The organism is Streptomyces sp. UF-297, assembly GCF_058245575.1.
The window spans coordinates 1-56,379 of the sequence record NZ_JBSIBZ010000034.1 but is presented as its reverse complement, the minus strand read 5'-3'; the positions used below and the strand labels follow the sequence as shown (position 1 = coordinate 56,379).

General features: G+C 70.5%; 51 protein-coding genes and 1 pseudogene (1 of these 52 only partly in view). 17 read left to right on the top strand and 35 right to left on the bottom strand.

What is annotated here, in order from left to right; all coding sequences use genetic code 11:
* From AC4IJH_RS20665 to AC4IJH_RS20655, 3 genes are all read left to right on the top strand, one after another.
* Window positions 1–456: the 3' portion of a magnesium transporter MgtE N-terminal domain-containing protein gene (locus AC4IJH_RS20665; protein WP_490853267.1), read on the top strand. Its footprint begins 873 nt before the window's first position; 456 of the gene's 1,329 nt are visible here — the last part of the coding sequence; its start codon lies off the left edge, out of view; its stop codon occupies window positions 454–456.
* Entirely contained in the window at window positions 446–1,024 is a 579-nt protein-coding gene (locus AC4IJH_RS20660) for a DUF1003 domain-containing protein (RefSeq protein ID WP_490853266.1), read from the top strand. The genes AC4IJH_RS20665 and AC4IJH_RS20660 overlap by 11 nt, the downstream gene beginning before the upstream one ends.
* Window positions 1,025–1,111: 87 nt before the next feature.
* Window positions 1,112–2,245, top strand: a complete 1,134-nt coding sequence (locus AC4IJH_RS20655) for an Mrp/NBP35 family ATP-binding protein (RefSeq protein WP_490853265.1) — start codon at window positions 1,112–1,114, stop codon at window positions 2,243–2,245.
* Between the two features lie 83 nt (window positions 2,246–2,328).
* Here AC4IJH_RS20655 and AC4IJH_RS20650 read toward each other — a convergent pair whose 3' ends face one another.
* The 5 genes from AC4IJH_RS20650 to sigE all read right to left on the bottom strand — a co-directional run bounded on the left by AC4IJH_RS20650 (window position 2,329) and on the right by sigE (window position 7,723).
* The gene (locus AC4IJH_RS20650; protein ID WP_490853264.1) at window positions 2,329–2,976 is read right to left on the bottom strand and encodes a hypothetical protein; all 648 of its coding nucleotides are present in this window, start codon (window positions 2,974–2,976) and stop codon (window positions 2,329–2,331) included.
* Window positions 2,977–3,092: 116 nt separating this feature from the next.
* Window positions 3,093–3,554: a sec-independent translocase gene (locus tag AC4IJH_RS20645; RefSeq protein WP_490853263.1), complete on the bottom strand. Its 462-nt coding sequence runs from the start codon at window positions 3,552–3,554 to the stop codon at window positions 3,093–3,095.
* A gap of 106 nt (window positions 3,555–3,660) precedes the next feature.
* Window positions 3,661–5,682 carry a S1C family serine protease gene (locus AC4IJH_RS20640; protein ID WP_490853262.1) on the bottom strand — a complete coding sequence of 674 codons (2,022 nt, stop codon included), beginning with the start codon at window positions 5,680–5,682 and terminating at the stop codon, window positions 3,661–3,663.
* Window positions 5,683–6,050: 368 nt separating this feature from the next.
* Window positions 6,051–6,947, bottom strand: coding sequence for a zf-HC2 domain-containing protein (locus AC4IJH_RS20635; RefSeq protein ID WP_490853261.1), 897 nt, complete (start codon window positions 6,945–6,947; stop codon window positions 6,051–6,053).
* Window positions 6,944–7,723, bottom strand: coding sequence for an RNA polymerase sigma factor SigE (gene sigE / locus AC4IJH_RS20630; RefSeq protein WP_490853260.1), 780 nt, complete (start codon window positions 7,721–7,723; stop codon window positions 6,944–6,946). The genes AC4IJH_RS20635 and sigE overlap by 4 nt, the downstream gene beginning before the upstream one ends.
* A 166-nt stretch (window positions 7,724–7,889) precedes the next feature.
* Between sigE and AC4IJH_RS20625 the strand changes: the two genes are divergently transcribed.
* Window positions 7,890–8,573 carry an O-methyltransferase gene (locus AC4IJH_RS20625; RefSeq protein WP_490853259.1) on the top strand — a complete coding sequence of 228 codons (684 nt, stop codon included), beginning with the start codon at window positions 7,890–7,892 and terminating at the stop codon, window positions 8,571–8,573.
* Window positions 8,574–8,714: 141 nt separating this feature from the next.
* Here AC4IJH_RS20625 and AC4IJH_RS20620 read toward each other — a convergent pair whose 3' ends face one another.
* Window positions 8,715–8,882: a DUF3117 domain-containing protein gene (locus AC4IJH_RS20620; RefSeq protein WP_086831452.1), complete on the bottom strand. Its 168-nt coding sequence runs from the start codon at window positions 8,880–8,882 to the stop codon at window positions 8,715–8,717.
* A 326-nt stretch (window positions 8,883–9,208) separates the two neighbouring features.
* Between AC4IJH_RS20620 and chcB the strand changes: the two genes are divergently transcribed.
* The gene (gene chcB, locus AC4IJH_RS20615) at window positions 9,209–10,009 is read left to right on the top strand and encodes a 2-cyclohexenylcarbonyl CoA isomerase (RefSeq protein ID WP_490853258.1); all 801 of its coding nucleotides are present in this window, start codon (window positions 9,209–9,211) and stop codon (window positions 10,007–10,009) included.
* Between the two features lie 23 nt (window positions 10,010–10,032).
* Here the strand turns inward: chcB and AC4IJH_RS20610 are convergent, their stop codons facing one another.
* Together AC4IJH_RS20610 and AC4IJH_RS20605 are read right to left on the bottom strand one after the other, a co-directional pair.
* Window positions 10,033–10,632, bottom strand: coding sequence for a DNA-3-methyladenine glycosylase I (locus AC4IJH_RS20610; protein ID WP_490853257.1), 600 nt, complete (start codon window positions 10,630–10,632; stop codon window positions 10,033–10,035).
* Window positions 10,629–11,006, bottom strand: a complete 378-nt coding sequence (locus AC4IJH_RS20605; protein ID WP_490853256.1) for a DivIVA domain-containing protein — start codon at window positions 11,004–11,006, stop codon at window positions 10,629–10,631. Before AC4IJH_RS20605 ends, AC4IJH_RS20610 begins: the two co-directional genes overlap by 4 nt.
* Window positions 11,007–11,109: 103 nt before the next feature.
* Here AC4IJH_RS20605 and folP point away from each other — a divergent pair, with 103 nt between their 5' ends.
* A complete protein-coding gene (folP, locus tag AC4IJH_RS20600; RefSeq protein WP_490853255.1) occupies window positions 11,110–11,970 on the top strand; it encodes a dihydropteroate synthase in 861 nt (286 codons plus the stop codon).
* A gap of 22 nt (window positions 11,971–11,992) precedes the next feature.
* Here folP and AC4IJH_RS20595 read toward each other — a convergent pair whose 3' ends face one another.
* Entirely contained in the window at window positions 11,993–12,742 is a 750-nt protein-coding gene (locus AC4IJH_RS20595) for an LOG family protein (protein ID WP_490853254.1), read from the bottom strand.
* 155 nt (window positions 12,743–12,897) lie between these two features.
* Complete coding sequence (dapE, locus tag AC4IJH_RS20590; protein ID WP_490853253.1) at window positions 12,898–13,989, bottom strand: succinyl-diaminopimelate desuccinylase; 1,092 nt, start codon at window positions 13,987–13,989, stop codon at window positions 12,898–12,900.
* Between dapE and AC4IJH_RS20585 the strand changes: the two genes are divergently transcribed.
* Window positions 13,988–14,992, top strand: coding sequence for a VldE C-terminal domain-containing protein (locus AC4IJH_RS20585; RefSeq protein ID WP_490853252.1), 1,005 nt, complete (start codon window positions 13,988–13,990; stop codon window positions 14,990–14,992). The two genes, dapE and AC4IJH_RS20585, sit on opposite strands and share 2 nt — an antisense overlap.
* 313 nt (window positions 14,993–15,305) lie before the next feature.
* Entirely contained in the window at window positions 15,306–15,812 is a 507-nt protein-coding gene (locus tag AC4IJH_RS20580; RefSeq protein WP_490853251.1) for an ATP-binding protein, read from the top strand.
* A gap of 112 nt (window positions 15,813–15,924) precedes the next feature.
* On the opposite strand, the gene dapC is transcribed toward AC4IJH_RS20580, so the two are convergent.
* Window positions 15,925–17,061 (bottom strand): succinyldiaminopimelate transaminase, encoded by a 1,137-nt coding sequence (dapC, locus tag AC4IJH_RS20575; RefSeq protein ID WP_490853250.1) that lies wholly within the window; start codon window positions 17,059–17,061, stop codon window positions 15,925–15,927.
* A gap of 89 nt (window positions 17,062–17,150) precedes the next feature.
* Window positions 17,151–17,471: a ferredoxin gene (fdxA, locus tag AC4IJH_RS20570; RefSeq protein ID WP_016642910.1), complete on the bottom strand. Its 321-nt coding sequence runs from the start codon at window positions 17,469–17,471 to the stop codon at window positions 17,151–17,153.
* Between the two features lie 139 nt (window positions 17,472–17,610).
* Here fdxA and AC4IJH_RS20565 point away from each other — a divergent pair, with 139 nt between their 5' ends.
* Together AC4IJH_RS20565 and AC4IJH_RS20560 are read left to right on the top strand one after the other, a co-directional pair.
* Window positions 17,611–18,633, top strand: a complete 1,023-nt coding sequence (locus AC4IJH_RS20565; RefSeq protein WP_490853249.1) for a GNAT family N-acetyltransferase — start codon at window positions 17,611–17,613, stop codon at window positions 18,631–18,633.
* Between the two features lie 17 nt (window positions 18,634–18,650).
* Window positions 18,651–19,511, top strand: a complete 861-nt coding sequence (locus AC4IJH_RS20560; protein ID WP_490853248.1) for a transglutaminase-like and tetratricopeptide repeat-containing protein — start codon at window positions 18,651–18,653, stop codon at window positions 19,509–19,511.
* Window positions 19,512–19,531: 20 nt separating this feature from the next.
* Here AC4IJH_RS20560 and AC4IJH_RS20555 read toward each other — a convergent pair whose 3' ends face one another.
* The 9 genes from AC4IJH_RS20555 to AC4IJH_RS20515 form a co-directional block, all read right to left on the bottom strand.
* Complete coding sequence (locus tag AC4IJH_RS20555; protein ID WP_490853247.1) at window positions 19,532–20,722, bottom strand: PP2C family protein-serine/threonine phosphatase; 1,191 nt, start codon at window positions 20,720–20,722, stop codon at window positions 19,532–19,534.
* 141 nt (window positions 20,723–20,863) lie between these two features.
* Complete coding sequence (locus tag AC4IJH_RS20550) at window positions 20,864–21,502, bottom strand: response regulator (protein WP_490853246.1); 639 nt, start codon at window positions 21,500–21,502, stop codon at window positions 20,864–20,866.
* A gap of 313 nt (window positions 21,503–21,815) precedes the next feature.
* Window positions 21,816–23,060, bottom strand: coding sequence for a sensor histidine kinase (locus AC4IJH_RS20545; protein WP_490853245.1), 1,245 nt, complete (start codon window positions 23,058–23,060; stop codon window positions 21,816–21,818).
* Window positions 23,057–23,794 carry an ABC transporter permease gene (locus AC4IJH_RS20540; RefSeq protein WP_490853244.1) on the bottom strand — a complete coding sequence of 246 codons (738 nt, stop codon included), beginning with the start codon at window positions 23,792–23,794 and terminating at the stop codon, window positions 23,057–23,059. Before AC4IJH_RS20540 ends, AC4IJH_RS20545 begins: the two co-directional genes overlap by 4 nt.
* Window positions 23,791–24,765 carry an ABC transporter ATP-binding protein gene (locus AC4IJH_RS20535; RefSeq protein WP_490853243.1) on the bottom strand — a complete coding sequence of 325 codons (975 nt, stop codon included), beginning with the start codon at window positions 24,763–24,765 and terminating at the stop codon, window positions 23,791–23,793. The genes AC4IJH_RS20540 and AC4IJH_RS20535 overlap by 4 nt, the downstream gene beginning before the upstream one ends.
* A 203-nt stretch (window positions 24,766–24,968) precedes the next feature.
* A complete protein-coding gene (locus AC4IJH_RS20530) occupies window positions 24,969–27,020 on the bottom strand; it encodes a hypothetical protein (RefSeq protein WP_490853242.1) in 2,052 nt (683 codons plus the stop codon).
* Between the two features lie 191 nt (window positions 27,021–27,211).
* Entirely contained in the window at window positions 27,212–27,736 is a 525-nt protein-coding gene (locus AC4IJH_RS20525) for a DUF6113 family protein (RefSeq protein WP_490853241.1), read from the bottom strand.
* The gene (mshB, locus tag AC4IJH_RS20520) at window positions 27,733–28,638 is read right to left on the bottom strand and encodes an N-acetyl-1-D-myo-inositol-2-amino-2-deoxy-alpha-D-glucopyranoside deacetylase (RefSeq protein WP_490853240.1); all 906 of its coding nucleotides are present in this window, start codon (window positions 28,636–28,638) and stop codon (window positions 27,733–27,735) included. Before mshB ends, AC4IJH_RS20525 begins: the two co-directional genes overlap by 4 nt.
* Before the next feature lie 65 nt (window positions 28,639–28,703).
* A complete protein-coding gene (locus AC4IJH_RS20515; RefSeq protein WP_490853239.1) occupies window positions 28,704–28,898 on the bottom strand; it encodes a hypothetical protein in 195 nt (64 codons plus the stop codon).
* 244 nt (window positions 28,899–29,142) lie between these two features.
* Between AC4IJH_RS20515 and AC4IJH_RS20510 the strand changes: the two genes are divergently transcribed.
* The 4 genes from AC4IJH_RS20510 to AC4IJH_RS20495 all read left to right on the top strand — a co-directional run bounded on the left by AC4IJH_RS20510 (window position 29,143) and on the right by AC4IJH_RS20495 (window position 35,852).
* A complete protein-coding gene (locus AC4IJH_RS20510) occupies window positions 29,143–31,296 on the top strand; it encodes a S9 family peptidase (protein ID WP_490853238.1) in 2,154 nt (717 codons plus the stop codon).
* 523 nt (window positions 31,297–31,819) lie between these two features.
* Window positions 31,820–32,845: an ABC transporter permease gene (locus AC4IJH_RS20505; RefSeq protein WP_490853237.1), complete on the top strand. Its 1,026-nt coding sequence runs from the start codon at window positions 31,820–31,822 to the stop codon at window positions 32,843–32,845.
* A gap of 109 nt (window positions 32,846–32,954) precedes the next feature.
* The gene (locus AC4IJH_RS20500; protein WP_490853236.1) at window positions 32,955–34,769 is read left to right on the top strand and encodes an ABC transporter substrate-binding protein; all 1,815 of its coding nucleotides are present in this window, start codon (window positions 32,955–32,957) and stop codon (window positions 34,767–34,769) included.
* A gap of 105 nt (window positions 34,770–34,874) precedes the next feature.
* Window positions 34,875–35,852 carry an ABC transporter permease gene (locus AC4IJH_RS20495; RefSeq protein ID WP_490853235.1) on the top strand — a complete coding sequence of 326 codons (978 nt, stop codon included), beginning with the start codon at window positions 34,875–34,877 and terminating at the stop codon, window positions 35,850–35,852.
* A 65-nt stretch (window positions 35,853–35,917) separates the two neighbouring features.
* Here the strand turns inward: AC4IJH_RS20495 and AC4IJH_RS20490 are convergent, their stop codons facing one another.
* Window positions 35,918–37,123: an RNA-guided endonuclease InsQ/TnpB family protein gene (locus tag AC4IJH_RS20490; RefSeq protein WP_490853234.1), complete on the bottom strand. Its 1,206-nt coding sequence runs from the start codon at window positions 37,121–37,123 to the stop codon at window positions 35,918–35,920.
* A gap of 144 nt (window positions 37,124–37,267) precedes the next feature.
* Here AC4IJH_RS20490 and AC4IJH_RS20485 point away from each other — a divergent pair, with 144 nt between their 5' ends.
* On the top strand, window positions 37,268–38,329 hold the full coding sequence (locus AC4IJH_RS20485; RefSeq protein ID WP_490853233.1) for an ABC transporter ATP-binding protein: 1,062 nt from the start codon (window positions 37,268–37,270) through the stop codon (window positions 38,327–38,329).
* 13 nt (window positions 38,330–38,342) lie between these two features.
* On the top strand, window positions 38,343–39,458 hold the full coding sequence (locus AC4IJH_RS20480) for an ABC transporter ATP-binding protein (protein ID WP_490853232.1): 1,116 nt from the start codon (window positions 38,343–38,345) through the stop codon (window positions 39,456–39,458).
* Window positions 39,459–39,568: 110 nt separating this feature from the next.
* Here the strand turns inward: AC4IJH_RS20480 and AC4IJH_RS20475 are convergent, their stop codons facing one another.
* Genes AC4IJH_RS20475 through AC4IJH_RS20455 form a run of 5 tightly spaced genes read right to left on the bottom strand, consistent with a single transcriptional unit; the run spans window position 39,569 to window position 45,115 of the window.
* A complete protein-coding gene (locus AC4IJH_RS20475; RefSeq protein WP_490853231.1) occupies window positions 39,569–40,597 on the bottom strand; it encodes an ABC transporter ATP-binding protein in 1,029 nt (342 codons plus the stop codon).
* Window positions 40,587–41,564, bottom strand: a complete 978-nt coding sequence (locus tag AC4IJH_RS20470) for an ABC transporter ATP-binding protein (protein WP_490853230.1) — start codon at window positions 41,562–41,564, stop codon at window positions 40,587–40,589. Before AC4IJH_RS20470 ends, AC4IJH_RS20475 begins: the two co-directional genes overlap by 11 nt.
* 13 nt (window positions 41,565–41,577) lie before the next feature.
* Window positions 41,578–42,558: an ABC transporter permease gene (locus AC4IJH_RS20465; RefSeq protein WP_490853229.1), complete on the bottom strand. Its 981-nt coding sequence runs from the start codon at window positions 42,556–42,558 to the stop codon at window positions 41,578–41,580.
* The gene (locus AC4IJH_RS20460) at window positions 42,551–43,474 is read right to left on the bottom strand and encodes an ABC transporter permease (protein WP_490853228.1); all 924 of its coding nucleotides are present in this window, start codon (window positions 43,472–43,474) and stop codon (window positions 42,551–42,553) included. Before AC4IJH_RS20460 ends, AC4IJH_RS20465 begins: the two co-directional genes overlap by 8 nt.
* Before the next feature lie 24 nt (window positions 43,475–43,498).
* Window positions 43,499–45,115: a peptide ABC transporter substrate-binding protein gene (locus tag AC4IJH_RS20455; protein WP_490853227.1), complete on the bottom strand. Its 1,617-nt coding sequence runs from the start codon at window positions 45,113–45,115 to the stop codon at window positions 43,499–43,501.
* A gap of 447 nt (window positions 45,116–45,562) precedes the next feature.
* Here AC4IJH_RS20455 and AC4IJH_RS20450 point away from each other — a divergent pair, with 447 nt between their 5' ends.
* A complete protein-coding gene (locus tag AC4IJH_RS20450) occupies window positions 45,563–46,213 on the top strand; it encodes a DUF4360 domain-containing protein (protein WP_490853226.1) in 651 nt (216 codons plus the stop codon).
* A gap of 81 nt (window positions 46,214–46,294) precedes the next feature.
* Here the strand turns inward: AC4IJH_RS20450 and AC4IJH_RS20445 are convergent, their stop codons facing one another.
* The 8 genes and pseudogenes from AC4IJH_RS20445 to AC4IJH_RS20410 form a co-directional block, all read right to left on the bottom strand.
* Window positions 46,295–46,933 carry an isochorismatase family protein gene (locus tag AC4IJH_RS20445; protein WP_490853225.1) on the bottom strand — a complete coding sequence of 213 codons (639 nt, stop codon included), beginning with the start codon at window positions 46,931–46,933 and terminating at the stop codon, window positions 46,295–46,297.
* Between the two features lie 223 nt (window positions 46,934–47,156).
* Window positions 47,157–48,209, bottom strand: a complete 1,053-nt coding sequence (locus tag AC4IJH_RS20440) for an ABC transporter ATP-binding protein (protein ID WP_490853224.1) — start codon at window positions 48,207–48,209, stop codon at window positions 47,157–47,159.
* Window positions 48,202–49,239: an ABC transporter ATP-binding protein gene (locus tag AC4IJH_RS20435; protein ID WP_490853223.1), complete on the bottom strand. Its 1,038-nt coding sequence runs from the start codon at window positions 49,237–49,239 to the stop codon at window positions 48,202–48,204. The genes AC4IJH_RS20440 and AC4IJH_RS20435 overlap by 8 nt, the downstream gene beginning before the upstream one ends.
* Before the next feature lie 11 nt (window positions 49,240–49,250).
* On the bottom strand, window positions 49,251–50,180 hold the full coding sequence (locus AC4IJH_RS20430) for an ABC transporter permease (RefSeq protein ID WP_490853222.1): 930 nt from the start codon (window positions 50,178–50,180) through the stop codon (window positions 49,251–49,253).
* Complete coding sequence (locus AC4IJH_RS20425; RefSeq protein ID WP_490853221.1) at window positions 50,173–51,096, bottom strand: ABC transporter permease; 924 nt, start codon at window positions 51,094–51,096, stop codon at window positions 50,173–50,175. The genes AC4IJH_RS20430 and AC4IJH_RS20425 overlap by 8 nt, the downstream gene beginning before the upstream one ends.
* Window positions 51,097–51,218: 122 nt before the next feature.
* Window positions 51,219–52,847, bottom strand: a complete 1,629-nt coding sequence (locus tag AC4IJH_RS20420) for a peptide ABC transporter substrate-binding protein (protein ID WP_490853220.1) — start codon at window positions 52,845–52,847, stop codon at window positions 51,219–51,221.
* 421 nt (window positions 52,848–53,268) lie between these two features.
* The gene (gene typA, locus AC4IJH_RS20415) at window positions 53,269–55,173 is read right to left on the bottom strand and encodes a translational GTPase TypA (protein ID WP_490853219.1); all 1,905 of its coding nucleotides are present in this window, start codon (window positions 55,171–55,173) and stop codon (window positions 53,269–53,271) included.
* A 206-nt stretch (window positions 55,174–55,379) separates the two neighbouring features.
* Window positions 55,380–56,379 (bottom strand): annotated as a pseudogene (locus AC4IJH_RS20410) (ABC transporter family substrate-binding protein); the annotation flags it as partial.

The following is a 56,379-nucleotide window of genomic DNA, read 5'->3' as shown; positions in this document are numbered from 1 at the left end:
CCGATCGTGCTGCGCCCGGACGCGACGGTCGCGGACGCGCTGGCGCGGGTGCGCGACCCGGACCTCTCCCCCTCGCTGGCGGCCCAGGTGTACGTGTGCCGGCCGCCCGACGAGACGCCGACCGGCAAGTATCTGGGCCTGGTGCACTTCCAACGGCTGCTGCGGGACCCGCCGTTCACCCTCGTCAGCTCGATCGTGGACAGCGATCTGCCGCCGCTGCCGCCGGACACCCCGCTGCCGGAGGTGACCCGCTATCTGGCCACGTACAACATGGTCGCGGCCCCTGTCGTGGACGAGAGCGGCTCGCTGCTGGGCGCGGTGACGGTGGACGACGTACTGGACCATCTGCTGCCGGAGGACTGGCGGGAGACGGAGCTGCACGGGGCACCCGGTGCGCACCCCCGGGCGGCCGGGGCCAGGGCGGATACGAGCGGGGAGGACCGGCATGGCAACTGAGGAGCGCGACGGCGCCAAGGACCGCACGCGCGCGCAGGGCCGCCCCCGGGTGCGGCTGGACATGCCGCGCGCGCCGCGCCGCAGCCTGCTGCCGGCCTACGACCCGGAGGCCTTCGGGCGGCTGTCGGAGAAGATCGCCCGCTTTCTGGGGACGGGCCGCTTCATCGTCTGGATGACGGTCTTCATCATCCTGTGGGTGGTGTGGAACATCTCCGCGCCCGAGCACCTGCGCTTCGACCAGTACCCGTTCATCTTCCTGACGCTGATGCTCTCGCTCCAGGCCTCCTACGCGGCCCCGCTGATCCTGCTCGCGCAAAACCGCCAGGACGACCGCGACCGGGTCACCCACGAGCAGGACCGCAAGCAGAACGAGCGCTCCATCGCGGACACCGAGTACCTCACCCGGGAGATCGCGGCGCTGCGGCTGGGCCTGGGCGAGGTGGCCACCCGGGACTGGATCCGTTCGGAACTCCAGGACCTGGTCAAGGAGATGGAGGAGCGCCGGCGGCAACAGCGCGTTCTCTTCCCCGCGGAGATCCCTTCGGAGCGGGACGAAGACGACCGCTGACGGGGCTTTCCGAGGCCCGTAGTACGCGCCGTACCGCCCGACCACCGCCCCTATAGGTCGCGCTTCGTGCGGTCGTACTATGCCTGTATGGCTACCGAAGACGCGGTGCGTGAAGCACTGGCGACAGTGAACGACCCCGAGATCCACCGGCCGATCACCGAGCTGGGCATGGTCAAATCGGTGGAGATCGGTGCGGACGGGGCGGTATCTGTCGCGGTCTACCTCACGGTCGCCGGCTGCCCGATGCGCGAGACCATCACCACGAACGTCCGCGAGGCCGTCGAGCGCGTCGAGGGCGTCACCAGTGTGACCGTCGAGCTGGACGTGATGAGCGACGAGCAGCGCAAGGAGCTGGCGTCCTCGCTGCGCGGCGGCCAGACCGAGCGCGAGGTGCCCTTCGCCCAGCCCGGCTCGCTCACCCGCGTCTACGCCGTCGCCTCCGGCAAGGGCGGCGTCGGCAAGTCCTCGGTGACGGTCAACCTCGCGGCCGCGATGGCCGCCGACGGCCTGAAGGTGGGCGTCGTGGACGCCGACATCTACGGGCACAGCGTGCCGCGCATGCTGGGCGCCGAGGGCCGCCCCACCCAGGTCGAGAACATGATCATGCCGCCGTCGGCGAACGGCGTGAAGGTCATCTCCATCGGGATGTTCACCCCGGGCAACGCCCCGGTCGTCTGGCGCGGCCCGATGCTGCACCGCGCCCTCCAGCAGTTCCTGGCGGACGTGTACTGGGGCGACCTGGACGTGCTGCTGCTGGACCTGCCGCCGGGCACCGGCGACATCGCCATCTCGGTGGCCCAGCTGGTCCCCAACGCCGAGATCCTGGTGGTGACGACGCCTCAGCAGGCCGCGGCCGAGGTCGCCGAGCGGGCCGGGTCCATCGCCGTACAGACCCACCAGAAGATCGTCGGCGTGGTCGAGAACATGGCCGGGCTGCCCTGCCCGCACTGCGACGAGATGGTCGACGTCTTCGGCAGCGGCGGCGGCGAGCGGGTAGCCGAGGGCCTGACGAAGACCACCGGCACCCAGGTGCCGGTGCTCGGCTCGATCCCCATCGACGTACGGCTGCGCGAGGGCGGCGACGACGGCAGGCCGGTCGTGCTCTCCGACCCCACCTCCCCCGCCGGCTCCGCGATCCGCGCGATCGCCGGGAAGCTGGGCGGCCGCCAGCGCGGCCTGTCGGGCATGTCGCTGGGCATCACCCCGCGCAACAAGTTCTGAGCCGCCGGGTGCGGATACGGGTGGGGGCGGGCCGCTGCGGCCCGCCCCCCCCCACCCGTATCGCCTCCCGGGGCGCCGTGCGCTCAGTCCGTGTAGACGGTGATGTCCTTGACCACCGAGAAGCCCAGGCCGTACGCGCTCATGCCGCGCCCGTACGCGCCGATGTGCACCCCGTCGGGGCCCTCGCTCGCCGATCCGGCCAGCACCCAGCCGTACTCCGACTCGCGGTAGTGGAAGCGGGTGGGCACCCCGTCCACCGGCAGCGTCAGCTCGTTCCAGCCCTCGCCGTCGAGGTCGTCGGCCAGCTCCCAGGCGATCATCGTCTGCTGGTCCAGCCAGTCCTGCCGCAGCGCCCGGTCCATCTGGGAGGGCCAGGTGCGCGAGAGCAGCCCGGAACCGGCCAGCCAGGCGGCCGTGGAGACCGAGGTGGCCTCCAGGACTCCGGTGCCGTCGGCGCTGCGCCGTACGGGGCGGCTGGCGACCGTGACGACGACCGCGAAGCGCTCGGTGTCGGGCACGGTCTCCACCTTTATGGTGGGCTCCTCGCCGTGCCCCGTCGAGCCGTGCTCGACCGTGCCGTCCGCCGCCGCGCCGACCTGCATCAGCCAGCGGGGGCCCGTGAAGGCCTCGTCCAGGCCGTACCACGGGAAAGCGGCCATCAGATAGCCGTCGACCTTCCGCCCGGTGTCGGCGGGCACCACCTGCGCGCCTACCCGGCTCGTCGTCTCCATCTGCGCGGAGCCTCCTTGTTGCCCTGCGTCGTGGGCGGCCCGCCCCCCTCAGGCGACCTCACCCCGGACACGGGGAGCATAGCCATACGGGTCAACACAGTTGGGCATACGAGGGATCAGGTGGCGTCGGCATCGAAGGGCGGACGCTCGCCCGGCTGGAGCTTCTCGCGCTTGGTGAACATGTCGGGCTGCCCCGCGGAGGAGTCCTTGACCAGGCTCGGGCCGGAGCCCGGTGAACCCGGACCAGCGGCCTCGGAGCCGTTGACGGCGTCCTTGACGTCGGCCATCTCGCCCTTGAGGCTGAAGCCGTCGCGGATGTCCTGGAGGCCGTACTCCTCCTTCTCCAGGACGTGCTTGCGCACGAAGTTCTTGGGCTTGAGGTCCTCGAACTCGAAGTCCTTGAACTCCGGGCCCAGCTCCTCGCGGATGTCGTGCTTGGCGTTGTCGGAGAACTCCCGGACCTTCCGGACGAAGCCCATCACGTCCTGAATGACCTTGGGCAGCTTGTCCGGACCGAAAACGAGCACCCCAAGGATCACGAGCGCTACCAGCTCTAGGGGTCCTATGTCGAAGAACACCTTGCAGCTCCTTGGGATGTCTACGGCCTACGGGCCAGGCCGCCTATCACGGTACCTGGCCCCCTGCGTCGTACGGGAGTCACCCGTACCAACACCGTGCAAACGATCATCCGCCGGCGGACCCGAGAGTGAGCCGTACGGAGCGCTCACCGCCGTCGCGGCGGACGGTCAGCGTCAGTGCGTCACCCGGGCGGTGACTGCGGATCTTGACGATCAACTCCTCGCCGCTGTGGACCGGTTGACCATCCACCTTTGTGATGACATCACCCGGTTTGATGCCGGCCTTGGCGCCCGGTCCGCCCGGAGCGACCGACGAGGCGCCGTCCTTGCTCTTGGTGCTGACCCGCGCACCGTCGCCGTCGTACTCCATCTCCAGCGTGACGCCGATCACCGGGTGGGTGGCCCGGCCGGTGTTGATCAGCTCCTCGGCGACCCGCTTGCCCTGGTTGATCGGGATCGCGAAGCCCAGGCCGATGCTGCCGCCCTGGCCGCCCTCGGGGCCGGAGCCGGTGTCGGCCGCGCGGATCGCGCTGTTGATGCCGATCACCCGCGCCTTGGAGTCCACCAGCGGGCCCCCGGAGTTGCCCGGGTTGATGGGCGCGTCCGTCTGCAGCGCGTCCACGTAGGAGATGTCGCTGCCGTCGCCCTTGCGGCCGCCCGCGGTGATGGGCCGCTGCTTGGCGCTGATGATGCCGGCGGTAACGGTGTTGGCGAGGTCGTAGGGGGCGCCGATCGCCACGACCGGGTCGCCCACGCGGACCGCGTCGGAGTTGCCGAGGGCGAGCGGGCGCAGCCCGGAGACGCCCTCGACCTTGACCACGGCCAGGTCGTAGCCGCCGTCCTTGCCGATCACCTTGGCCTTGGCGGTCTGGCCCCCGCTGAACGTCACGGATATCTCGCCGCCCGGCCCGGCGGGCTCGACCACGTGGTTGTTGGTGAGGATGTGGCCCTGGGAGTTCAGTACGAAGCCGGTGCCCGTCCCCTGCTCGGAGTTGCCCCGCACATGCAGGGTGACCACCCCGGGCAGCGCGGCCTGCGCGATCCCGGCCACGCTGTCGGGGCTGCGGCTGACCTGGTCCCCCGAGGCCTGCGGCAGCCGGATGTCGCCCATCCCGCCGCTGCGCTCGATGTACGCGCCCACGCCACCGCCGATGCCGCCCGCGAGCAGCGCCAGCGCCACCGCGCCGATCACCAGCGGCCCGCGCCGCCTGCGCTCCTGCACCGGCGGCGCGCCGCCCTGCAGCGGCGCGTTCCACGGGTCGTACTGCCGCCACTGCTCCCCGCAGGCCGCTGCGGGCGCCGCCTGCGGCGGACCGCCGGGCGACGGCACGGCGGGGCCTACGGCGCCGGGGGCACCGGGCATGCCGGGAGCAGCGGACGCGCCGGCGGGCGCGGCCGAGCGCGGATCGGCGCCCTGGAACCCCGGCATCCGGCCCGCGTCCAGCGGCTCGTGCCCGGCCTGCCGCGCCGGGAACGCACCGGCCTGCGGCGGCGACGCAGGCGCCGCGGGGAAACCGCCCGTCGGCGGAGCGGGCGGTGCGGGGGCGTACGGGGTCTGTGGGGCGTGCGGGGGCTGTGGGGCGTGCGGAAGGTGCGTCCCCTGGGCAGGCGTGGCCGTCGGGCGCTGCACGGGCGGGGCAGGGGCCCACGGCCCGGGATCACCGTACGGAGGTGTGCCGTACGGGTCCTGAGGGTGCAGCGGACGGGGCGCGTCCACAGGAGCCGCCTCGCCGCCCGGCCGGGGAGCGGCGGGGGCCTCGACAGCGGGAGCGCCGGACTCGGGCAGCGGGGACGCCTTCAGGAGGGTGGTCGGGACGTCGGCGGACGGCGCGGGCCGCTCGGGGACGGCGCTCGACGACGCGGGCCGCTCGGGGACGGCGCTCGACGACGCGGGCCGCTCGGGGACGGCGTCAGAGGCCGTGCCCGGTGCGGTCTCGGGGGCAGCGCCCGGCTCGGTGGCCGGGGCGGACGCCTCCGCAGCAGGGCCCGGGGCGGCGTCGAAGGCGGCGCCCGGTGCGGTCTCGGGGGCAGCGCCCGGCTCGGTGGGTGGGGGATCCGACGGGGCCGGAGGGCGGCCCGGACGGTTCCACCACTTCGACTTCGGCCCGGCGGCCTTCCCCTCGTCCATGCTCTCCCCAGTTTCCGCCCGCGGCCTCGTGCGGCCCGCCGCCGCCTGTGGACCCGCACCCCTGTCGGGAGCGCGCGGCCCAATAGCGATTCAACCAGGTCCGCGCGCGCCTGCGCAGGGGCCGGTCAGCGCAGGAGGCGACGAGCCCGGTGGCCGGGCCGGTCACCGGCGACACCGGACACCGCGGAGCCTGCCGCACTGGGCGCGCCCCATAAGGGGCGCGGGGAACCGCGCGACCAGCCCCCACCGACCTGTAGGTGGAACGAAGGGGCAGCCGATCAGCGTGGATCAGGCCGCGGGGCCTCCCCTGCTCGCGCGCAGCCGAGGGCTCGGGGAAGGTGCGGCCCCACGCTGACCGGCACGACCCTCTAGGGCTCCGGAGGAGGCAGTGGGGGGCCTGCCGTGCGCAGCGGTGCCGAGGGGGAGGATGCGGCGACCGGAACCATGCGGTCCGTGGTCGCGCGGCCCTCCGCGCCCGGCAGCGGGCTCAGCCGGATCTCGCCGCTGGGCAGCAGCGGTGCCCCGGAGCCGCGCGGCGGCAGCGCGGAGATGGGTGCGTACAGCCCCATGGCGCTGGGAGCAGGAGTGACGACGCCGCTCAGCGGCACCGGCCCCTCCTGCGCGCCCCGCGCGCCGTACTCCTGGGCGCCACCGCCCTGCGGTCCGGCATGGCCGAAATGCGGCCCCCGGCCCGCCATGGGCGTCGGCCGCAGCGGGCTGTTGGCGACCCCGGCGCCGTCACCGCGGGGACCGGGGGAGTCGACGGCCGCCTCCAGCGGGAGCGCGCCGCCGAGCGCGATCGCGGCCAGCGAGACGGCACCGGCCGCGGCGAAGGCGAAGCGCCGTCGCGGCGCGGGCCGCTGCTCGCTCTCATGGATACGAAAGCCACGGCTGCGCGGCTGCGGCGGCACCCCGGCCATGGCATGGGCACCGGTGGGGACGTAGCCGAACGCCCCGCCGCCCGCGCCGAAGTCACGGCGGCCGAAACTCCCGGTGCCCAGCGGACTTCCCGGGCCGTCCGGATCACCTCCCGGCAGGCCCTGCAGACGCGCGAGCAGCCCCTCGGACGGGCCGGGGGGCGCGGTCTCGGCGAAGACGCTCTTGACCTGACGCTGGGCGTCGGCCTCCGCCTTGCATTTCCAGCACGTAGCGAGATGCGCGAGCACCCGCTCGCGCGCGTCATGCCCCAACTCCCCGTCGACCAGAGCCGCGAGGCGGTCGCCGAGATGTTGCTCGGCGGGGGACGGACCGCCTGTACCGCTCACGCGATCCCTACCTCCCCGGTCGTCACCGGACCGGCCACCGAAGCCAGCGCACGCTGCTCCCGCTCCTCGCCGCGCGCCGAGGGGGCGCGGTGCTTGAGCGCCTTGCGCAGGTGGGACCGGCCGCGGTGGATACGGCTGCGGACCGTGCCGAGCTTCACGCCGAGGGTGGCGGCGATCTCCTCGTAGGACAGCCCCTCGATGTCGCAGAGCACGACGGCGGCGCGGAACTCGGGCGCGAGGGTGTCCAGCGCCTGCTGCACGTCGGCGTCGAAGTGGGTGTCGTTGAAGTGCTGCTGCGGGGAGGGCTCGCGGCTGGGGAGCCGCTCGGCGGCGTCGTCACCCAGAGCGTCGAAGCGGATGCGCTGACGGCGGCGGACCATGTCCAGGAACAGATTGGTCGTGATGCGGTGCAGCCAGCCCTCGAAGGTGCCGGGGGTGTACGTCGACAGCGAGCGGAAGACGCGGACGAACACCTCCTGGGTGAGGTCCTCGGCGTCGTGCTGATTGCCGGTGAGGCGGTAGGCGAGGCGGTAGACCCGTGCACTGTGCGTGCTGACGATCTCCTCCCAGGAGGGAGGGGTCCACGCCTGCGCATCCGCGTCTGCGGCGAAGGTCGCGGTAGGTGCGGAGTCGGCAAAGCGGGCACGGTCAGCGGTGTGTGTCACGGATTTCGGCTCGACGGCCGACCTGCGGAAGCGCCGGAGCACTCCTCGGTCACCCGCCGCAGCCGCACCTCCCCTGGTGGCTCTGGTGGTGTCCAGTAGAGCCCCTACCATATCCACCTCGCCCGTTAGCTCCGGATAAGCAGTTTTGACCTGGATTTGGTCCGGCATCTTTTCCTGCTCGGTCTTCACCAGCGCGTCCCCCTCGCACTCCCCCGTCACCCTCTCCTAACGCCCGGTCCCATCTGCGGGTTCCCGCACGCAGCGGATACAGTCACGGTTGCGTCAACTACGGGGACAGGAGAGGGCCATTACCGGCAACCGGCAGACGAGCTTGGCATTCGCCGAGGCGTACGGCGCCGGGACCATCGACGACGAGGCCGATGCCGCCCTGCGCTGGTCCCGTGACCGCGCCCGCGAGGCAGGCATCCGCTCGGTGTCGACCGGCACCGGCTCCGCCCTGCGCCTGCTCGCCGCGACCGCGGACGCCAAGGCGGTCGCCGAGATCGGTACGGGCACGGGCGTGTCCGGGATCTTCCTGCTGCACGGGATGCGCCCCGACGGCGTACTGACCACCGTCGACCTGGAACCGGAGCGCCAGCAGTTCGCCAAGCAGGCCTTCCGTGCCGCCGGCTTCGCGGGCAACCGCGCCCGCTGCATCCCGGGGCGCGCCCTGGACGTCCTGCCGCGCCTCGCCGACGGCGGCTACGACCTGGTCTTCTGTGACGGCGACCGCATGGAGTGCCTGGACTATCTCGCTGAATCGTTGCGGCTGCTGCGGCCCGGCGGCCTGGTCTGCTTCGAGGGCGTCTTCGCGGACGGCCGCACCGTCGACTCCGCGGTCCAGCCCACGGAAGTTCTGCGGTTGCGCGAGCTGCTGCGCGCCATAAGGGAGAGCAGCGTACTGGTGCCCTCCTTGCTGCCGGTCGGCGACGGCCTGCTGTGCGCGGTCAAGCGCGGCTGAGGGCCGCGGGGCGTGCCGATGTCCGGGCCCGCCCGCCGTGTCCAACGGCCGGAGCCGGGCAACGGCACGGCCCCGGAGCACGGCACGTATCGTGTACGCACCGCCCGCCGGGGCCGTGACAAGTCAATAAGGGCCGTTGGCTCAGCCGACAACCTTCTTGAGGGCCTCGCCGAGTTCCTCGGCCTCCTGCGGTGTCAGCTCGACGACGAGTCGCCCGCCGCCTTCGAGCGGAACGCGCATGACGATGCCCCGCCCCTCCTTGGTCACCTCGAGCGGGCCGTCGCCCGTCCGCGGCTTCATGGCCGCCATGCTCGTTCCCCTTCCTGAAACCAGCTCATCGCAGCCGACAACCCAGGTGTCACCGGCATCGAACACATTGCTTCCAAGCCATTATCCCGCATCGCACGACCCGATGACCAACATCAGGGAGCATCCCTTCGGCAACGCGCTCTCGCAAAACCACCCAATTCGGGGAGTGGGCTGCGATACTGCGCCACTGCGCGATGCGTACGCCACCCCCAATCTTTGATGTACGTCACATGTCGGCCACTGCTGAACTGCGCTGATCTCCGGCATCCTGTGCGCTGAGCTGCGCGCCGCAGCGCAGCCCGAGCCGCGACGGAGGGGACCCTCACATGGCCGACACCGTGCTCTACGAAGTGACCGACGGACTGGCGACGATCACGCTGAACCGGCCCGACGCCATGAACGCCATGGACACCGGCACCAAGGTGGCGCTGCGCGACACCCTGCGGGAGGCGGCGGCGGACACCTCCGTACGGGCCGTCCTGCTGACCGCCACCGGCCGCGCCTTCTGCGTCGGCCAGGACCTCAAGGAGCATGTCGCGCTGCTGGCGGCGGACCGCGAGAGCGGCGAGGGGCGCACGATGAGCACCGTGCGCGAGCACTACAACCCCATCGTCACGGCGCTCGCCACCATGCCGAAGCCGGTGGTCGCCGGGGTCAACGGGGTCGCGGCGGGGGCCGGCGCCGGCTTCGCGCTGGCCGCCGACTACCGGGTCGTCGCCGACAGCGCCTCGTTCAACACCTCCTTCGCGGGCGTCGCGCTGACGGCCGACTCAGGAATGTCCTGGACCCTCCCCCGCCTCATCGGCCACGGCCGCGCGGCGGACCTGCTGCTCTTCCCGCGCAACGTCAGTGCCCAGGAGGCGTACGAACTGGGGCTGGCCAACAAGGTCGTGCCCGCCGACGAGCTGGCCGAGGAGGCCGCGGCACTCGCCCGCCGCCTGGCCGAGGGCCCGACCGGCGCTTACGCCGCGATCAAGGAATCCCTGGCCTACGGGGCGGGCCACACTCTTGAGGAGACCCTCGCCAAGGAGGACGAGCTCCAGACGCGGGCCGGTGCCTCCGAGGACCACACCATCGCCGTCCAGGCCTTCCTGTCCAAGACGCCGCCGCGCTTCGTCGGCCACTGACCGGCGTGCCCCCGGCGGGCGCCTCAGCGGCGCTCGGCGGCCGGGCGGGCGTGGCAGCCTGCCAGGTGGTCGTTGACCAGGCCGCAGGCCTGCATGAGGGCGTAGGCGGTGGTGGGGCCGACGAAGCGGAAGCCGCGCTTCTTGAGGTCCTTGGCCAGCGCGGTGGACTCCGCGGTGGAGGGCGGGACGTCGGCGGAGGTCTGCGGTACGGGGCGTCCGGAGCGCTCGGGGGCGTAGGACCAGATCAGTTCGTCCAGCGCGCCGGGCGGCATCTCGGCGGCGACGCGTGCGTTGCCGACGGCCGCCAGGATCTTGGCGCGGTTGCGGATGATGCCGGGGTCGGCGAGCAGCCGCTGGACGTCGGCGTCGGTGAAGCGGGCCACGGACGCGATCTTGAAGTCTGCGAAGGCGGCGCGGAAGCCCTCGCGGCGGCGCAGGATCGTGATCCAGGACAGGCCCGACTGGAAGGCCTCCAGACACATCCGCTCGAACAGCGCGTCGTCGCCGTGGACCGGCAGGCCCCATTCGGTGTCGTGGTAAGCGCGGTAGTCGGCCATGTTTTCCGACTCCATGCCCCAGGGGCAGCGCGGCAGCCCGTCCGGCTCGCTGACCACGCCCTTCATGCCCGTCCCTCGCCCTCGGCGCCGCCCTCGGCCGCCCGCCGCTCGTCCTTGACCAGCCCGGGCGCCCCCATGGCCGCGGCGTGCGCGCCGGCCAGGGCCACTTCCAGTTCGGCGATCCGCGCGTCCCGCTCGGCCAGTTCGGCGCCGAGCCGGTCCAGGACGTCGTCGACCTCCTCCATGCGGTAGCCGCGTACGGACAGCGGCAGGCGCAGGGTGTCGACATCGCCGCGGGCCACCGGCCGGTCGGCGGGCAGTGGGTCGTGCAGACGGTCCGCGGGGGCCTCGCGCAGCCCGGCGCTGTCACCGCCGCCGACCACGGCGAGGGTGACCGCGGCCACCACCACGACCAACGCGATCAGCAAGAACCAGAACACGACCAACTCCCGAGGCTAAGCGTCTGCACTGATCGTGCCATGCGGGTGTGACAGTTAGGGTCGCTGCCGGACCACGGGGACCACAGGAAAGAGGAACCAGGGAATGCTGCGGCTGGGGAATCGCGAGTTCGATGCGCACGAGCCGGTGATCATGGCGATCGTGAACAGGACTCCGGACTCCTTCTACGACCAGGGGGCCACTTTCCACGACGAGCCGGCGCTGGCCCGAGTGGAGCAAGCGGTGTCGCAGGGCGCCGCCATCATCGACATCGGCGGGGTCAAGGCGGGCCCCGGCGAGGAGGTGAGCGCCGAGGAGGAGGCGCGGCGCACGGTCGGCTTCGTGGCGGAGGTGCGCAAGCGGTTCCCGGACGTGGTGATCAGCGTCGACACCTGGCGGCACGAGGTCGGCGAGGCCGTGTGCGAGGCGGGCGCGGACCTGCTCAACGACGCGTGGGGCGGGGTGGACCCCAAGCTGGCCGAGGTGGCGGCCCGTTACGACGTGGGGCTGGTGTGCACGCACGCGGGCGGCGCCGAGCCGCGGACCCGTCCGCACCGCGTGACGTACGAGGACGTGATGGCCGACATCCTGCGGGTGACGCTCGGACTGGCCGAGCGGGCCGTGGAGTTGGGCGTACGGCGCGACGCGATCATGATCGACCCGGGGCACGACTTCGGGAAGAACACCCGGCACAGCCTGGAGGCCACCCGCCGGCTCGGGGAGATGGCCGACACCGGCTGGCCGGTGCTGGTGTCGCTGTCCAACAAGGACTTCGTCGGGGAGACGCTGGACCGGCCGGTCAAGGAGCGGGTGCTGGGTACCCTGGCGACGACGGCGGTCTCGGCGTGGCTGGGCGCGCAGGTCTACCGGGTCCACGAGGTCGCCGAGACCCGGCAGGTGCTGGACATGGTGGCCTCCATCGCGGGCCGCCAGCCCCCGGCGGTGGCCCGCCGGGGACTTGCCTGAGCGCGCGGGAGGACGGGCCGCGCTACTTGCCGGTCTCCTTGGAGACCAGGGCGACCGCCTCGTCCACGTCGTCGGTGACGTGGAAGAGCAGCAGGTCCCGCTCGGAGGCCTTGCCCTGCGCGATGACGGTGTCGCGCAGCCAGTCCACCAGGCCGCCCCAGTACGCCGAGCCGAACAGCACGATCGGGAAGCGGGTGACTTTGCGGGTCTGGACGAGGGTGAGCGCCTCGAACAGCTCGTCCAGGGTGCCCAGGCCGCCCGGCAGGACCACGAAGCCCTGCGCGTACTTCACGAACATGGTCTTGCGGACGAAGAAGTAGCGGAAGTTGACGCCGATGTCGACGTAGGCGTTCATGCCCTGCTCGAAGGGCAGCTCGATGCCCAGGCCCACCGAGACGCCCTTGCCTTCGCAGGCGCCCTTGTTGGCCGCTTCCATGGCGCCGGGGCCGCCGCCGGTGATCACCGCGAACCCGGCGTCCACCAGGGCCCGGCCGAGCTTGACGCCGGTCTCGTACTCCGGCGATCCGGCGGGGGTGCGCGCGGAGCCGAAGACGCTGATGGCGCTGGGGAGTTCGGCCAGCGCGCCGAACCCCTCGACGAACTCCGACTGGATGCGCATGACCCGCCACGGATCGGTGTGCACCCACTCGGAGTCGCCCTCGGTGTCCAGCAGGCGCTGGTCGGTGGTGCCCGGCTGCACCTGGCCGCGGCGGCGCACCACCGGGCCCAGGTGCTGCTCCTCCACGGCCCGCTCTTCCTCAGGGCTGCCCATTGTCCGTGCTCCCTCCGTCGGCGGATGTTGTCCGGCCAGCGTAGATCGGCGGACGTTACGGGAGGAGAAAATCCGGGCGTCGGGCCGTAAGACGGGCGTCAGTGCGCAACTCCGTACGGATGCCGGGCCCTGACGGAGGCGGCAGGGCCGTGCCCTCAGCCCGTGAGCCAGGAGCGCAGCCGCTCCTCGCTGCGCAGGATCTTCTCGACCGGGACCCGCTCGTCCGTCTTGTGCGCCAGCAGCGCGTCCCCGGGGCCGTAGTTGACGGCGGGTACGCCCAGCGCGCTGAAGCGGGAGACGTCCGTCCAGCCGAACTTGGGCATCGGGCGCCCGCCGACCGCCTCGATGAAGGCCCGGGCCGCGGGGTGGGACAGGCCGGGCAGGGCGCCGGGCGAGTGGTCGTCGACGACGAACTCGGCGATCGGGCAGCCCTCGAAGACCTCGCGGACGTGGGCCAGCGCCTCTTCCTGGCTGCGGTCGGGCGCGTACCGGAAGTTGACCGTGACCGTGCACGCGTCGGGGATCACATTGCCCGCGACGCCGCCCTCGATGCGGACGGCGTTCAGGCCCTCGCGGTATTCGAGGCCGTCGATGAGCGCCCGGCGCGGCTCGTAGGCGGCCAGGCGCTCAAGGATGGGCGCCGCGGTGTGGATGGCGTTGGAGCCCATCCAGCTGCGCGCCGAGTGGGCCCGCTCGCCCGCGGTGCGCAGCAGGACGCGCAGGGTGCCCTGGCAGCCGCCCTCGACCTCGTTGTCGGAGGGCTCCAGGAGTACGGCGAAGTCGCCGGCCAGCCACTCGGGGTGGTTCTCCGCGAGCCGCTTGAGGCCGTTGTGCTCGGCGGCGATCTCCTCGGCGTCGTAGAAGACGAAGGTCAGGTCGCGGTTGGGCGCGGGCACGGTGGCGGCGATGCGCAGCTGGACGGCGACGCCGGACTTCATGTCGGTGGTGCCGCAGCCCCACAGGACGCCGTCCTCGTCCAGGCGGGAGGGGAGGTTGCCGGCGATCGGCACGGTGTCCAGGTGGCCGGCCAGGACGACCCGCTCGGCCCGCCCGAGGTCCGTGCGCGCCACCACGCTGTTGCCGTCCCGCTCCACGGTCAGGTGTCCCAGCTCCCGCAGCGCGCTCTCCACGGCGTCGGCGAGGACCTTCTCGTCCAGGCTCACGGAGGGGATGTCGACGAGCTGCGCGGTGAGCTGTGCCGCGTCGAGGGACAGGTCCAGGGCGGGGGGCTGCGTGGGGCGGTCCATGGATCCGACCCTATCGGCCGCCTCCAGTACGGTGGGCTGCGTGTCCGCTCAGCCCACCAGCAGCCCCGTCCGTCCCGGTCGTCGCAAACGCCTCGTGCGTCTTGCCGCGGCCTTCGCCGTGCTGGTCGCTCTGGTGGTCTACCTCGTGGTGCAGTACGTGACCGGCGGTCCCGGCGCCCCGCGCTGCACCGTAGGGGCCGAGGGCGGCGGCAGGACGTACGAGCTGACCCCCGAGCAGGCGGGCAACGCCGCGACGATCGCGGCGGTGGGGTCCTCGCGCGGCCTGCCCGAGCGGGCGGTGACCATCGCGCTCGCCACCGCGATGCAGGAGTCCGGGCTGCGCAACATCGACTACGGCGACCGCGACAGCGTCGGCCTCTTCCAGCAGCGCCCGTCCCAGGACTGGGGCACGGTGCGGCAGATCATGGACCCGGTGTACTCCGCCGGGGAGTTCTACACCCACCTGGTCAAGGTGCGCGGCTACTCCCGGCTGCCGCTGACGGTCGCCGCGCAGAAGGTGCAGCGCAGCGGCTATCCGCAGGCGTACGCCAAGCACGAGGCCAACGCCACGCTGCTGACCGGCGCGCTCACCGGACGGGACGCGGCGGCGATGTCGTGCACGCAGAGCCGCCCGGTCCAGGGCCGGGGGGACGGCAAGGCCGGCGGGGCGGGCGCGGTGCGCGAGAAGCTGGTGCGCGAGTTCGGGCCCGATGTGCTGCCGCGTACGGCACGGGCCGGGCAGGGCTCCGGCGGCTCGGGGCAGGGCGGCGGCCGGGAGCTGACCGTGCCGGTGCAGGGGTCCGAGGGCCAGGGCGGCGGGGCACGCCGCGGCTGGGAGCTGGCCACCTGGGCGCTGGCGCACGCGGGCGAGCTGCGGATCGAGCAGATCTCCTACGGCGGCAGGGTATGGTCCGCCGCCGACTCCCAGAAGGGCTGGCGCACAGCGGACGGCTCTGCGGCCCAGGGGTCCGGGGCCGACGTTCGGATCATCACCGCGCAGTAGTCCGCCCGTTCCCCCTATCGGGGTAGCGGCCCGCCGCGCCGTCCCCGGTCCGGGCGTTCCCCGCGCCCGATCGGCCACGATCCCTCAATTCCCTTACGGGCACAGGGATGTGACGTTTTGGCGGGCCGTCGGCGGCGGCGAATTTTGCCCGTCTTTATCCGTGCCGCGACCCGCCGCGCGTTACCAACTCTTTACCTAGGCCCACCGCAACCTTCCCCGGCCTGACGCGGTAGTCACTGCGTCCGCCCGGTCGTCGGCCCGGCAGACAGAACGCCTGTCAGAAGTAGAAGTCCCTCTCCGTCAAAGGAGCACCATGTCCCTCCCCCTTACGCGTCGGATCGCCCGAGCCGCGCTGCTGGTCGCAGCGGGCGCAGCTCCCATGGTCGGTGCGGCCGGTTCCGCGAGCGCCGTGGACCTGCCCAAGACCCCCGACCTGGGCGGACTGACCGCTGTGGACCCTGGGAGCATCGGAGACACCGTCGACGGAGCCGCGCAGAAGGCCACCGGCCTGGCGGGCGACGCCGGCAGCAAGGCTGTGAAGAAGGCCGTTCCGACCGCGGGCAAGACCGGCGGTGCCGCGGTCAAGAAGGCCGCCCCGGCCGCGAAGCAGACCGCCACCGAGGCCGCGGGCAGCGCGGCGGACATCCTCGGCGAGACCGCCAAGGCCGCCACCGAGGGCGGTCTGCCCGTCGGCGGGCTGCCCACCGGTGGCCTGCCGGGCACGGGCTCGCTGCCCACCAAGGGCCTGCCGTCCACCGACAGCCTGCCCACCAAGGGGCTGCCCTCCACCGACCAGCTGCCGGTCAAGGGTCTGCTCTGAGGATCTGAGGAGAGGCGCGCGGACCTGTCCCGCGCGCAGGGGCCTGCGGGATCTCTCCCGCACGAAGGGGCCCGGGGTGTCGCCCCGGGCCCCTTCGGCTGTTCGTGTCCCCTTACGGGGCGAGGCGGCGGGCGGCCTCGGCCACCCGCTCGTCGGTGGCGGTGAAGGCGATCCGTACGAACCGCTCCCCCGCCGGGCCGTAGAACTCGCCCGGCGCCACCAGGATTCCGCGCTCGGCCAGCGCGCCGACGGTCTGCCAGCACGGCTCGTCGCGGGTGGCCCACAGGTACAGCGAGGCCTCGCTGTGCTCGATGCGGAAACCGGCGCCCTCGAAGGCGTCGCGCAGCTGGGCGCGGCGGCGGGCGTAGCGCTCGCGCTGCTCGGTGACGTGCTCGCTGTCGCCGAGCGCCGCGACGGTGGCGGCCTGGACGGGAGCGGAGACCATCATTCCGCCGTGCTTGCGGATGAGCAGCAGCTCGCCGAGGACGGCGGCGTCACCGGCCAGGAAGGCGGCGCGGTAGCCGGCCAGGTTGGAGCGCTTGGACAGCGAGTGGACGGCGACGATGCCCTCGTAGGAGCCACCGCTGATGTCCGGGTGCAGGACGGAGACCGGCTCGGCCTCCCAGCCCAGTTCGAGGTAGCACTCGTCGCTGACCAGCAGCACGCCGTGCTCGCGCGCCCAGGCCACCGCGCGGCGCAGTTCGCCGGCGCTCATGACGCGACCGGTGGGGTTGGAGGGGGAGTTGAGCCACAGGAGCTTCAGCCCCTCGGGGTCCAGCGCGATGTCCGCCGCGCCGTCCGCGAAGATCTCCGGGTCGTAGACGACGGGTTCGGCGCCCGCCAGCCGCGCGCCGACCTCGTAGGTGGGGTAGGCCAGCCGCGGGTAGGCGACCTTGTCGCCCGCGCCCAGGCCGAGTTGGGTCGGCAGCCAGGCCACCAGCTCCTTGGAGCCGACGACCGGCAGCACGTTGGTGTGTGCCAGTCCCTCGGCGCCCAGCCTGCGCCCGGCCCAGCCGGTGAGCGCGTCACGCAGCTCCGCGGTGCCCCACACCGTCGGATAGCCCGGGCTGTCGCTCGCCGCGCCAAGTGCCTTCTGGATCAGCTCGGGTACCGGGTCGACGGGCGTGCCGACGGAGAGGTCGACGATGCCGTCCACATGGGCTGCGGCGGTCTTCTTGTAGGGCTCCAGCTTGTCCCAGGGGAAGACGGGAAGGCGTGCGGAGAGCGCTCGGGCGGGGGCTGCGGGCACGGTGCGTCACTTTCTCGTACGGGCGGGAACGCCGCGGTCCCGTACAGCGGCACAGCCGTACGGGACCGGGGCGGCGCAGGGCGTTGCGCTTACTGGTTCTGCGGCGGCAGCGCCGCGATGAAGGAGTGGTCGCGCTCGATCAGGCCGAGCTTGGAGGCACCACCGGGCGAGCCGAGTTCGTCGAAGAACTCGACGTTCGCCTTGTAGTAGTCCTTCCACTCCTCCGGGGTGTCGTCCTCGTAGAAGATCGCCTCGACCGGGCAGACCGGCTCACAGGCACCGCAGTCGACGCATTCGTCCGGGTGGATGTACAAGGACCGGGAGCCCTCGTAGATGCAGTCGACGGGGCACTCCTCGATGCATGCCTTGTCCTTGACGTCGACACAAGGCTGCGCGATGACGTAGGTCACGCTGTCGTTCCTCCTCGATAGGGCTGGCGGACCGATTGGCAGTTCCGCCGCGGGGCGCGCGGGAGCGCGGCGTCGTCGATGCCCGCACCTAGTATCTCCGTTCCCGGGCACGAGACGAACAAGAGGGGCGGGTTGAGCGGTGGAATTCACTTCCGGCGGACTTCTGGAGGTCCGAATCACCCCTTCTGACCTGGGCAAAAGGGTATCTGTCCGGCGCGTGAGCGGGAGTGGCGAGGCGGGCGGGAAGTTCACCGACACGGTGGGTGTCCTCACCGCTTGGGGCGACGGTGTGCTGAGCATCACACGGCGCGACGGCGAATCCGTCAGGATCGAGGAGTCCTCGCTGGTCGCGGGCAAGGTGGTACCGGCCGCTCCGGCCCGGCGCAGGGGCCCGGCGACGAGCACCCGCGAACTGACGGAAGTGGCCGCGCGCGGCTGGCCGGCGACCGAGACCGAGCGGCTGGGCGGGTGGACGCTGCGGGCCGCCGGCGGGTTCTCCCGGAGGGCCAACTCCGCGCTGCCGCTGGGCGATCCGGGCGTCCCGCTGGACGCGGCGCTGGAGCGGGTCACCCAGTGGTATGCGGAACGCGGCCTTCCGCCGTACGTCGTGGTGACCACCGGCGGCGCGGACACCGACGAGATGCAGGCGGCGGAGCTGGAGCGGCGCGGCTGGACGGCCGAGGCCCCCACCGTCGTACGGATCGCGGCACTGGCGCCGCTGGCCGACCTCGGCGCGGACACCTCACGGGTGACGCTGTCCCGGGAGCCGGACGCGGCCTGGCTCGGGGCGTACCACCGCGCGGACGCAGGCCCCTGCGACGAGGTGGTGAAGGTGCTGACCGGCGGGCCCTCGGTGCGGTTCGCCGCCGTCGCGGGCGACGAAGGACCCGGCGGGGCGCCCGCGGCGATCGGGCGGTGCGTGGTCGACGGCAGGTGGGCGGGGTTCGCGGCCGTGGAGGTCGCCCCGGCCCACCGGCGCCGGGGGCTGGCCACCACGGTCATGGCGGCGCTCGCCGAACGCGCCCTGCAGGAAGGGGCCTCGGCCGCGTACCTCCAGGTCGAGGCGGACAACGAGGCGGCCCGGGCGCTGTACGACCGCCTCGGGTTCACCGACCACCACGGCTATCACTACCGCCGCGGCCCACAGGGAGGCGCGCGCTGAACGGGTACGACCCTCGTATGCATCCGGACCCTGATCCGAACCCGGACCACGATCCCGGCACCAGGCGGCGGGAGTTCGCCCGGGCCGCGCGGGAGGAGCGGCCCGATCTCGCGCTGCTGTGCCTGCTGCTGGCCGCCGAGGCCGACCCGGCGCTGGACGCGGCGGGCATCGACGCGGCGCAGATCGAACTGGACCGGCTGGCCGGCCTGCTCCCCTACCGGCCCGCGGGCGGCCCGCGCGCCTGGGCCCGTAACGTCGCCGAACTCCTCGGCGCGCGCTGCGGCTTCTGCGGTGCGCCCGCCGACTACCGGCGGCTGGAGTCCTCGCTGCTGCACGAGGTGCTGCGGCGCCGCCGCGGGCTGCCGATCCTGCTGTCGGTGGTGTGGACGGAGGTGGCCCGGCGGGCGGGCGCTCCGGTGTACGGGGTCGCGCTGCCGGGGCACTTCGTCGTGGGCTTCGGCGACCCGTACGGGCAGCACGTACTGGCCGATCCCTTCGGGGGCGGGCGGCTGCTGACGGACGAGGACGCGGCGGTGCTGGTCGCGGGGGCCACCGGGGCGCCGCTGACCGAGCAGATGCTGGCGCCCGCCGACCCGCTGGAGATAGTGCTGCGCATCCTGAACAACATCCGTGCCTGGGCGGCGGCCCGCCCCGAGCGCAGCGACGTCCAGCTGTGGGCGGTGGAGCTGTCCCTCCTGCTGCCCAGCCACCCGGCCAGGCTGCGCCACGAGCATGCCCAACTCCTCGTACAGCGGGGTGACTTCCTGCGCGGCGCGGCCGAACTGGAGGAGTACGCACGCGTGCTGGAGCCGGTCGACGCCGCTGCTGCCGAATCGGTACGCCGCCAGGCGGGGGCGGCGCGGGCGATGCTGAACTGAGGGCTTCGCCGGGAGGGCGGTCAGGAAAGCGCGGTGAGGGAACCGCGGTCCGGCGGGGGCTGGTCGGGCAGCTGGTCGCGCCGCTCACGGGTCGCAGCCGGGACGGTGGTGGCCGTCTCGGTGAGGCCGCGGACGACCAGGGCCGTGGCGTCGTCCTTGAGGCGGCCGCCGGTGAAGTGCTCCAGGTCGGTGCGCAGGGTCGCGGCCAGGTCGGCGGGGGCCAGGTGGGTCCAGCCGGCGAGGCGTTCGCGCAGCGGGTAGAACTCGCCGTCGGCGCCGCGCGCCTCGGTCACACCGTCCGTGCACAGCACGATCCGGTCGCCCACCGCGGCCTCGAACAGCTCGCCGCGGCGCGGCTCACCGGTCAGCGCGCCCAGCCCCAGCGGCAGCCCGGCCTCCCCCGCCGACTGCTCCACGACCTCGCCGTCCCGGATGACGTGGAAGGGGATATGGCCGCAGGACAGCACCCGTACGCGGCCGGACCCGCCGGCCTCCATCAGCAGCGCGGTCACGAAGCGCTCCTGGGTGCCGCGCTCGGCGGAGCGGGTGTTGTAGCGGGTCAGGGCCGCTTCCATGCGTTCGGCGACGGACTCCAGCGTCTCCTGGTGGTGGGCCGCCTCGCGGAAGGAGGCCAGCACCTCGTGGCCCGCGCCGATCGCGGGCATGCCCTTGCCCTGCACATCGCCGATCATGAACCGCAGCCCGTACGGGGTCTGTGCGGCCTCGTAGATGTCACCGCCGACGCGGGCGCCCTCCTGCGCGGAGACGTAGAAGCCGTCCGCCCGCAGCGGTCCGGCCCGCAGCGGCAGCTCGCTGAGCATCGCCCGCTGGACGGCGTCGGCGACCAGGCTCGTACGGGCCAGCAGGGCCTCCCGCTCCAGGCGCGTACGGCACAGGACCACCGCGAAGACGGCGACCAGCACCGCGCCGAAGATCCCGACCACCTTGCTGGCCAGGGACCAGGAGGGAACGGTGTTCCAGTGGATGTAGGTGAGGCAGCCGGTGTAGGCGGACGCGACGGCCACGGTCCAGTGGTAGGAGCAGCGCAGCGCGGCGAACAGCGGAGCGATGCCGGTGAAGAGCGCGAAGTGCAGCTCGGGACCGGTACCGGCGTCCACGATCGTGACGGCGACGACAGCCAGGATCAGCAGCACGGCGGCCACCGGGCCGCCTGCTCTGTGACGCTGGGCCGAGGGAGGGGTGGCAGGCATAACGCCTTCCAGCCTGAGGGAGGCAGCGGTGCCCGATCCAGAGACGAAGGTCCTCGCCACACCGGTCGGCGGACCCTGTACACCAGGCGCCGCGGGAGGCTTGCCGCCTCCCCTCCCGCACAGGGCCCGCCGCTTCCCCTGCTACATCCAGCCCTTTTCCCGCGCGGTGCGGACCGCCTCGGCTCGGTTGCGGGCGCCGGTCTTCTGGATGGCGAGGGAGAGGTAGTTGCGGACCGTGCCGTGGGAGAGGTTCAGGCGGCCGGCGATCTCGGCGTTGGTGGAGCCGTCGGCCGCCGCGTGCAGCACATCCCGCTCGCGCTCGGTCAGCGGGCTCGCCCCGTCGGCCAGCGCGGCGGCGCCCAGCACCGGGTCGATGACCCGCTCCCCGCGCAGTACGCGCCGTACGGCATCGGCCAGCTGCGCCGCGGGGGCGTCCTTGACCAGGAAGGCGTCGGCACCGGCCTCCATCGCCCGGCGCAGATAGCCGGGGCGCCCGAAGGTGGTCAGGATCACGATCTTCAGCGCGGGAAACTCGGCGTGCAGGCGGGCGGCGGCGTCCAGCCCGCTCATCCCCGGCATCTCGATGTCCAGCAGGGCCACGTCCACCTCGTGGGTCCGGGCCGCCTCCACTACCTCGTCGCCCCGCGCGGCCTGCGCGACCACTTCGAGATCCGGCTCCAGACCCAGCAGCGCGGCCAGCGCCTCGCGCACCATCGACTGGTCCTCGGCGAGCAGAACCCTTACACACCGCACGGGCCGCTCCCCGCTCGCGTCACTCATGACGCCCACCCTAGACAGCCCCCGGGCCCGTCCCCCACCTGGCCGAACGGGGCGCCGCGCTGCCGGGCCGGGGGCCTGCCGACGGGACCGTCCAGGGTGAGAACGGGCGGGGCCTTCGGGCGCGGGTCTCGCAGTGACGGGGTGGAGGGGCTGAGCAAGCCTCGCAGTGGAGGGGCTGAGCGGGTCTCGTTGTGGAGGGGCTGATCGGGTTTCGCCATGGAGGGGCTGAGCGGGTCTCGTTGTGGAGGGGCTGATCGGGTTTCGCCATGGAGGGGCTGAGCGGGTCTCGCCGTGGAAGGGCTCGGTGGAGGGGCTAAAGGGCGTCCGGGGCCGGCTGGGAGGCGGGCGTCGGTGCTGCGGTGTCGGGGCACGTCTGCGGCGGCGCGGTGAGAGGGACATGGGCGCGCAGGGTGAAGCCGCCGGTGGGGGCCGGGCCGGTTTCCAGGTGGCCGTCGGCCAGGGCCAGGCGTTCGCGCAGGCCGCCCAGGCCGTTGCCGTCGCGCGGGGCGCGCGGCGGTCCGCCGCCGTTGTCGGTGACCGCCAGGCACAGACAGCGGCGCTCGTCGGCCTCCCACTCCTGGGAGAGCAGCAGCTCGCAGCGGTCGGCGCCGCTGTGGCGTACGACATTGGTGACGGCCTCGCGCAGCGCCCAGGCCAGCGCCCCCTCCGCCTCGGCCGCCAGGCCCTCCTGGGGGCGCTCCAGCGCCGGATCGATGACGGCCTCGATGCCCGCGGCGTGCAACGCGGCCCGCGCGCCCGCGAGTTCGACGGCCAGCCGGGGGCGGCGGTAGCCCGTGACGGCCTCGCGGACGTCCACCAGCGCCTGCCGGCTGACCTTCTCGATGTCGGCGACCTGCCGGGCCGCGTCGTCCGGCTTGCCGGGCAGCATCCGCCCGGCCAGCTCGCTCTTGAGCGTGATCAGGGAGAGCGAGTGGCCCAGCAGGTCGTGCAGGTCACGGGCCAGCCGCAGGCGCTCCTCGTTGGCGGCGAGGCGGGCCACCTCCTCGCGGGCCTGCCGCAACTCGTGGGTGGTGGTGATCAGTTGCTGTACGCCGATCATCGCGAAGCCGCCCAGCAGGGACGGCAGGGCGAAGGCGACGAGGTAGATCCGGATCTCGTGGTCACGCAGTCCGATGAGGATGATGACGAGGAAGATCATCGGGATGATCCAGCGGGAGCGCCGGACCGGCAGCACCGCCGCCACGGAGGTGGAGGTGAAGGTGAACAGGGCCAGCCAGTTGGGGCCCAGGGTGAGCGAGAGGACGAGCGCGAGGGACGCGAGCAGGGACAGCAGCGCGTACTGCACCCGCTCGGCCAGTTCGCGGTGGGCGAGCTTGCGGTAGAGCAGCAGGCAGTAGGCGACGACGAAGAGCGTCAGCCCGAGCGAGCCGAGCACCCGCGCGGTCGTCGTCAGCTCCCCGCCGGCCAGCTCGCCGATCGGACCGCCCAGAAAGGCCAGCCAGACCAGGATCCACAGGGACTTGACCTGCGCTGCCCTGCGGTTTTCCGGCGGCTGCCCGATGGGGACGATGCCGACCTCGCCCTTGCCCTCACTCATGCCTTGCGGGTGTCCTTCCGGTAGAGCCAGGCCGCGCCCCCCGCGAACAGCAGAAGGTAGCCGAGGAGGACCGCCATGTCCTTCACGTGCGGGGCGTTGCCGACCTCGATCGCCGTGCCGAGCGCGGCATAGGCGTGGGTGGGCAGCCACTCGGCGATGTTCTGCACCCACTGCGGGAGGATCGTCAGCGGCATCCACAGCCCGCCGAGGAAGGCGAGCGCGAAGTACACCAGCATGGTGATCGGGCGGACCGCGTCACCGCTGGCCAGATAGCCGATGGCGACGCCGAGCGCGGCGAAGACGAAGCTGCCCAGCCAGGTGCCGGCGACGATGGATATCCACTGCCAGGCCTCCAGGCGCACCCCCTTGACCGTCGCTCCGACGATCATGACGAGCAGGATCGAGGGCAGGCTGACCGTCGCGGAGGCGGCCATCTTGGCGGCGACATAGCCGCGGCCGGGCAGCGCGGTCAGCCGCAGCTGCCGCACCCAGCCCTTCTCCCGCTCCTTGGCGATGACCTCGCTGTTGCCCACCAGGACAGCGGTCATCGCGCCGAACGCGGCCATCGCGACCATGTAGTACAGGCCCATGTTCAGGTCCATGCCCGGGATCGGCCTGCTGTCCGCGCCGCCCGCGATGATGAGGTAGAGCACCGGCGGATAGATCACCGAGAAGAACATGAACTTCTTGTTGCGCAGGGTGCGGGCGATCTCGAGCTTGATCAGGGTGGTCATCGTGCCGCCTCCTGGGCGGTTGCCGTGGTGTCGGCGTCGGATGCGGTGGTGATGGCGATGAAGGCCTGCTCCAGACCGAGTCCGGAGACCTCCAGGTTGTGCGGGTACAGCCCGCGGGAGTAGACGGCGTGGACGGTGGCATCGGCGTCGTAGGACTGGATGCGCACCGTGCGGCCCGAGACCTCCAGGGAGGTCAGGTACGGCAGGTCGCGCAGCGCCTCGCGGCCGACCGCCTCGTCCAGGTCGAAGGTGATCCGGCGGGCGCCGGCCTTCGCCTTGATCTCGGCGGAGGTGCCGTCCGCCAGCACCCGCCCCCGGTGCAGCACGATCACGCGGTCGGCGATCTCGTCCGCCTCTTCGAGGTAGTGCGTGGCGAACAGGACCGTACGGCCCTGCTGGGCCTGCTCGCGCATGGTGCCCCAGAAAGTCTGCCGGGAGGAGACGTCCATGCCCGTGGTCGGCTCGTCCAGCACGATCAGCTCGTTGGCGCCCGCGGTGGCGAGGGCGAAGCGGACCCGCTGCTCCTGGCCGCCGGAGAGCTTGTCGACCATGCGGTCGGCTATCTCGCTGATCCCGGCGGTGGCCAGGACCTGGTCCACGGGGTAGGCGCGCGGGTGCAGGTCGCAGGCGAGCCGGACCAGCTCCCTGACCTTCACACCGGCCATCAGGCCGCCGCTCTGCAGCATCGCGCCGACCTTGCCCTGCGCGATGGCCTTCTGGGGGCTCGTGCCGAAGAGGGAGACGGAGCCGGAGTCGGCGTTGCGCAGGCCGAGGAGGAGGTCGAGGGTGGAGGACTTGCCCGCGCCGTTGGGCCCCAGCAGGGCCACGGTCTCGCCCGGGTGCAGCTGGAGGGACAGCTCGGACACGGCGCGCACCGTGCCGTAGCTCTTGGTGACCTTCTCGAAGCTGACCACGGGGGGCGGACCCGCGCGGTGTGCCGCGGTGTCCGCGGTGATGGCTGTGGTCGTCATGGATTCAGCATCGCGCCCGCCGCCCCCGCACCGGCAGTGTCTCCAGTCGTGTATCCGGGATGACAGATGTCATGGGTGAGGCCCCCTAGGGGATCCGAAGATCCGCCGACAGGGGGCCTCACCTGCGATGACGTTCCCGTCCCCGCGCACGGGCGCGGTCCGGGAGATCCCGGCCGGACCCCGCGGAAGGGGCCGGTGGAGCGTCAGCTGCCGTTGGTCGGGATGGTGACCGTCCGCTCGGCGAGCGTCTTGCCGCGCAGCGCCTGGGTCACGGCGCCCGCCACCTCCTCGACACTCACCGGGTGCTTGGAGCCGTCACCCCGGGTGACCATGACGCCGTTGAAGGTGTCGCCGTAGAGCTCCTTGAGCGCGGCCCGGTCGTACGCCAGGGCGAGCGTTCCGTCCGGGTTGGCCTTCACCGAGAGGAACTTGGGGATGGACTTCTGCGGGCTGAAGGGGATGCGGTGCGCCGGATCGGTCTGGATCACGATCAGCCCGGACATCGCGGGCTTCGCGATCTCCTCCATGGCCTTGTCCACGGCCGCCTTGGAGACCTTGGGCTGCTGGGCCTTGGCGGCCAGCACCACGGGGGTGTCCTTGCCGGTGGCCACCCGGTCCCGGTAGGCCTGCTCGACCTTGCTCTTGGAGGCCTTGGCGTCGACGGCCTTGTACGGCGTGCCGTAGTGGGCGACGGCCTGGCCGTTCTCGAAGGTGATGCCGCCCTCCTTGACCGCGCCGTCCGCGCCCGCCACCGCCTGCAGGGCGTTGTCGAGCTTCTCCTCGTCCACCAGCATCGCCGGAGGGGCGATGCGGGTGCCGCCGAAGAGCGAGCCGATGACGGAGACGGGGTTGTAGTCGCGGCCGGCGGCCTTGTTGACCGTCTCCTTGGTGTCGACGCTCAGACCGGCCTGGGCGGGGCTCAGGCTCTGTTCCTTGCCGTCGACGGTGAGCTTCAACGGCGCGGTGAGGCGGTCCTTCAGGGCCGTGTCGAGCTTCTTGACCGCCTCGTCCTTGCTGGTGCCGCCGATGTCCACGCCGAGCGCGGTGGTGCCGTTGGGTACGTCGGCGTGGTCCAGGACCAGGCCCGCGCCGTACGCCACGCCCGCCAGGACCACGACCGCGGCCCCCAGCAGCACGATCTTGTTGCGGCCCTTCTTCTTGGGCGGGTTGATCGGCTCGGGGATCTTCGGGCGCGGCTTGGGCGCCTGGGAGCCCGCCGCGGGGCCGGGCGGGAAGGGCGAGCCGGCGGCCGGTCCGCCGCCGGCCGGGACCGTCGGGATGCCGCTGGTGAGGGTGTCACCGGAGACGTTCCCCGGGCCGGATGCGCTCCCCGGACCAGAGGTGTTCCCCGGCCCGGCGCCCTGGCCCGCGCCGCCCGGCAGGCCGCCGCTGATGCCTCCGGTGACGCCGATGCCGCTGCCCGGGCCCGCCTGCGGCGAGGCCGGCGGCTGCGGCGTGAGCACGGCGGTGTCATCGCTCATACGGGGCAGGCCGTCCGGGCCCTGGCCCGCATCGCCGTATCCGGGCGCCGGGTCCAGCGGCATGTCGCCGGTGACCGGACCGGTCGTCGGGCCGGACGGGCCCTGCGGGGCGGCCGCGCCGTTGCCCGACACGGGCCGGTCGAACGGGCCGGCCTCGCGCGCCGGCCGGTCGAAGGGGCTCTCCCCGCCGGGAAGGTCGAAGGGCGAGGGGCCCGGGGCCGCCGGGCCGTCGGAGAAGTACGGCAGGTCGGGCCGCTTGGGCTCGCCCGTACCGTTGGCCGGGGCCGCCCCGCCGGACGGCGCGGAGGGACCGGGCGCGGCAGGCGCACCGGAGGGACCGGGCGCGGCAGGGGACTTGCGCGGCGCGAACCAGTCGCTCGTCTTGTCGGCCGCCGCGGCCTCGCTCTTCCGGTCCGGGCCCGAGCCCGGCCGCGGCGTGCTGCCCGTACGCTCGCCGCCCGGCTCGGCGGCGCCCAGGGACGCGGACGCGCCGGAGGCGGCGGCCGAACTCCCGCCACCGCCGGAGCCGTTCGCCGACGGCTCCTCACCCACGGGCGTGCGCACCACGACCGGCGGGATGGGCCGCGACCCCGGAATGTTGATCTTGATCCGCGTCGTCAGCGTGGTCTCGGTCTTCTGTTCCTCCGGCTGTGCGGCACCGGCCGCCTCGTCGGCGTTCCCCCGCGGGGTCCCGTACGGCGGCGTCCCCGACGGGTACGCGGCACCGCCGCGCCCCTGAGGACTGGAGGACGGGCTGTCAGATTCACGACTCAAAGCAGGTTCTCCCGGTTGGCTCCGCCGCTCGTCAGAGATGGTCCCCGGTCTTCGGCAGGGAGGTGCCCCCAGGGCGGCTCGGCGGCGCGCACCACCATACTGTCCGCCGTCGGTGGGCACCTGGCGAGCGGGGGAATGCCCCGCGCACGGGCGTCCGCGCGGCACTCGAAATGATCACTAAGCGCAGCACGTCACTTGCCGGATCGGGCCATCCGCGCCCCCGCCGACCGCATTTGCGCGGTCGTGGCGCAGATCACAGCCACCACGATCCCGCCCAGCAGGTACAGGTACGAGCCCAGTCCGGCGCCGAAGAGGAAGTCGCCCTCGGGGCGGCTGGTGGTCAGCAGCATGACCGTCACCAGCCAGCCGGCGCCCGGCACCAGCACGCCCGCGGTGGTGCCGGTGGCCAGCGCGCCCCCGTAGAAGAGGCCGCCCGCGCCGAGCAGCGCCAGCAGCAGCCCGCCGGGGAACCACCCGGCCTGGACCAGCCCGCCGGCCACGGCGACCAACACGCCCACCACGAACAACAGCACATACGTTCCGATGCGTCCGGGCGTCAGGGGCCGGGGCGCCCCGGTGGCGACCGCCGGGGCCGCTGCCGCGCCGCCCGCCGCCGCGGACCCGGCCCGCGCCCGCCTGCCGTCCCCGGCCGCGCCCTGCGCACCGCCCGGGCCGCTCTTGCCGCCGCCCCGCTGCCCGTTCTTCGCCGCGCTCACGCCGCCGCCTCCTGGTCGGTCCCCGCGAAGAGGTCGTCCTCGCGCTCCCCCTCCGGCGCCCCGGACTTCCCCTGTACGAGCTGGTAGTACTCGGTGCCGAACAGCGGCTGTCCCAGGTCGTTGGAGAGCGCGAAGAACGGCCCGTCGACGGCGATCTGGGTGGCGTGCGCCCGCATGGCCTCGGCCTTGGCGGCGGCACAGGGGGCGCCGCCGGAGATCTCGGCGGTGATCAGGGCGTCGGGCACCACGCCCGGCACGTCCTCCACCGCGGCGACGCCGGGGAAGGTGTGACCCGAGGCGCGCAGCCGGGCGAAGCCCTCCTCGACCACCGAGCGGGGGCTGCGGTTCCAGTAGATCTTGTCGATGGTGTGTGCGGGGCCGTGGCCGGGAGGCCCGAAGGCGGGGTCGGCGGCGAGTTCGGCGGCGCGCATCGCGACGCGGTGCGCCTGGATGTGGTCGGGGTGGCCGTAGCCGCCGTTCTCGTCGTAGGTGACGAGGACCTGCGGCCGTACCTCGCGGATGACGGCGACCAGATACCCGGCGGCCTCGTCCAGGTCGGCCTGCCAGAAGGCGGTGGGTCGGTCGTTCTGGGGGACGCCCATCATCCCGGAGTCGCGGTAGCGCCCCGCGCCGCCCAGGAAGCGGTGGTCGCGCACCCCCAGCGCGCGCATCGCCTCGGCCAGCTCGCCCACGCGGTACGGGCCGAGGGCGTCGTCGCGGTCGGGGGCGAGATGGGCGAGCCCGGGCGGGATGACCTCGCCCTCCTCGCCGAGTGTGCAGGTCACGAGCGTGACCAGGGCACCCTCGGCGGCGTACTTGGCCATGGTGGCGCCGTTGTTGATCGACTCGTCGTCGGGGTGCGCGTGCACCAGCAGCAGTCGGCGGGCGGGAAGGTCGGACATGGGGACAGGGTACGAGCCAGGTGCCCGCACCCCGGAAACGGCCGCACGTCAGCGGCGGCCACGCCTCAGAACTTGATGCCGCCGATCATGTCCGCGACATTAGTGGTCAGCGTCTTGACGGTCGGCGCGACCGAGGAGCTGGCCAGGTAGAAGCCCAGCAGCATGCAGATCACCGCATGCCCGGCCTTGAGACCGGACTTCTTGATGAGCAGGAAGACGACGATCGCCAGCAGCACCACCGCCGAAATCGAGAGTGCCACGGCGGCTCACCTCCAAGGACTTCAAGTACACACGGTCACAAGACAGTTGGACGGCACGGATATCGGGCGGCGAGGCACCGCGAGCGGTCACACGCCAAAGCCTCCATACCCACCTTCCACCACGCGCAAAGGATCATAACTTTCCGCGCCCGTGCATATGTTGGGTGTACGGGAGCAGATCAGGGGCGCACGCGTTCCCCCTGCGCGCGTCCGGCGTGAAGCCATGACCCGTAGGCTCCTGAGCATGACCGGACAGCCCAGTTTTCCCCGGCAGTACGCCCGTACGCAGCGCTTCACACTCGGCGCGCCACGGGCCTTCACCGTCTCCCCCGACGGCCGGCGCGTCGTCTTTCTGCGCTCCCGTTCAGGGACCGATCGAGCAAATGTGCTGTGGGTCCTCGACCTCGACGAGGGACGGGAGTTCGCCGCCGCCGACCCCGCCACGCTGCTCGGCGGCGCGGCGGAGGAGCTGTCCGCCCAGGAGAGGGCGCGCCGCGAGCGCACCCGTGAGGGCTCCGGCGGCATCGTGGGCTACGCCGTGGACGGCGCGGCGGAGTTGGCCGCCTTCACCCTCTCCGGACAGCTGTTCGCCACCGAGCTGCGGGCCGGCACCTCCCGTCAACTCCCCGTCCCCGGCCCGGTGGTGGACCCCCGGCCCGCGCCGGACGGCAGGCACATCGCCTACGTCTCCCAGGGCGCGCTGCGCGTCGTCGCGGCCGACGGGAGCGAGGGCGCACCCGCGGACCGCGCGCTGGCCGAGCCCGAGGGCCCCGAGGTCACCTGGGGGCTCGCGGAGTTCATCGCGGCCGAGGAGATGGGCCGCCACCGGGGCCACTGGTGGTCCCCGGACAGCGACCGGCTGCTGGCGGCCCGCGTGGACACCTCGCCGGTACGGCGCTGGTGGATCGCCGACCCCGCGCACCCGGACCGCCGCCCGGCCGAGGTCGCCTATCCGGCGGCCGGCACCCCCAACGCCGAGGTCACCCTGGCCCTGATCGGCCTGGACGGCTCGCACACCCCCGTGACCTGGGACCGCGAGCGCTACCCCTATCTCGCCCGGGTGCACTGGTCGGCCGCCGGGCCGCCGCTGCTGCTGGTCCAGAGCCGCGACCAGCGCACCCAGCACTACCTGGCGGTGGACACCGAGACGGGCGCGACCCGTACGGTCCACGCCGATGAGGACACGGCGTGGGTCGAGCCGTACCCCGGCGTGCCGGCCTGGACCCCCGACGGCCGCCTGGTGCGCATCGCCGACGAGGGCGGCGCCCGCAAGCTCTTCGTCGGCGACCGCCCGCTGACCGGCGCCCCGCTGCACGTACGGGCGCTGCTGGACATCGGCGAGGACGACGTGCTGTTCACCGCGAGTGGCCGGGACCTGCACGACATCGGCGTCTTTCGCGCCTGGTACCGCGGCAGCGGCGACCAGGGCGGCTGGGAGCGGGTGGGCGAGCGGCCGGGGCCCTCGGTGTCCTCGGCGGTGCGCTCGGGAGAGGTGACCGTGCTCTCCCAGGTGTGCGCCGAGCGGCCCGGCGCCCAGGTGGAGGTGGTGCGCCTGGGGCCGGACGGCAAGGCGGAGCGGCTGGCGGCGGTCGGCTCCTGCGCCGAGACGCCCTCGCTGACCGCGCGCCCCCGCTTCGTACTCTCCGGCGAGCGGGAGATCCCGTGCGCGGTGCTGCTGCCGTCCGGCCACCGGGAGACGGACGGGCCGCTTCCTGTACTGCTGGACCCTTACGGCGGCCCGCACGCACAGCGGGTGGTGGCCGCCCACAACGCCCATCTGACCTCGCAGTGGTTCGCCGACCAGGGCTTCGCGGTGATCGTGGCGGACGGGCGCGGCACCCCCGGCCGCTCCCCCGCCTGGGAGAAGGCCATCGCGCGCGATCTGGCGGCGGTGGTCCTGGAGGACCAGATCGACGCGCTGCACGGCCTGGCCGGTTCCTTTCCGCTGGACCTGGACCGGGTCGCCATCCGCGGCTGGTCCTTCGGCGGGCTGCTGGCGGGGCTCGCGGTGCTGCGGCGGCCCGATGTCTTCCACGCGGCGGTGGTGGGCGCGCCGGTCACCGACCAGCGGCTGTACGACACCCATTACACCGAGCGGTACTTGGGCCACCCGGACCAGGAGCCAGCGGTCTACGCCGCCAACTCCCTGGTGACCGACGAGGGCCTGTCGGGCGCCACCGGGCCGCACCGCCCGATGATGCTGGTGCACGGGCTGGCCGACGACAACGTGGTGATGGCGCACACCCTGCGGCTGTCCTCGGCGCTGCTGGCGGCCGGCCGCCCCCACGAGGTGCTGCCGCTGTCCGGGGTGACCCACATGACGCCGCAGGAGCAGGTGGCCGAAAACCTCCTGCTGCTCCAAGTCGACTTCCTCAAGCGGTCGTTGGGGATGCGCTGAGACGGGCTCGTACGGGCCGGACATCCCGTACGAGCCCCCCTGCGCGCGTTCGAACACCGCGCGTACGGCAGGTCTACTCCAGTCCTCTTTCGGGGACAACCGCGCGGGACGGGAACGCGAGTCAAGACACGGCAAGAACAGCCGGAACGGCGAGAGAGCAGCAACATCGGCGCACGGCAACCGGCCGGGGCCCCTGGGGACCCCGGCCGGTTCACGGCACCCGCACGGCCGTACGCTGTCGATGATGGCGCGTTCGTATATCGGTGTTGCGACAGTCAAGTTGCCTTCATGTTAAAGAAGTTGGGCACGAAATGTCGCCCATGCCGCACGGCCTCGACCACTGTCAAGCACGCCGCCGCGTCAGTATGCGTAATCTTCGCTCAAGAAGCGAACAAGGTGTCCACGCGCTCTTCTCTTCCCCTTGACTAGCCCATAAATCACTTGCCAAAGTCCCGCTCAACCCAGCGACGCGGCTCCGTGTCGCTTCACGTTCCAAGAGAACTCGGCGCGGGGGCACTTCGCGATGACCAGTCCATCCCAGGCCGCAGTGACGAAGGGCCACAACTCCGGTTCCGGTCCCGTGGATCCGGCCGCACCACCGGACAAGAAACTCGTGGGCCGCTCCCCGGGCCAGCTCATGTGGACCCGATTCAAACGGGACCGCTCGGGAGTGATCTCGGCCTGGATCGTGATCGCATTCTTCGCCGTCGGACTGCTGGCTCCGGTGATCTCCAAGCTGTACGGCAAAGATCCCTACACCCGGTACGGGCAGGAAATTCCGGGCCTGCTCAACGACTTCGGATATCCGATCAAGCCGAACGGCGGAATGGACGGTGAGTTCTGGTTCGGACTTGAACCCACACTCGGCCGCGATGTGTTCATGCAGTTGATCTACGGAATGCGTACATCGCTGCTGCTGGCGCTGGCGGTGACCCTGCTGTCGGTGATCACTGCCATCGTGCTGGGCGTGGCCGCCGGCTATCTCGGCGGCAAGACGGACTATTTCATCGGCCGCGTCACCGACCTGCTGATGGGCTTCCCCAACCAGCTGTTCTTCGTGGCGTTCATGCCCATCGTCACCGCCCTGTTCGTCGACCCGACGGACGAGACGCCCACCTACGTCCGCATGGTCGCGCTGGTCCTGGTGCTGTGGTTCCTGGGCTGGATGGCGCTGGCCCGCATCCTGCGCGGCGTGGTCCTCTCGCTGCGCGAGCGCGAGTACGTGGAGGCGGCCAAGATCAGCGGCGCCTCGCCCTGGCGGATCGTCCGCAAGGAACTCCTGCCCAACGTGGTCACGCCGATCCTCGTGCAGGGCACGTACATGCTGCCCAACGCGGTGACCTCGATCGCGGGCCTGTCCTTCCTGGGCGTGGGGCTGGTCGAGCCCACCCCGGACTGGGGCCGGATGTTCGCCACCGGCGCGCAGGTCTACGAGAACGACCTGACGTACATGGTCTTCCCCGGCGTCGCGATGGTGATCTTCATCGTGGCCTTCAACCTCCTGGGGGACTCCGTCCGGGACGCCTTCGACCCCAAGACCAACCGCTGACCCGCTGACCCGCCGGCCCGCCGGCTGTTCCACCCCAAGACCCACCCGCAGATCCACGCGCGAAGACCGCACCACCGGACACAACCAACAGGCAGGTGCAGACGTACCGATGACAATCATCCAGCGAGGTATCCAGCTACGCAGAGGGCGCGCCGCGACGGTGGCGCTGGCCGCGGGGGCACTCGTACTCAGCGCCTGCAGCAGCGGCGGCGGAGGGGGCAGCGGCGGCGAGAACCCCAAGGGCCCGCAGGCCAAGGAGCTGGGCATGGTCCAGTACGCCGACGCCTCGGCGTCCACCGGCCCGGCCAAGGAGGTGGCGGGCGCCAAGAAGGGCGGCACCGTCCGCGTCCTGCAGCGCGACAGCTTCTCCCACCTGGACCCGGCCCAGATCTACGTCTCGGACGAGGGCGTGCTCTCCCAGCTCATCCACCGGCGGCTGACCACGGTGAAGCTGGACAACGAGGGCAAGTACTCCGTCGTCGGCGACCTGGCCACCGACAGCGGCAAGCGCTCCGAGGACGGCAAGACCTGGACCTTCACGCTCAAGGACGGCATCAAGTTCGAGGACGGCACGCCCATCACGTCCAAGGACATCCGGCACACCTTCGAGCGGCAGTTCGCGACCTTCGTCACCGAGGGCCCCACCTTCGTACAGGGCTGGATGGCGAACACCGCGGGCACCGACTACCGCAAGCTGCTGCCCGGCGGCGGCTACGACGGCAAGCACCTGCCCGACTCGGTCCTTGCCACCCCGGACGCCAAGACGGTCGTCTTCAAGTTCAAGGAGCCGCAGAACGACCTGCCGTACGCGCTGAGCATGCCCGGTTACGGCGTGGTGCCCGACGGCGCGAAGGACACCAAGGAGAAGTACGACAAGGACCCGCTGGCCACCGGCCCGTACAAGATCGACAACTTCAAGCCGGGCAAGTCGATGACGCTGGTGCGCAACGCCGCGTGGGACCCCAAGACGGACTCCTACCGCCACCAGTACCCGGACAAGTTCGAGATCACCTTCAACCACCAGTTCGAGGACTACAGCAAGCGCGTCATCTCCGACACCGGTGACAACCAGTACGCCACCACCTTCACCAACCAGGTCGACGCCAGCTCCGTCCAGAAGGTGCTCAGCAGCGACGCGATCAAGAAGCGCACCGTCTCCGGCTACCAGAGCTATGTCGCGATGTACGCGATGAACATGGACCGGATCAAGGACAAGAAGGTCCGCGAGGCCATCGCCTACGCGCTGCCGATCAAGTCGGTGCTGGCCCCGTACGGCGGCTCGGCCGGCGGTGACCTGGCGGGCAGCACCATCAGCCCGCTGCTGCCGGGGCACGACAAGACCTACGACCCGTACGGGAAGCTGAAGAACCCCAACGGCGAGCCGGAGAAGGCCAAGAAGCTCCTCCAGGAGGCGGGCAAGGTCAACATGAAGCTGACCTACGCCTACGCCAACAGCAAGGAGGACCAGCAGGTCTCGGTCGCGGTCGCCGACGCGCTCAAGCGGGCCGGCTTCGACGTCCAGCGCAAGGAACTTCCCGCCGACACCTATTACGACCTGGTCGGCAAGGTGAAGAACGGATTCGATCTCTACCGCAACAACTGGGGCCATGACTGGCCGAGTTCCTCGACCGTCATTCCTCCGCTGTTCGACGGGCGAAAGATCCAGGACGGCGCCAACAACTACTCCCATGTGAACGACCCGACGGTCAACAAGGAGATCGACCGGATCCAGAAGATCGCCGACCCGGCCAAGGCGGCCGAGGAGTGGTTCGCGCTCAACAAGAAGATCCTCGAGGACATCCTGCCGGTCGTCCCCGCGTACTACTACAAGCAGATGCAGATCAGTGGCTCCAAGATCGGCGGCACTGTCTACAACAACTCGCTGAGCGATCTCGATCCGACCCGGCTCTACGTCAAGCAGTAGCAGCCGCTTCGGGTCCCCGGGTGCCCGCCTTCCGAAAAGGGCGGCGGGCGCCCCCGGCACCATCCAGCCAATGCCGCCCAGGCCGTCCCGAAAGCACCTATCGACATGCTGCGATTTCTGCTCCGCCGATCCCTCGGCGCGGTAGCCATTCTGCTGATCATCAGCGCTTTCACGTTCTTCCTCTTCTACAGCATTCCCCGCGACCCGGCGCTGCTGGCCTGCGGAAAGAACTGCACCCCGGACGCCCTGGAAATCATTCGCAAGAACATGGGCATCGACAAGCCGGTCCCCGTCCAGTACTGGGAGTACATGGTCGGGATCTTCGCGGGCCGGGATTTCGCCGTCGGCCCCTGCCCGGCGCCCTGCCTGGGCTACTCCTTCGTGGACAACAACCCGGTGTGGGAGACGATCCTGGACCGCTTCCCGACCACCGTCTCGCTCGCCGTCGGCGGCGCCGTGGTGTTCCTCACCGTCGGTCTGGGCGCCGGGATGCTGGCCGCCTGGAAGCGCGGCACCTTCGTCGACAAGGCCTTCAGCTCCGCCTCGCTGGTGCTCAGCTCGATGCAGATCTACTTCCTGGGCCCGCTGGTGCTGGCGCTGCTGGTCTACCAGCTGCAGCTGTTCTCGCAGCCCAAGTACGTGCCCATCACCGAGAATCCGGGCGGCTGGTTCGTCGGACTGATCATCCCCTGGTGTGTGCTGTCGGTCATCTTCACCGCCAACTACACCCGTATGGCGCGCTCTTCGATGGTCGAACAGCTCCAGGAGGAACACGTCAAGGCCGCCCGCGCCAAGGGCCTGACCGGCCGCGCGGTCTTCTTCCGCTACGCCTGGCGCGGCTCGCTGATCCCCATCGTCACCATCTTCGGCATCGACATGGGCTCGCTCTTCGGCGGCGCGATGATCACGGAGTACACCTTCACGCTGCCGGGCCTGGGCCGGCTGGCCGTCCAGTCCGTCACCAACACCGATCTGCCCACCCTGATGGGCGTGATGCTCTTCTCGGCGACGGCCATCATCCTCTTCAACATCCTCGTGGACGCCACCTACGCGTTCATCGACCCGCGCGTGCGCCTGTCCTAGGAGTGCCGTAATTGACTCCTCTCCCTCGTCGTCGAGGGGGATGCCTGGCTCACTTGGCCTGACCCCTAACAGGGGGCAGGGCTTACAAGATCAGTACCAGCCGGGTTGAGACCAGCCCGGACGAGCATCACGCGGGCGGAGTTCTTGTCCCTGGGGGACTCCGCTCCGCACGCGGTGCACGTATACGTTCTCTCGGAGAGGGGGAGTGCGTGCTTGGCTCTCGCTCCGCACTGCGCGCAGTCCATCGTGGTGTGCGCGGGATGGATCAGGTGCACGGTGCGCCCGTGCTTGCGGGCCATCTCGATCAGCGCCGCTTTGGTCGCACTGATCGCGGCGTCAGCGGCCTTGCGGGCCATGATGGTACGGCTGAGGAACTTCGGCTGGAAGTCCTCCACTGCGATGTGGTCGAAGTCGCGGACGACGGTCTTGGCCCACTTGCGCCCGGTGTCCTGCCGTCGCCGGGCGATCTTCTTGGACACCTTCGCCGCCGCCTGGCGGGCCTTGCGGTAGCCGTTCGTGTCGGGCCGGTTCTTCGGCGTCGCGCGGCGGGCCATCATCCGCTGGTACCTGGCCAGCTTCTGTGCGGCGGTCTTCCCGTGCTCGGCATGGGACAGGTCGTGAGCATCGGATGTGGTGGTGGCGGTCTCCTTCACGCCCCAGTCGATGCCGATCGCCCGCCCCGTGGCCGGTGCGCGGGTGGTCTCGGCGACGGCGACAAACGAGGCGTACCAATGGCCGAGGCTGTCCCGGTACACCCGCACGCTGGTCGGGCCGGACGGCAGGTCCCGCGACCACACCACGCGCAGCACGATCCCGCCGGCCAAGTGCAGACGGCCGTCCTTGACGCGGAATCCGCGCTGTGTGTAGTTCAGCGACGGGGCAGCCTCACGCTTCCGCTTGATCCGGGGCATCCCAGCCCGCTGCCGCATCGGCAACCTGGCCTTGATGTCCCCCAGCGCCTTGGCGCGGGACTTCGCGAAGTCCCGGATGATCTGCTGCTGCGGAACGCTCGCGCCTTCCCGCAGCCACGCCATCGACTGCCGGGCCTCGGTCAGCATCTTGTCGAGCTGCGCCGGGCCGCATGTCGTGTTCTCGCCGGCGGCCTTGTGGTGGGAGTGCGCCCGGCGGGACACGGCGACGCATTCGTTCCACACCCAGCGGCAGCGCCCCCACTCGACTTCGAGCCGGGCGAGCGCACCGGACGACACACGAAGCCGGAAGGTGTACCGGGCATGCCCGGCCACCGTTGCGGCTTTCACTGCGGTCGTCATGTTTCAGAACCTAACAGCCCCCACTGACAACGGAAGAGAGTGCAGGTCAGAAGAGATGCGCAGCGAACTCCGCCACTTTGCGGCTCCAGCCCGAGGACCTATTCCTCCCTCGGCTGAAGCCGGGGCCATCTTGGGAGACATCTGGTGACCACCCTGACCAAGGAAGCGGACAGCCCGGCGCCCGCCGACTCCGGCGCGTTCCTGTCGGTCCGAGATCTCTATGTGCACTTCTCCACGGAGGACGGCACCGTCAAGGCCGTGGACGGCCTCTCCTTCGACCTGAAACGCGGTCAGACTCTTGGCATCGTCGGCGAGTCGGGCTCCGGAAAGTCCGTCACCAACCTCGCCGTGCTCGGTCTGCACGACCCGCGCAACACCTCCGTCTCCGGCGAAATCATCCTGGACGGACAGGAGTTGACCGGCGCGGACGAGAAGAAGCTGGAGAAGCTGCGCGGCAACAAGATGGCGATGATCTTCCAGGACGCGCTGACCGCTCTCTCTCCGTACTACACCGTGGGGCGGCAGATCTCCGAGCCGTTCCGCAAGCACACCGGAGCCTCCCGCGGCGAGGCCCGGCAGCGGGCGATCGAGATGCTGGCGAAGGTCGGCATCCCCAACCCCAAGCAGCGGGTGGACGACTACCCGCACCAGTTCTCCGGCGGTATGCGCCAGCGCACGATGATCGCGATGGCGCTGGTCTGCAACCCCGACCTCCTGATCGCGGACGAGCCGACCACCGCGCTGGACGTCACCGTACAGGCGCAGATCCTGGACCTCCTCAAGGACCTCCAGCAGGAGTTCGGCTCCGCCATCATCCTGATCACCCACGACCTGGGCGTGGTCGCCAACACCGCGGACGACCTGCTGGTGATGTACGCGGGCCGGGCCGTGGAGCGCGGTTCGGTACGCCAGATCCTCAGCGAGCCCCAACACCCGTATACCTGGGGCCTGTTGGGGTCCATGCCGCGGCTGGCCTCGGACGTGAGCGAGCCGCTGGTGCCGATCCCCGGCACCCCGCCGAGCCTGCTGGCGCCCCCCTCGGGCTGCCCCTTCCACCCCCGGTGCGCCTTCCCGCAGGAGGTCGGCGGCACCCGCTGTACGGACGAGCGCCCGCTGCTGCCGATGGGCCGGGGCAGCGCCTGCCACCTGAGCGCCGAGCAGAAGCACACCTTCTTCGTCGAAAAGATCAAGCCCCGGCTGGGCTAGGGAGTCGACCACCATGACCGAGCACGTCACCCTCCCCGCCCCCCGCGACGCGGCGCCCGGCAGCGGCGAACCGCTGCTGGTCGCCGAGGGGCTGACCAAGCACTTCCCCATCCGGGGCGGCTTCCCCGTCAGGCGCACCGTCGGCGCCGTACAGGCCGTGGACGGCATCGATCTGACCGTGCACGCGGCCGAGAGCTTCGGGCTGGTCGGCGAGTCGGGCTGCGGCAAGTCGACCACGGGACGGCTGCTGACCCGCCTGCTGGAGCCCACCGCCGGCACCATCACCTATCGCGGCCGCGACATCACCCACGCCGGCCGCAAGCAGCTCGCGCCCATCCGCTCCGAGATCCAGATGATCTTCCAGGACCCCTACTCCTCGCTCAACCCGCGGCAGACGGTCGGCACGATCATCGGCGGCCCGATGCAGATCAACAAGATCGATCCGCCCGGCGGGCGCGAGCAGCGGGTCCGCGAACTCCTGGAGATCGTCGGGCTCAACCCCGAGCACTACAACCGCTTCCCGCACGAGTTCTCCGGCGGCCAGCGCCAGCGCATCGGCGTCGCACGCGCGCTCGCCCTGGAACCCAAACTGATCGTCGCCGACGAGCCGGTCTCCGCCCTGGACGTCTCCATCCAGGCCCAAGTGGTCAATCTGCTGCAGGAGTTGCAGCGGGAGATGGGCATCGCCTTTCTCTTCATCGCGCACGACCTGGCGGTGGTACGGCACTTCAGCCAGCGGGTCGCCGTGATGTACCTGGGCAAGATCGTGGAGGTCGGCGACCGCGACTCCATCTACGGCCGCCCCCGCCACCCGTACACCCACGCCCTGCTCTCCGCCGTACCCGAGGCCTCCTTGACGGACGAGGAGGCGGACCGCGAGCGCATCCGCCTGGCCGGCGACGTCCCCTCCCCCGTCAACCCGCCCTCCGGCTGCCGCTTCCGCACCCGCTGCTGGAAGGCCCAGGACCGCTGCGCCTCCCAGGAACCACCCCTGATCCAGATCGCCGGGAACCACCCCGGCCACCTCACCGCCTGCCACTTCCCCGAGGAGCCCACCACAGCGGCCCGCGAGGAGGCCATCATCCTGGACCCGGCCCTGGCCGCGATCGAGGAGACCGACGCGAGCTAGGGGCGCGGGGAACTCCGCAAGAAGGGCGCGGGGCTGTATTCGATATGCGGCTCCGCCGCGTGGGCGCGACCAGCCACAACGGCGCCGCAGCCGACCACGCACCGGCCCCCTCACCCCGGCACAACCCTCCGCTCCTCCGCGAAGTGGCAAGCCGAATCATGCCGCGCAGGCCCCTCCGTCAGCCGGAACTCCGCCGGTACGGCCAGCGCCGGCACCTCCAGCTCGCACCGTTCCTGCGCCTTCCAGCACCGCGTACGGAACCGGCACCCCGAGGGCGGGTTGGCCGGCGAGGGCACATCCCCGCTGAGCAGAATCCGCTCCCGCTGCTCGCGCGCGTCCGGGTCGGGTACGGGCACGGCGGACAGCAGCGCCTGGGTGTACGGGTGCGTGGGGTGCTCGTAGATCTGCTCGTCCGTCCCCACCTCCACCATCCGCCCCAGATACATCACCGCGACCCGGTCCGAGATATGCCGCACCACCGACAGGTCGTGCGCGATGAACACGTACGACAGCTCGAACTCGTTCTGGAGCCGCTCCAGCAGATTGACGACCTGGGCCTGGACGGAGACATCCAGCGCGGAGACCGGCTCGTCGGCCACGATGACCTCAGGGCGCAGCGCCAGCCCCCGTGCGATGCCGATGCGTTGGCGCTGGCCGCCGGAGAACTGGTGCGGATAGCGGTTGATGTACTCGGGGTTGAGCCCGACCACATCCAGCAGATCCTGCACCTTCTTGCGCCGGTCCCCCTTGGGGGCCACCTCGGGGTGGATCTCGTACGGCTCCCCGATGATGTCGCCCACCGTCATCCGGGGGTTGAGCGAGGTGTACGGGTCCTGGAAGACCATCTGGATGTTGCGGCGCACCGCCTTCAGCGCCCGCCCCGACAGCTTGGTGATGTCCTCGCCCTGATAGAGGATCCGGCCGTCCGTCGGCTGCTCCAGTCCGACCAGCATCTTGGCGACGGTCGACTTGCCGCAGCCGGACTCCCCGACGATGCCGAGCGTCTCGCCCCGCTTGAGGTCGAAGGAGACCCCGTCCACGGCCTTGACCGCGCCGACCTGCTTCTTGAAGAGGATGCCCTGGGTGAGCGGGTAGTGCTTGACCAGGTCGCGTACGTCCAGGATCGCGTCATCGCTCACCGAGGGTCTCCTTCCAGAAGTGGCAGGCGCTGGCCCGGCCGGGGGCGACGTCGGCGAGCGGCGGCAGGTCGGTGCGGCAGACGTTCTGCGCCATCGGACAGCGCGGGTTGAAGGCACAACCCGGCGGAATCGCCGTCAGGTTGGGCGGCAGGCCCTTGATGGCGAACAGCTCCTGGCCCTTCTGGTCCAGGCGCGGGATAGAGTCCAGCAGGCCGCGGGTGTACGGGTGGGCCGGTGCCCGGTACAGCTCGTGGACGGGGGCGGTCTCCACGATCCGGCCCGCGTACATCACCGCGATCTTGTCGGCGACATCCGCGACCACGCCCAGGTCGTGGGTGATCAGGATGAGCCCCATGTTGAACTCGCGCTGCAGCTCCGCCAGCAGGTCCATCACCTGCGCCTGCACCGTCACGTCCAGCGCGGTCGTCGGCTCGTCCGCGATGATCAGGTCCGGCTCCAGGGCCAGCGCCATCGCGATCATGATGCGCTGGCGCATACCGCCGGAGAACTGGTGCGGATAGTCCCCCACCCGCTGCTTGGCCGCGGGGATACGGACCCGGTCCATCAGCTCGACCGCCTTGCCCCGGGCCTCCTTTCGCGACATCCCCGTGTGCACTTCGTACATCTCACCGAGCTGCGCGCCCACGCTCAGCACGGGATTGAGGGAGGACAGCGCGTCCTGGAAGATCATCGCCATCCTGGCGCCCCGGACCTGGCGCCGCTCCTCGGAGCCCAGCTTGAGCAGGTCGCGGCCCTGGAAGAGGATCTCGCCGCCGGTGACGAAGCCGGGCGGTGAGTCGAGGATGCCCATCACCGCCTGCGCGGTGACCGACTTGCCCGACCCCGATTCGCCCAGCACGGCCAGTGTCTCGCCCGCGTCCACGCTGTAGGTGACGCCGTTGACGGCCCTGGCGATGCCGTCCCGGGTGCGGAATTCGACCTTCAGGTCGCGTACTTCGAGCAACATCGGATGCGGCTCCTCAGCGCAGCTTGGGGTCGAGGGCGTCGCGCACCGCGTCGCCGAGCATGATGAACGCCAGCACCGTGATGCTCAGCGCGCCCGCCGGGTAGAGCAGCATGTGCGGTCCGTTGCGGATCTGGGTGGAGGCGTTGGAGATGTCGATGCCCCAGGAGACGGTGGGCGGGCGCAGCCCCACACCCAGGAAGGAGAGGGTGGCCTCCAGGGCGATGTAGGTGCCCAGAGCGATGGTCGCCACGACGATCACCGGGGCCACGGCGTTGGGGGCGATGTGCCGCAGCAGCAGCCGTCCGTTGCCCGCGCCGAGCGCCCTGGCCGCCTGGACGTAGTCGTTCTGCTTGGCGGTGACCACCGAGCCGCGGGCGATACGCGAGAGCTGCGGCCAGCCCAGCAGCACGATGAAGCCCACCACCGGCCAGACCGTGGCGCTGGTGACCACGGACAGGAAGACCAGGCCGCCGAGGATGACCGGGATGCCGAAGAAGATGTCGGCGAGCCGGGAGAAGAGGGCATCGACCCAGCCGCCGAAGAAGCCGGCCAGGCCGCCGAAGACGCTGCCCAGCAGGGCCGCGCCCGCGGTCGCGCAGATGCCGACGGTGATGGAGGCGCGGGCGCCGTAGACGGTACGGGTGTAGACGTCGCAGCCCTGCGGGTCGAAGCCGAAGGGGTGGCCGGGCTCGGCGCCCTCCTGGGCCTTGGCCAGGTCGCACTGGAGGGGGTTGCCCGAAGCGATCAGCTGCGGCCAGATCGAGATCAGGACCAGAAAGACAATGATCAGCGCGGAGACGATGAAGACCGGGTTGCGGTACAGGTCGTGCCAGGCGTCGCTCCACAGGCTGCGCGCCTTGGCCGCCGGGTCGCCGTTCGGGCCGCCTCCGGGGCCTTTCTCCAGCGTCTCGGCCTCGCTGTCGGCGAGGTTCATCGCACCGCCGCCGGAGGGCGCAACGGACTTGTGGGGTTCCGTGGGGGAGTGATCAGGCATAGCGGATCCTCGGGTCGAGGACGGCGTACAGAAGGTCGACGAGCAGATTGGCCAGCAGGAAGACCAGGACGAGAATGGTCACGAAGCCGACCACGGTCGGCGAATTCTGGCGCAGGATTCCCTGGTAGAGCTGGAAACCCACGCCGTGGATATTGAAGATCCGCTCGGTGACGATCGCCCCGCCCATCAGCGCGCCGATGTCGGTGCCGATGAAGGTGACGACGGGGATGAGCGAATTGCGCAGCAGATGGCGGGTGACGATGCGCCGCCGGGGAAGTCCCTTGGCCACGGCCGTACGGATGTAGTCGGCGCGGGCGTTCTCGGCGATCGAGGTCCGGGTCAGCCGGGTGACGTACGCCAGGGAGACCAGCGCCAGCACGATGCCCGGCAGGATCAGCTCGTCCAGCGGGGCCTCCCAGGAGACCGTCGGTTTGACGATGCCCCATTGGATGCCGAGCAGGTACTGCAGCACATAGCCGCTGACGAAGGTCGGAATGGAGACCACGACCAGGGTGAACAGCAGGACCGAGGTGTCCAGCAGCCGGCCCCTGCGCAGTCCGCTGAAGACGCCGAGGGTGATGCCGACGGCCATTTCGATGACGATGGCCACCAGCGTCAGCCGCAGTGTGACGGGAAATGCGGAGCCCATCAGCTCGGTGACTTCCTGGCCGTTGAAGGCGGTGCCGAAGTCGCCCTGGAAGATCTGCGCCATGTAGTGCAGATATTGCTTCCACAGCGGCTGGTCGAGATAGAGGTCCTTGCGGATCTGGGCGGCGGTGGCCGGGTCGGGGGCCTTGTCGCCGAAGAGCGCCGCGACCGGGTCGCCGAGCGCGTACACCATGAAGAAGATGAGGAATGTGCTGCCGATGAACACCGGGATCATCTGCAGCAGCCGCCGGATCACATAGCGCCCCATGGATCGATCGCCTTCCGGTACGGGTCAGTTGACCTTGATCTGGTCGTAGACGGGGACGCTGAACTGGTTCAGGCTCACGTCGGACAGCCGCTGGGAATAGCCCGCGCTGCCGTTCTGGTACCACAGCGGGATCACCGGCATCTGCGCGGCGAGGATCTTCTCCGCGTTCTGGAAGTCGGCGAGCGCCTTGGCCTGGTCGTCCTCGGCGTTGGCGGAATTGATGAGCCGGTCGAATTCCGGGTCGGACCAGTGGCCGTAGTTGGAGGAGGCGCCGGTGTAGTACAGCGGCTGCAGGAAGTTCTGGATCAGCGGGTAGTCCATCTGCCAGCCGGAGCGGAAGGGCCCGGTCAGCTGCTTCTTCTGCTGCTGGTTCTTGAAGTCGGCGAAGGTGCCGACCGGATTGACCGTGCAGGCCCGGTCGTTGCCCAGCGCGTTGTTGATGCTGTTGCAGACGGCGTCCATCCACACCCGGTGCGAACCGGTGTCCACGTTCGAGGTGATGGTGACCTTTCCGCCGGGCAGTCCGCCGCCCTCTTCGATGAGCTGCTTGGCCCGCTCGGGGTTGTACGTGCACGCCTCGCCGCACAGGCCCGCCTTGTAGCCGCCCTTCGCGCCGAGGGCCGGGGAGGTCCAGTCCGAGGCCGGGGTGCGGGTCATCCGGAAGATCTGCCGGGTGACCTGGTCGCGGTTGATCGCCATGGAAAGGCCCTGGCGGACCTTTTCCATCCCTGGCTTGTTCCAGTTCGCGTCGTAGAAGGGAAAGGCGAGGGTCTGGATGATGCCGGCCGGCTGGTTGATGTAGCGGTCGCCGAGGTCGCCGTGGATGTTCTTGAGCTGGGTGGAGGGGACATCGTCGATCAGGTCGAGATTCCCGGCCAGCACATCGGTGTAGGCGGTGTTGAGGTCGGTGTAGATCCTCAGGTCCACACCCTTGTTACGGGCCTTGTCGGGGCCGGGGTAGTCCTCGCGGGCGCGCAGTTCCATCACCGAGCCCTTGGTGTAGGACGCGATGGTGAAAGGGCCGTTGCCGACCGGCTTCTTGAGCCAGGCGTCGTGGTCGTCGAAGAAGGCCCTGGGCAGCGGGGCGTAGGCGTTGTAGCCGAGCGTCTGGGGCCAGGTGGAGAACTTCTCGGTGAGCTTGACGGTGAAGGTGCGCTCGTCCTTGACCTTCAGGCCCGACATGGTCCGCGCGGTCACCTTGCCGTCTTCCGGGTGCACCTTGTCGTAGCCCTCGATGGAGGAGAAGAACGGCGCGTTGTTCTGCTTGCTGTCCAGCAGCGCACCGTAATTCCAGGCGTCCACAAAGGAGTTCGCGGTGACCTTCTCGCCGTTGCTGAAGGTCCAGCCGCTCTTGACCGTGATGGTGAAGTTCTGCTGATCGGTGGTCTCGATCTTCTCGGCGAGCATGTCCTCGGCGGCGCCGGTCTTCGGGTTGTAGCGCTTGAGCCCGCGGAAAATCATGTCCAGGACCTTGCCGCCCTGGACCTCGTTGGTATTGGCGGGCTCCAGGGGATTCTGCGGGTCCCCCCACGAGGCACTCATGACGCCCGGGGGCCCGCTGCTCCCGCTCCCGCACGCCGCCGCCATCAGGGCGACGGCCATCGCACCTACGGCCCATCCGGCGCGCACGGCACTGCGCATGGGGTGCCTCCTCCTTGGACCTCACGACACACGTGGGCCCCATGAGAGCGCAAATGATGACTCGCTGCACTCATTCAGGCACTCAGCGCACTCCCCCAGTCGCATAAACCCCCCATATGCGTGTACGGGGCGGCTTCAGCCTGCCGGCGACCGCACAGCTCGCCGCGGCCGCCGGGGCGCAGACGATCAGGGCTTTGGGCCATACGGCCCTGCCGACAGCGATCGAAAGGCTGAACGGGCACCTCCCGAGGCAGCGGCACCAAGTCGCCGGGTGATCAACCTTCTGTCACGGTTGTGGCCGTCGGGACGGCAGGTGCAGACAGCGCCGGCCGTTCCGTCGCCCCGCGCGGCCCGCACCACAGGGCGCCACCGCGCCGCCGGACGACGGCGCACGGCCCCCGGCATCAATCCGGCGGACCGCGCTGAGTGATCGGAAAGGGATCTCTCATGTTCAGACCGGTGTTCATCGGCACTACGGCCGCGGCCCTGATGGCCACGGCGTTCGCCCCGTCGGTGGGAGCCCAGAGCTCCCCCAAGCCGACCGAGCAGATCACCATCAAGCTCGCCACCGTCAACGGCTCGGGCTGCCGGCCCGGCACCGCCAAGGTGGCCGTCGCCCCGGACAACACGGCCTTCACCGTCACCTACAGCGAATATGTCGCCCAGGTCGGCAAGGGCATCACCAAGCGGACCGACCGCCGCAAGAACTGCCAGCTCAGCCTGGACGTGAACGTCCCACAGGGCTACACGTACGGCGTCGCCACGGCCGACTACCGCGGCTTCGCGGACCTGGCCAAGGGCGCGGTCGGCAGCCAGCACGCCAGCTACTACTTCCAGGGCATGCCCGAGACGGCGACCCGCAGCCACTACTTCCGCGGCCCCATGGAGAAGAACTGGCAGGCCAGCGACACCACGCCGGTCGAAGCCATCGTCCACAAGCGGTGCGGCGACCGGCGCAACTTCAACATCAACACCGAGCTGCGGGTGAACCCCGGGTGGTCTGACACCAAGAACACCACCAGCTACATGGCGATGGACTCCACGGACACCGCCATCAACACCACGTACCACTTCTCATGGAAGAAGTGCCCCAAGTAGTCGGCACCCGGGGCTCCAAGCAGCCCCCGTCCGGGGCCGGTTGACACTCCATCACACGTGCCGACCGGCCCCGGCGCACGCTCACGGCGCCTCGAAGCCCACCCCGTCCACCGACGCCACGAACTCCGGGTCGGACCCGAGCGCGTGCTCGGCGACCCGGGAGACGACCGCCGGCGGGATGTCGTCCAGGCCGTAGGTGGCGTGCGCGTCGTGCGGCAGCACCACCTCCAGCCCGTGCTCCATCGCCCCGAACGCGGTGGCGCTCACGCACATCTCCGAGAGCATCCCGGCGATCACCACCCGCCGTACGCCGCGCCGTTCCAGCAGCGGGCCCAGCGGCGTCCCCTCGAACCCGTCGTCGCTGCTCTTGGTGATGACGCACTCGTCGCTGGAGTCCAGCACCGGGAAGTGCAGCTCCCAGCCGGGCGCGCCGGGCTCGTCCACGGCCCCCGCCTCGCCGTCGTTGCGCAGATGCACCACCAGCGCACCGGCCCGCCGGGCCTCCTCCAGCAGTACGGTCAGCCGCTCGACGAGCCGCCCGGCGTCCGGCACGGCCTCGGCGCCCTTGAGAAATCCGTTCTGCACATCGACCAGGATCAGCGCCTGCGCCGCGGCGGTGACGGCCGCCCGGCGCGGAACCGAGTGCCAGACCCCGTCCCGTACGAAACCACCGCCGTGAGCGGGAAGTTCGCCGCCCTGCGCGGGTTCCGGTTCCTGCATGCCGACCACCCCTGCCCTCGATCCACGGACCCTGTCCGGCGTCCCTGCCGGACTCCTCCCATGATCCATGATGTGTCCTCCGGCCCGCCGAAGCGATCCGTCGGCGCCCTGGAAGACACGGGGGCACCTCGTCGCCACAACCTGATCCCCCGTCAACAAACGGGGCGCCCCGGTCCGTTGGACCAGGACGCCCCGCTCGCGGCGCTCTTCGTACGACGGACGGCTAGGCCGCCCCCACCACGTCCTTCTCCTCCGCGAAGTGGCAGGCCGACTCGTGCGCGGCCGGCAGGTCCGAGCCCTTGAAGCGCTCGGGGACCGCCAGCAGCGGGACCTCCTCGGCGCACTTGTCCTGGGCCTTCCAGCAGCGGGTGCGGAAGCGGCAGCCGGAGGGCGGGTTGGCCGGGGAGGGCACATCACCGGTGAGGATGATGCGCTCGCGGCCCTCGCGCGCGTCCGGGTCGGGGACCGGGACGGCGGAGAGCAGCGCCTGGGTGTACGGGTGCGTGGGGTGCTCGTAGATCTGCTCGTCGGTGCCGATCTCCGCCATCTTGCCCAGGTACATCACCCCGACGCGGTCGGAGATGTGCCGGACGATGGACAGGTCGTGCGCGATGAAGATGTAGGAGAGGTTGAACTCGTCCTGGAGCTTCTCCATCAGGTTGATGACCTGCGCCTGGACGGAGACGTCCAGCGCCGAGACCGGCTCGTCGCAGATGATGATCTCGGGGTTGAGGGCCAACCCCCGTGCGATACCGATGCGTTGGCGCTGTCCGCCGGAGAACTGGTGCGGATAGCGGTTGATGTACTCCGGGTTCAGACCCACCACGTCCAGGAGTTCCTGGACCTTCTTGCGGCGGTCCCCCTTCGGCGCCACCTCGGGGTGGATCGCGAAGGGCTCCCCGATGATGTCGCCCACCGTCATACGGGGGTTGAGCGAGGTGTACGGGTCCTGGAAGACCATCTGGATGTTGCGGCGCACGGCCTTCAGCGCACGGCCGGACAGCCGGGTGATGTCCTCGCCCTTGTAGAAGACCTCGCCCGCGGTCGCCCGCTCCAGGTTCATCAGCAGCTTGGCGACGGTGGACTTGCCGCAGCCGGACTCGCCGACGATGCCCAGCGTCTCGCCCTGGTAGAGGTCGAAGGAGATGCCGTCGACCGCCTTGACCGCGCCGACCTGCTTCTTGAACAGGATGCCCTGGGTCAGCGGGAAGTGCTTGACCAGGTTGCGCACCTGGAGGATCGGCTCGCGCTGTGCCTCTTTCTTCAGCTCAGCCATTGACCGTCTCCTTCCAGAAGTGGCACGCGCTGCCGCGGCCGTCGCCGACGGCATGCAGCTCGGGCACGTCCGTACGGCAGATGTCCTGCGCCTTGGGGCAGCGCGGGTTGAAGGCGCAGCCCGGCGGGATGTTCAGCAGGTTGGGCGGCAGGCCCTTGATCGCGTACAGCTCCTGGCCCTTCTGGTCCAGGCGCGGGATGGAGTCCAGCAGACCCCGGGTGTAGGGGTGCGCCGGGTTCTTGTAGAGCTCGCGTACGGGCGCGTGCTCGACGATCCGGCCCGCGTACATCACCGCGATCTTGTCGGCGACATCCGCGACCACGCCCAGGTCGTGGGTGATCAGGATGAGCCCCATGTTGAACTCGCGCTGCAGCTCGGCCAGCAGGTCCATGACCTGCGCCTGGACGGTGACGTCCAGCGCGGTGGTCGGCTCGTCCGCGATGATCAGGTCCGGCTCCAGGGCCAGCGCCATAGCGATCATGATGCGCTGGCGCATACCGCCGGAGAACTGGTGCGGGTAGTCGCTCACCCGGTTCTTGGCGGCCGGGATCTTCACCCGGTCCATCAGCTCGATGGACTTGGCCCTGGCGTCCTTCTTGCTCAGGCCCTGGTGGACCCGGAACATCTCGCCGAGCTGGTAGCCGACGCTGAGCACCGGGTTCAGGGAGGACAGCGCGTCCTGGAAGATCATGGCGATCTTGGCGCCGCGGATCTTCCGGCGCTGCTCCCCGGACATCTTGAGCATGTCCTGCCCGCGGAAGAGGATCTCGCCCTGCGGGATCCTGGCCGGCGGCATGTCGAGGATGCCCATGATGGCCTGCGCGGTCACGGACTTGCCGGACCCGGACTCACCGAGCACGGCGAGCGTCTCGCCCGCGCTGACGCTGTAGTTGACGCCGTTGACGGCCTTGACGACGCCGTCGCGGGTGTGGAACTCCACGTGCAGGTCCCGGACTTGGAGCAGCGGCTGGCCGCCCTTGTCCTCGGCACGCGGCGCGGGAACGTCCGCGGTCTTTGACATCGTAGTCACGTACGCCTCCCTCAGCGCAGCTTGGGGTCGAGGGCGTCGCGCACCGCGTCGCCGAGCATGATGAACGCCAGAACGGTGATGCTCAGGGCGCCGGCGGGCCACAGCAGCATGTGCGGCGCGTTGCGCACATTGGACGCGGCGGCGGAGATGTCGATGCCCCACGAGACCGTCGGCGGCTTGAGGCCGACACCGAGGTAGGACAGCGTCGCCTCCAGCGAGACGTACGTACCGAGCGCGATGGTCGCCACGACGATGACCGGGGCCAGCGCGTTGGGCGTGATGTGCCGCAGCAGCATCCGCGGGGTGCTCGCGCCGAGGGCGCGGGCGGCCTGTACGTAGTCCTGCTGCTTGACGGTGATCACCGCACCGCGGGCGATACGGGCGATCTGCGGCCAGCCGAGGACCGCCATCAGCAGCACGACGGTGAAGATCGAACCGCCCTTGACGACGGCCAGGAAGACGATACCGCCGAGCAGGATCGGGATACCGAAGAAGATGTCGCCCACGCGGGAGAGCAGCGAGTCCCACCAGCCGCCGAAGAATCCGGCCAGACCGCCCATGAGACAGCCGATGACGGCGGCGAGGGCGGTGGTGCAGATACCGACGATGACGGAGGCGCGGGCACCGTAGATGGTGCGCGAATAGACGTCGCAGCCCTGGACGTTGAAGCCGAAGGGGTGGCCGTCGGCCGGGCCCTGCATTGACTTGGTGATGTCGCAGGCGTACGGGCTGGTGCTGGTCATGATGCTCGGCCAGATGGCGATGAGCACCAGGAAGACGATCAGCACCGCGGAGATGTAGAAGATGGGGTTGCGGCGCAGGTCCCGCCAGGCGTCGCCCCACAGGCTGCGGGGCTGGTTGTCCCGCTGCTTCTCGACGACCGTCTGTGCCTCGGTCGCGGCGACCGCAGCGTGCGGGCCGTCGGTCATCATGTCAGGCATACCGGATCCTCGGGTCCAGGACCGCGTAGAGCAGGTCGACGAGCAGGTTGGCGGCGAGGAAGACGACCACGAGGATGGTCACGAAGCCCACCACGGTCGGCGAGTTCTGCCGCAGGATGCCCTGGTAGAGCTGGAATCCGACGCCCTGGATGTTGAAGATCCGCTCGGTGACGACCGCGCCGGCCATCAGGCCGCCGATGTCGGTGCCGAGGAAGGTGACGACGGGGATCAGCGAGTTGCGCATCAGGTGCACGGTGACCACGCGCTTGCGCGGCAGGCCCTTGGCGGTGGCCGTGCGCAGGTAGTCGGCGCGCATGTTCTCCGCGATGGAGGTACGGGTCAGCCGGGACACGTACGCCAGCGAGACACCCGCCAGCACGATGCCGGGCAGCAGCAGATCGCTGAAGGTGACGTCGAGTCCGGCGGCCGGAGCGGCCCAGCCGAGCTTGACGCCGATGAAGTGCTGCAGCACATAGCCCATGACGAAGGTCGGGATCGAGATCGCCACCAGGGTGAAGATCAGCACGCCGGTGTCCACGAAACGGCCGCGGCGCATACCCGCGATGACGCCGAACGTCACGCCGATCACGAGCTCGATGACGAACGCCACCAGCGTCAGCTTGATGGTGTTCGGGAAGGCACTGCCCATCAGCTCGGAGACCGGGGTGCCGTTGAAGGACGTACCGAAGTCGCCCTGGAAAATGCCCGCCATGTACTGCAGATATTGGCTCCACAGCGGGTCGTTGAGGTGCAGGGACTCCCGGATCTGTGCGGCGGTGGCCGGGTCCGGTGTCCGGTCTCCGAACATGGCGGCGACGGGATCGCCGATCGCGTAGACCATGACGAAGATCAAGAAAGTGGTGCCGATGAAGACGGGCACCATCTGGAGCAGTCGTCGTATGACGTAGCGCCCCATGTGTCCTCCAGAGAAGCGCCGACGCGGGGACAGCCGGACCCGTCGTGTACGGGTACCGACTGCCCCCTGCCGCCGTAAGCGGTTATGTTCTGCGCGCCCCGCTCAGGGGCGGCTGCGTCGGATCAGCCCTTGACCTTGATGTCGCTGAAGACGGGGACGCTGAAGGGGTTGAGCTTCACGTCGGAGACGTTCTGCGACCAGCCCACGGTGCCGTTCTGGTAGAAGAGCGGGATGTTGACGACGTCCTTGAGGACGACCTTCTCGGCCTGCTTGTAGAGGTCGGTGGCCTTCTTCATGTCCGGCTCGGCCGCCGCCTGCTTCATCAGGTCGTCGAACTCCTTGTTGCTCCACTTGCCGTCGTTGGAGCTGGCGCCCGTCTGGTACAGCGGGGTCAGGAAGTTCTCGATGTGCGGGTAGTCCATCTGCCAGCCGGCACGGAACGGACCGTTCATCTCACCCTTGGTGATCTGGTTACGGAAGTCACCGAAGGTACCGACCGGGTTGCCGACGCACGCCTTGTCGTCGCCCAGCACCTTGTTGATGCTGTTGCAGGCCGCGTCCGCCCACTGCTTGTGGGAGTCCTTGTCCGCGTTGTAGCTGATGGTCAGCTTCCCGCCGGGGATGCCGCCGCCCTCTTCGATGAGCTTCTTGGCCTCGGTCGGGTTGTACGTGCAGACGTCGCCGCATTCGTCCTTGTCGTAACCGTTGGCCTCGCCGAGCACCGGGGAGGTCAGGTCCGTCATCGGCGTACGGGTGCCGTTGTAGATCTTCTCGGTGATGTTCTTGCGGTCGATCGCCATGGACAGGCCCTTGCGGACCTTCTCCATGCCCGGCTTGTTCCACTCCTTCTTGTAGAAGGGGAACGTGACGGCCTGGTAGATACCGGCCGGCTGGGTGAGGTAGTTGCCCTTGAGGTCGGTCTTGGCGTTCTTGATCTGCTCCGCCGGGATGTCGTCGTTGACATCGAGGTTGCCGGACTGCAGCGCGGTGTATGCCGCGTTGGAGTCGGTGAAGACCGTGAGGAGCACGCCCTTGTTCTGCGGCTTGTGCGTGCCCGAGTAGTACTTGTTCGGGACCAGCTTCATCAGCTTGCCGCGCTCGTAGGACTCCACGGCGTACGGACCGTTGCCGATCGGCTTCTTCAGGTACTCCTCGTGCTTCTTGAAGAAGGCCTCGGGCAGCGGGGCGAAGGCCTTGTAGCCCAGGCGCACCGGCCAGGTGGAGAACTTCTTGTTGAGCTTGACCGTGATGGTGGTGTCGTCGACGGCCTTCAGGCCGGACATCTTCTCGGCGGTCGGCTTGCCCTCGCCGGGGTTCACCTTGTCGAAGCCCTCGATGTCGGAGAAGAACGACGAGTTCTTCTGCGCGTTGGTGGCCAGCGCGCCGTAATTCCAGGCGTCGACATACGACTTGGCCGTCAGGGGCGTGCCGTCGGAGAACTTCTGCCCCTTCTTCAGCTTGATCGTGAAGTTCTGGGCGTCCTTGGACTCGATGGACTCGGCGGAGGCGTCCTTGGCCTCGCCGGTCTTGGGGTCGTACTCCTTCAGATTCATGAAGATCTGATCCAGCACCTTGCCGCCGAGCACCTCATTGGTGTTCGCGGGCTCCAGCGGGTTCTGCGGGTCGCCCCAGTTGGCCCGTACGAAACCGGCCTCCGCGCCCGAACTACCGCTGCTTCCGCCGCAAGCCGTTGCCCCCAGGGCAATGGCTATCGCACCTGCGACCCAGGTGGCGCTCTTGGCACCGCGCATGGGACTGCCTCCTCATGAGTCCATTCACTACATGGAAAGGAGCCGATCGCAGCTGACACCCCTGACAGCCGGCGACCAGCCCCCGATGCTCGTGAGTCGGCGCTCCCCAAAGCGCGTGACCCATTGACCCGAGCTGAATGCACCCCAGTCTTAGTCACTTACGCCTCATAAACCACGCGTAAGGGGTCTCGGTTTGGTCACATCCGTTCGCCAAAAGTTCGGAATCCGGACAAACCAATCCATGCAGACAGCCATGAAAGGGACCTGAGGCCCGCGCAAAATTGATCTTCGTTCGCAATGCGGACGTTTTGCGAACGCGCCGCGCCCAAGGGCCCATTGACAACGCGCACCAGGCGCGGTAAAAGCCGACGCCCCCTCGGACTCGGCGTCCAAGGGGGCGTCGGAGGCGATCTACAGGAGATTACCGCTTGGCGCGCGAGGCGGAGCGGCCGCGCTCCTTCTGGTCCAGGACGACCTTGCGGATGCGCACGGCCTCCGGGGTCACCTCGACGCACTCGTCGTCGCGGCAGAACTCCAGCGACTGCTCCAGCGACAGCTTGCGCGGCGGGACGATCGCCTCGAAGGAGTCGGCGGAGGAGGAGCGCATGTTGGTGAGCTTCTTCTCCTTGGTGATGTTGACGTCCATGTCGTCGGCGCGCGAGTTCTCGCCGACGATCATGCCCTCGTACACCTCGGTGCCCGGCTCGGTGAAGAGCACGCCGCGCTCCTGGAGGTTCGTCATCGCGAACGCGGTGACCGCGCCGGCGCGGTCGGCGACCAGCGAGCCGTTGTTACGGGTCTTGAGCTCACCGAACCACGGCTCGTGGCCCTCGTGGATGGAGTGCGCGATGCCGGTGCCGCGGGTGTTGGTCAGGAACTCCGTACGGAAGCCGATCAGACCGCGGGAGGGGACGACGAACTCCATGCGGACCCAGCCGGAGCCGTGGTTGGACATGTTGTCCATCCGGCCCTTGCGGGTGCCCATGAGCTGGGTGACGGCGCCCATGTGCTCCTCGGGCACGTCGATGGTGATGCGCTCGACGGGCTCGTAGGTCTTGCCGTCGACCTGCTTGGTGACCACCTGCGGCTTGCCGATGGTCATCTCGAAGCCCTCGCGGCGCATCTGCTCGACCAGGATGGCCAACGCCAGCTCACCGCGGCCCTGCACCTCCCAGGCGTCGGGGCGCTCGGTGTCCAGGACGCGCAGCGAGACGTTACCGATCAGCTCGCGCTCCAGGCGGTCCTTGACCTGGCGGGCGGTGACCTTGCGGTCCTTGACCGCGGCCTTGGCGTCCGCGCCCTTGCCCGTACCACCGCGGCCGACCAGCGGCGAGGTGTTCGTACCGATCGTCATGGAGATCGCCGGCTCGTCGACCGTGATCAGCGGCAGCGCGACCGGGTTCTCCGGGTCGGCCAGGGTCTCGCCGATCATGATGTCGGGGATACCGGCGACCGCGCAGATGTCGCCCGGGCCCGCCTTCTCGGCGGGCTTGCGGGTGAGCGCCTCGGTCATCATCAGCTCGGTGATGCGGACGTTGGCGATGGTGCCGTCACGCTTGATCCAGGCGACGGTCTGGCCCTTGGCCAGCTCGCCCTGCTCGACACGGAGCAGCGCGATACGGCCGAGGAAGTTGTCGGCGTCGAGGTTGGTGACGTGGGCCTGCAGCGGCGCGTCCTCCTCGTACGTCGGGGCCGGGACGTGCTCCAGGATCGTGGAGAAGAACGGCTCCAGGTTGGTGGAGTCGGCCGGGACGGTGCCGTCCTCGGGCTTGGTCAGCGACGCGATGCCGTCACGGCCGCAGGCGTAGACGATCGGGAACTCGATCTGGTCCTCGTCGGCGTCCAGGTCCAGGAAGAGGTCGTAGGTCTCGTTGACGACCTCGTCGATGCGCGAGTCCGGGCGGTCGGTCTTGTTGATGCACAGGATGACCGGCATCCGGGCCTGCAGGGCCTTGCGGAGCACGAAGCGGGTCTGCGGCAGCGGGCCCTCGGAGGCGTCCACCAGCAGCACGACCGCGTCCACCATCGACAGACCGCGCTCGACCTCGCCACCGAAGTCGGCGTGGCCGGGGGTGTCGATGATGTTGATCGTGATCGGCGCCCCGCCGTCCTTGGGGTGGTACTTCACCGCCGTGTTCTTGGCCAGGATCGTGATGCCCTTCTCACGCTCCAGGTCGTTCGAGTCCATCATCCGGTCGTCAAGGTTCTCTGCGGCGTGCGCCGCGAAGGCACCTGCCTGCTTGAGCATGGCGTCGACGATGGTCGTCTTGCCGTGGTCGACGTGGGCGACGATGGCGACGTTACGAATGTCGTGGCGCGTGGGCATACTTGCGGCGCTTCTCCCGGAATCGTGGATGGCGGCGCGTACGGTCCGGCACGCGCGCCCGCCGGGCATAAATGACGCCACGGCCTCACCCCATGGTACGGGGCCGGGGCGACTATGGCCGCCCCAGCCCTTGGACACCCCGGTGACCTGCGGCTTTATCGGGTTTGTCAGGTACGACGCAGCCGCGGCGACGGGGTTCGCCCGCCTCAGGTCCTGGTGTAGCCGATGTCCTGGAAGCGCGGGGTGGCCAGCCCGAAGGCCCCGGCGTTCGCCAGGGAGTCCCTGACCGCGACCAGCTCGGGCCGCTGATAGAGGGGTACGGACCCGGCCGCGGCCCAGATCCTGGCGTCCGCCCGCTCCACCAGCTCCTGCGAGGCGTCCTCGTCCAGCTCGGAGGCGGCCTGGTCGAAGAGCTGGTCGATGTGGTCGGTGCCGACCCGGGTGTAGTTCTGCTCCACGGTCAGCGAGCCGTCCGGCGCGGGCTGCGGCTTGGCGTAGATCGGCCGGGCGTCGGTGGCCGGGTAGGCGGTGCCGGGCCAGGAGTACAGGGCCAGGTCGTAGTCGCCGGAGGCGATGTGGTCCTGGAAGTAACTGGCGTCGGAGACCTTCTGGACGGCGGTGTGCACGCCGATCCGCTCCAGCATCTGCGCGATCCGCCCGCCGACGGCGCGCAGCTGCTCCGAGCCGGGGCCCGAGGGGAGCACGAAGCGCAGCGTCAGCGGCTTGCCGTTCTTGGTGACGGCGGCCGCGGCGGGCGCCGCGGTGGCTCCCTTGGCGGGGTGGGCCGCGCTCTTGCCGTGCGCCCGGTGCGCCGCCTCGCGCTCGGCGGCGGCCCGTGCCTCCTTGGCCTGCAGCGCGTTCAGCGGCCCGCCGGCGGGCGCCGGGCCGTCCTGGGTACGGGGCCGCGCCGCCTTGCGGTCCTGCTCGCCGAAGGCGTTGCCCGCCTGCTCCCACTGCTGGGTGCGCGCCGTGGTCGCCGCGAGCTCCCTGGCGGTCTCCAGCGCCTGCCGCGCCCGCTTCTCGTACCGCTCGTACTGCTCATAGGCCTCGGAGTAGGTGTCCCCGTCGGCCTCCTCCTTGTGCTGCTCGGCCGCCGCCCGGTACAGCGCGGCGCCCTGCCGCAGCAGCGCGGCCCGCTGGGCGTCGGCGGCCAGCGCCCCGCCCGGCGCGAGCGCGGCCCCGCCGGCCTCGGCGGGCGCCTTGTCC

Bases quoted from the DNA above. Each gene is read 5' to 3' on its own strand.
- AC4IJH_RS20660 (WP_490853266.1), top strand. From the start codon at position 446: ATGGCAACTGAGGAGCGCGACGGCGCCAAGGACCGCACGCGCGCGCAG.
- AC4IJH_RS20655 (WP_490853265.1), top strand. From the start codon at position 1,112: ATGGCTACCGAAGACGCGGTGCGTGAAGCACTGGCGACAGTGAACGAC.
- AC4IJH_RS20650 (WP_490853264.1), bottom strand. From the start codon at position 2,976: ATGGAGACGACGAGCCGGGTAGGCGCGCAGGTGGTGCCCGCCGACACC.
- AC4IJH_RS20640 (WP_490853262.1), bottom strand. From the start codon at position 5,682: ATGGACGAGGGGAAGGCCGCCGGGCCGAAGTCGAAGTGGTGGAACCGT.
- sigE (WP_490853260.1), bottom strand. From the start codon at position 7,723: ATGGTAGGGGCTCTACTGGACACCACCAGAGCCACCAGGGGAGGTGCG.
- AC4IJH_RS20620 (WP_086831452.1), bottom strand. From the start codon at position 8,882: ATGGCGGCCATGAAGCCGCGGACGGGCGACGGCCCGCTCGAGGTGACC.
- chcB (WP_490853258.1), top strand. From the start codon at position 9,209: ATGGCCGACACCGTGCTCTACGAAGTGACCGACGGACTGGCGACGATC.
- AC4IJH_RS20610 (WP_490853257.1), bottom strand. From the start codon at position 10,632: ATGAAGGGCGTGGTCAGCGAGCCGGACGGGCTGCCGCGCTGCCCCTGG.
- folP (WP_490853255.1), top strand. From the start codon at position 11,110: ATGCTGCGGCTGGGGAATCGCGAGTTCGATGCGCACGAGCCGGTGATC.
- AC4IJH_RS20595 (WP_490853254.1), bottom strand. From the start codon at position 12,742: ATGGGCAGCCCTGAGGAAGAGCGGGCCGTGGAGGAGCAGCACCTGGGC.
- AC4IJH_RS20585 (WP_490853252.1), top strand. From the start codon at position 13,988: ATGGATCCGACCCTATCGGCCGCCTCCAGTACGGTGGGCTGCGTGTCC.
- dapE (WP_490853253.1), bottom strand. From the start codon at position 13,989: ATGGACCGCCCCACGCAGCCCCCCGCCCTGGACCTGTCCCTCGACGCG.
- AC4IJH_RS20580 (WP_490853251.1), top strand. From the start codon at position 15,306: ATGTCCCTCCCCCTTACGCGTCGGATCGCCCGAGCCGCGCTGCTGGTC.
- AC4IJH_RS20560 (WP_490853248.1), top strand. From the start codon at position 18,651: ATGCATCCGGACCCTGATCCGAACCCGGACCACGATCCCGGCACCAGG.
- AC4IJH_RS20555 (WP_490853247.1), bottom strand. From the start codon at position 20,722: ATGCCTGCCACCCCTCCCTCGGCCCAGCGTCACAGAGCAGGCGGCCCG.
- AC4IJH_RS20550 (WP_490853246.1), bottom strand. From the start codon at position 21,502: ATGAGTGACGCGAGCGGGGAGCGGCCCGTGCGGTGTGTAAGGGTTCTG.
- AC4IJH_RS20545 (WP_490853245.1), bottom strand. From the start codon at position 23,060: ATGAGTGAGGGCAAGGGCGAGGTCGGCATCGTCCCCATCGGGCAGCCG.
- AC4IJH_RS20540 (WP_490853244.1), bottom strand. From the start codon at position 23,794: ATGACCACCCTGATCAAGCTCGAGATCGCCCGCACCCTGCGCAACAAG.
- AC4IJH_RS20535 (WP_490853243.1), bottom strand. From the start codon at position 24,765: ATGACGACCACAGCCATCACCGCGGACACCGCGGCACACCGCGCGGGT.
- mshB (WP_490853240.1), bottom strand. From the start codon at position 28,638: ATGTCCGACCTTCCCGCCCGCCGACTGCTGCTGGTGCACGCGCACCCC.
- AC4IJH_RS20510 (WP_490853238.1), top strand. From the start codon at position 29,143: ATGACCGGACAGCCCAGTTTTCCCCGGCAGTACGCCCGTACGCAGCGC.
- AC4IJH_RS20505 (WP_490853237.1), top strand. From the start codon at position 31,820: ATGACCAGTCCATCCCAGGCCGCAGTGACGAAGGGCCACAACTCCGGT.
- AC4IJH_RS20500 (WP_490853236.1), top strand. From the start codon at position 32,955: ATGACAATCATCCAGCGAGGTATCCAGCTACGCAGAGGGCGCGCCGCG.
- AC4IJH_RS20495 (WP_490853235.1), top strand. From the start codon at position 34,875: ATGCTGCGATTTCTGCTCCGCCGATCCCTCGGCGCGGTAGCCATTCTG.
- AC4IJH_RS20490 (WP_490853234.1), bottom strand. From the start codon at position 37,123: ATGACGACCGCAGTGAAAGCCGCAACGGTGGCCGGGCATGCCCGGTAC.
- AC4IJH_RS20480 (WP_490853232.1), top strand. From the start codon at position 38,343: ATGACCGAGCACGTCACCCTCCCCGCCCCCCGCGACGCGGCGCCCGGC.
- AC4IJH_RS20470 (WP_490853230.1), bottom strand. From the start codon at position 41,564: ATGTTGCTCGAAGTACGCGACCTGAAGGTCGAATTCCGCACCCGGGAC.
- AC4IJH_RS20465 (WP_490853229.1), bottom strand. From the start codon at position 42,558: ATGCCTGATCACTCCCCCACGGAACCCCACAAGTCCGTTGCGCCCTCC.
- AC4IJH_RS20460 (WP_490853228.1), bottom strand. From the start codon at position 43,474: ATGGGGCGCTATGTGATCCGGCGGCTGCTGCAGATGATCCCGGTGTTC.
- AC4IJH_RS20455 (WP_490853227.1), bottom strand. From the start codon at position 45,115: ATGCGCAGTGCCGTGCGCGCCGGATGGGCCGTAGGTGCGATGGCCGTC.
- AC4IJH_RS20450 (WP_490853226.1), top strand. From the start codon at position 45,563: ATGTTCAGACCGGTGTTCATCGGCACTACGGCCGCGGCCCTGATGGCC.
- AC4IJH_RS20445 (WP_490853225.1), bottom strand. From the start codon at position 46,933: ATGCAGGAACCGGAACCCGCGCAGGGCGGCGAACTTCCCGCTCACGGC.
- AC4IJH_RS20440 (WP_490853224.1), bottom strand. From the start codon at position 48,209: ATGGCTGAGCTGAAGAAAGAGGCACAGCGCGAGCCGATCCTCCAGGTG.
- AC4IJH_RS20430 (WP_490853222.1), bottom strand. From the start codon at position 50,180: ATGCCTGACATGATGACCGACGGCCCGCACGCTGCGGTCGCCGCGACC.
- AC4IJH_RS20425 (WP_490853221.1), bottom strand. From the start codon at position 51,096: ATGGGGCGCTACGTCATACGACGACTGCTCCAGATGGTGCCCGTCTTC.
- AC4IJH_RS20420 (WP_490853220.1), bottom strand. From the start codon at position 52,847: ATGCGCGGTGCCAAGAGCGCCACCTGGGTCGCAGGTGCGATAGCCATT.
- typA (WP_490853219.1), bottom strand. From the start codon at position 55,173: ATGCCCACGCGCCACGACATTCGTAACGTCGCCATCGTCGCCCACGTC.